Consider the following 50632-nt stretch of genomic DNA (forward strand, 5'->3'; position numbering starts at 1 on the left):
CAACACCACGCTGTTCACCGTGGTGACCGTCGCGCTCGAGGTGGTGCTGGGCGTGGCGATGGCGCTGGTGATGAACCACGCCTTCCGCGGCAGGGCGTTCCTGCGGGCGAGCATCCTGATCCCGTGGGCGGTGCCGACGGCCGTGTCGGGGCTCATGTGGAAGTGGATCTTCCAGGCCGACGGCGTGGCCAACGCGATCCTGCACACGCAGATCCTGTGGACGGCCGAGGGCGTCTACGCCAAGCTCGCCGTGGTCATCGCGGACGTGTGGAAGACGGCGCCGTTCGTCGGGCTCCTCGTGCTGGCCGGGCTGCAGATCATCCCGCACGAGGTGTACGAGGCCGCGCGGGTGGACGGCGCCACGGCCGGGCAGCGGTTCTGGCGGATCACGCTGCCGCTGGTCAAGCCCGCGCTGCTGGTGGCGGTGCTGTTCCGGCTGATGGACGCGCTGCGCGTGTTCGACCTGCCGTACGTGCTGGTCGGGCCGCGCAAGCACGCGGTCGAGACGCTGTCGGGGCTGATCTGGGACGAGGCGACCAGGGTGCACTACGGCCCCGCCTCGGCGTACGGGACGGCGCTGTTCGTCTACATCGCGCTGATCGCGTTCGTGTTCGTCAAGCTGCTCGGCGCGGACCTGCTCGCCGACGTGCGCGCCGGGCGGAGGACAGATGCGTAGAGCAGGGATGATCGGCATGGCGCTGTACTGCCTGGTGCCGTTCTACTGGATGGTGGTGTCGAGCTTCCGCCGCACGGCGGACATCTACGACAAGGCGCCGCTGCCGAGCCCGTGGTCGCTGGAGAACTACCAGGCCGTGCTCGGCACGGACATGGGCTTCGGCAGGGCGCTCGGCAACAGCCTGATCGTGGCGGGCGTGACGACGCTGGTCACGCTCGTGATCGGCACGGCGGCCGCCTACGCGCTGGCGCGGCTGGACTTCCCCGGCAAGAACCTGGTGCTCGCGCTGATCATCGCGGTGTCCATGTTCCCCGGCGCGCTGCTGATCGTGCCGCTGCTGAAGCTGTTCACAGCGATCGGGTGGATCAACTCCTACCAGGCGATGATCGTGCCGTCCATGTCGTTCGCGCTGCCGCTGACGGTGTGGAACCTGACCACGTTCTTCCGCCAGCTGCCCTTCGAGCTGGAGCAGGCCGCGATGATCGACGGCTGTACGGCGTTGGCCGCCTTCCGCCGGGTGATGCTGCCGATGGCGGCGCCGGGGGTGTTCACCACGGCGATCCTGGCCTTCATCGCGACCTGGAACGAGTTCATCATCGCGGTGACCATGGTCAACGACGAGTCCCGTCAGACAGCCACGGTGCGGATCGCGCAGTTCACCGGGGCGGCCAAGTTCGACACCCCGTTCGGCAGCCAGATGGCCGCCGGGGTGCTGGTCACGGTGCCGCTGGTGCTCCTCGTCCTGTTCTTCCAGCGCAGGATCGTGGCCGGGCTCACCGCGGGCGCGCTCAAGTAGGGAGGTCGACAGGCGGGCTCGGGGTGTCCGTGGGTGATTCACCCGGGTCCGGGCCTGTCTGGCCTTCCACGCCCACGGTGATCACGACGTTCTGACCGGGGTTGCCGCAGCCGCCCGGGGCCACGCTCTGGGCGAGGACCTGGTCGACGTCCGACTGGTTGTCGACGACCTGGGCCTTGAGCGTCACGCCCAACCCGGCGGCGCGCAGGTTCGCCTGGGCCGCCGTCCGCGACAGGCCGACCACGCCGGGCACCCGCAGGCCGTTGCGGGCGACCACGAGAGCCACCTTGGTGCCGCCCCGCACCCTGGCGCCCGCGCCGGGGCTGGTGGCCAGCACCTGGCCGTCGGGCTGCGGCGAGCACTGCCGGGTGACGTCACCGGCCGCCAGCCCGGCGCTGACCAGCGCGGCCTCTGCCGCCTTGCGCCGCATCCCGGTCACCGACGGCACCTCGAGCCCGGCCGAGACCTGCATGCTGACCGTGCTGCCGCGGGCCGCGGACGTCCCCGCGGGCGGCTGGCTGCCCAGCACCTGGCCGATCTTCTCCGCGGAGTCGATCTGGGTGATGGTCCCGACCGCGAACCCGGCGCGTTTGAGCGCCTTGACCGCTTCGGAACGATCCAGCCCGGTGACGCCCGGCACCGCCACCCCCGCGGCCACCACGGGCGGCGGGCCGCTGGGACTGTTCTGACGTGGGCGGTCTTCCTCCTGCGTCCTGGGCTGGGCCGTCGTCGGCGGGATGGTCGGGTCCACGGCCTGGACCGCCGAGGTGGTCACGGTCGTCCGGATGGCCACCTGAGGCGGGGGCGAGCCCTGTTTGAGCGCCGGCACCAGGACCGTGGCCAGCACCGCCGCGCTGATCAGTAGCGCGCCGGAGACGGCCAGGCCCGCCCGGTTCGCCGCGCTTCCCACCTTGCGCGGCTCCTCGCCCGAACGGGATTCCGCGCCCCGCCACCAGCCACCGCCGCTTCCTGAACCGCGGTCACCGTGATCGTCCTCGTCGTGGTCATCCGACTTGCGCGGGGCGGGCACTGCGTGGGAGGCCGCCACCCGTTCGCGGGACGCCGCGGCCACGGATCCTGCCAGGTGGTAGGCGGCCGACGCCTCCCCGGTGGCCTCCGGTTCCGCCAGGGGCACCGGGTCCACGCGCAGGATGTGCGGCGGAGGTGAGCGCAGCACCTCCGCCGGCACGCCATCCGCGCCCCCCAGGAGCGCCAGCAGCAGGTCCCTGCTGGTCGGCCGGTTGCGCGAATCCTTCTCCAGGCACGCCTCGACCAGTTCGCGCAGCTGCCCGTCGAGCAGCCCCAGCTCGGGCGACGCCGTCAGGATGCGGTGCAGCACCGGCGCCACCGAGTCCTGCCCGAAGGGCGCCGAGGCGTTGGCCGCGAAGCACATCGTGGCGCCCCAGGCGAACACGTCCACCGCCCCTGTCACCGCCGAGGCGGTGATCTGCTCGGGCGCCATGTAGGCGGGGGTGCCGACTCCCCGCCCGCTGACCGTGGCCGCCGCGTCCAGCGCTCTGGCCAGCCCGAAGTCGATCACCCGCGGCCCGTCGGACCCGAGCAGCACGTTCTGCGGCTTGAAGTCCCTGTGCACGATCCCGGCCCGGTGGATCGCCGCCAGCGCGGTCGCTGTGCCGACCGCCAGCCGCTCGAGCGCGCCACCGCGCCGCGGCCCGGTCAGCGCGACCTCCCTGTGCAGCGACGGCCCGTCCACGTACTCGCTCACGATGTACGGCAGGCCGTCCTCGAACCCGGCGTCTATCACCTGCGCCGTACAGAACCTGGCCACGTGCTTGGCCAGGTCCACCTCCCGCAGGAACGCCGCCTGCTCGTCCCCCACGGGGCCGTGCAGTAGCTTGACCGCGTAGCTTTCTCCGCCCCTCATCCCGAGGAACACCACGCCCTGGCCGCCCTCGCCCAGGCGCCCGGACAGTTCGTAGTCTCCCAGTCGCTGTGGGTCCCCCGTTTTGAGCGGCTGCGCGTTTGGCACGGGGCCTCCCCTCGCCGCCACTCCCTTGCATATCCACTGAAAGCAGTGGATGGCGGAGAGTCAACGGCGCCCAGGACAATGCCACCGGACCGTGACACACCAGGTCAGGAAGGGCGTGAGACCGTGCCCGAGTAGGTGACATCCTTCTCACCTTGGCGGGTCACCTTGATGACCGCCTGGTGCGCATCGGCCGCCGGGAGCACGCGCACGGTCCCCGGGTAGCACTGGTCACCGTTGACCTGATCGAGCGTGTAGACGAGCGCGGACCCCGTACGGCGCAGCCGCCCCTGGCAGTGGAGGTCGGCTCCCCAGCGCATGACCGAATCCCCCTCCTGCTTCATCTGGATCTCGAGGGGGAACACGCGGTGCGCCGTGGAATGCTCGGCCGACCCCGTCCAGGTGCCCGTGAGGCCCGTGCTCTGCTCGCCGCGCAGCCAGAACACGAACCCGCCGATCCCCATGGCCAGCCCGACGGCGGCGACCGCGAGCTGCCACGGCCTGATCCTGCGTTTCCTGCCCACCCCGGCAAGCTGCTCCGCGGCGGCCACCCCGTCCGGCTTCGTGCCCGTCCCGGCGTCGGGAGCCGTGGTGTGCTGTCCGGCTTCATGCGGCACCGTCGTCGATTCTGCCGTGCCCGGGGTCGGGTCGCCGTGGGCGGCGCGGGCGCCGGAGGACAGGACGTCCCCGGCCGGGGAGTCCAGGAGAAGGCCGAGGACCTGCTCGGCGTCGGGGCGGTCTGCCGGGTCCTGGGCCAGGCAGGCGTCCACGATCTCGCGCAGCGGCCCGCTCAGGCGGCCCAGGTCGGGCTTGCCGTACAGGATCCTGGCCAGGACCTCCTGGTAGGTCTCGGCGGAGTAGGCGTGGCGGCCGGTGGCGGTGAAGGCGACGGTGAGCGCCCAGGCGAACAGGTCGGCGGGCGGGCCTGACGGCTCGCCCTTGATACGCTCGGGCGACAGGTAGGCGGGCGTGCCGACCGGGATCTTGTTGGTGCTGGCGACCGTGTCCATCAGCCGCGAGACGCCGAAGTCGATGACGCGCGGTCCGTCCAGGCTGAGCAGCACGTTCCCGGGTTTGAAGTCGCGGTGGATCACCCCGGCCCGGTGGATGGCGCCGAGCGCGGTGGCGGTGCCGATGGCCAGGCGGTCCAGCGAGCCGCCCAACCGCGGGCCCTTGGCGATCACGTGCTCGCGCAACGAGATGCCGTCGACGTACTCGCTGACCAGGTAGGGCCGGTCGCCGTCCAGCGAGGCGTCGAGCACCTGGGCCGTGCAGAACGGCGCCACCCTGCGCACCGCTTCGACCTCGCCCATGAAACGGCGTCTCACCTCGGGATCCGCCGACATGCTCGCGTGCAGGAGCTTGACGGCCACCTGCGCCCCCTGCGGCGTATGCCCGAGGAACACCACGCCCTGGCCGCCCTGGCCGAGCCGTTCGGTCAGGCGGTAGTCACCCAGCTGTCGCGGATCATCAGGACGCAGTGATGACATAACCCGCCATCATAGGAGGCTTGCGTATTGATCAAGCATCGGCAGGACTGTGTCGGCGGGACCGCTCGGCAGGGTGGCCACCACCTCCTCGATGCCGAGGCTCGCGTAGTACTCCAGCTTGCCGGGTGTGGGCCGCGAGCCGAACGGGATCACCCGGGCCATCGGCCGTTCCGCCTTCTCGCATGCCTCCCGCAGGGCCGGCAGCGCGGCTCTGATGCCCTTGCCGCCGATCGGGATCCAGCCGTCGCAGTACTCGGCGACGTGCGCGAACAGCTTCGGCCCCGCCGCGCCGCCCAGGTAGACCGGCGGGCCCGACCGCGGCTTCGGCCATGACCAGGACGGCTCGAACCCCTCGAACGACGCCTCCTCCTGCGTCCACAGGGCCCGCATGGCCAGCACGTTCCTGCGGGCCACGTCGCGGCGGGAGCCGTAGCCGACGCCGTGGTTCTCGATCTCCTCGACGTTCCAGCCGAAGCCGATGCCCACCGCGATCCGGCCGCCGGAGATGTGGTCGAGGGTGGCGATGGCCTTGGCCGTCACGATCGGCTCGCGCTGGGCGGCCAGCAGGATGCCGGTGCCCAGCGTGATCGTCGAGGTGACGGGTACGGCTGCCGCCAGCGCGACCAGCGGGTCGAGCGTGCGCTGGTACTGCTCGGGCAGCACGTCGTCGCCGGTGGCGGGAGCCGTACGCCGCGAAACCGGGATGTGCGTGTGCTCGGGCAGGTAGATCGAGGAGAACCCGCGCTCCTCGGCGGCCCTGGCCAGGTCGTGGACGGGCATCGACAGGTCCGTGGCGAACATCGTGATCCCGAGCCGCATGCCGTACTCCTCCATGTCAACCAAGCGATTGCTCGGCTAAGATTTCTCTAGTAGCTTGCCGGACAGAGGAGGCATCTGTGAAGTTTTCCATCTTCCTGAATCCGCAGATTCCCGGTTCCGGATACGCGGCCGAGGAGAACGCCAAGGCCAAGCGGCCGATCGGCAGGGACACGGAGTCGTACCAGAAGCTGCTGCACGAGGTGCGGGAGATCGCGGTCCACGCCGACCAGCTCGGCTTCGACGCGCTGATGATGACCGAGCACCACTTCCACTCCGAGGGGATGGAGTTCTCGGTCAACCCGCTGATGGTGCTCACGGACCTCGCGGCGCGGACCGAGCGGATCCTGCTCGCCCCGCTCGGGATGGTGCTGCCCGCCTGGGACCCGATCAGAGCGGCCGAGGACGTGGCGCTGCTCGACCAGTTCTGCAAGGGGCGGCTGCGGCTGGGGGTGGCGCGCGGGTACCAGAACCGGTGGATGAACGTGCTCGGGCAGCGCTGGCACGCGGCGGCGGCGCGCTCGGACGGGTCGGCCTCGGACACGCGCAACTTCGATGTCTTCGGCGAGGTCCTGAAGATCATGAAGCTGGCGTGGACCTCGGAGACTCTTCGCTACAAATCCGACGTGCTGGATTACGAGGTGCCCTACCCGTATTCAGGCATCGAGGGCTGGCCGGCGGTGGAGTGGACCCGAAATTTCGGGGCTCCTGGCGAAATTTCGGAGGATGGCGTGGTTCAGGCGGTTTCCGTCTGCCCCAGGCCCTACCAGAACCCCTACCCCGAGCTCTGGCAGCCCTTCACGATCTCCGACCGGTCGGTCATCAGAGCCGCCCAGGAGGACATCCTGCCGTGGATGTTCACCCCCAACCCCGACGACCACGCCGCCAAGGCCAAGCTCTACCAGGAGGAGTCGGCCAGGCAGGGGCGGAACTACAAGCTGGGTGAGCACACCGGGATCCTCAAGATCGTCGGCATCGCGGACACGACCGAGGAGGCGATCAACACCTTCGGCCGCAGCATCCCCAAGGACTTCGCCGCGTTCTTCGGTCCGTTCGGCTACCTGGAGGTGCTGCGCAAGAAGGAGGACGAGAAGCACAAGCCGATCTCCCCCGAGAAGGGCGACGCCAAGCGCATGAACGACGTCGAGATGGCCCTGTTCGGCACTCCCGACGACGTCAAGCGCGGCATCCAGCGCATGCTCGACCGGATGCCCGATCTGGAGTGGTTCGGCCTGTACATGCAGGGACAGCAGGGGGTCCTGCCGCTCGACACGGTCAAGCGCAACCTCGAGCTGTTCGCCACCAAAGTCATCCCCGAGTTCGCGTCGTGAAGTTCTGGCTGGGCGCCTCGTTCACCGACACGGGCGAGTTCCTCGAACTGGCCCGTGCGGCCGAGCGCTGCGGCTTCGACACGCTCACGCTTTCCGACCACCTCTTCTACGCCGACTTCCGGACGCCGTACCCGTACTCGAAGTCCGGCAAGCCGCGCTGGGACGCCTCCACGCACTGGCCGGACGTGTGGGTCACGATCGGGGCGATGTCCGCCGTCACGACCACGCTGCGCTTCGCCCCGAACGTCTACATCGCCCCGGCCCGTGACCTCTTCACGGTGGCCAAGCAGGTCTCCACCGCCGCGGTGCTGTCCGGGGACCGGGTGACGTTCGGGGTCGGGGTGGGGTGGTGCGAGGAGGAGTTCGTCGGCACCGGGCAGGACTTCCACACGCGCGGCAAGCGCCTGGACGCGATGATTCCCCAGCTGCGGTCGCTCTGGTCGGGGTCCGTGGTGTCGCTTCCCTCTTTGCCGCCTCTGTCCATCTCCCCCGCACCGTCGCGGCCCGTCCCCGTCTACGTGGGCGGTGACAGCTCGGCCGCGCTGCGCCGGGCGGCCAGGCTCGGCGACGGGTGGATCGGCAACCGCATCTACACCGAACCGGAGCTGGACGCCGTCCTGGCGGAGCTGCGCGGATACGGCCTGCCGGACGGGTTCGAGATCATCGCGCCGCTGGCCGTCATGCCGGACGCGGACACCTACCGCCGCTTCGCCGCCAAGGGCGTCACGGGGACGATGGCGGCGCCGTGGTGGCTCGCGACGCCCGAGGAGAAGGCGGCCAACGACTCCCTCACCCTCAAGCTCACCACAATGGAACGCTTCGCCGAAGACGTCATCGCCAAGCTCTAACCCGCTCCCTCCCCCGCCACGCTCTTATACGTCGCACCACGCACCCTGACCACGCTTCTGCACGACATGCGGCACCCTCGACACGCTGTTGTACGGCGTGCCGCGCACCCTCACCACGCCTTTGCGCGGCCTGCCGTACACCCCTCAATGTGGCGAGGTACGGCTAGCGGAGGATGCCCAGTTCGGTGAGGGCCTGGGTGACCATGTCCTCGGGGGCGGAGTCGATGACGCCGATGCGGCAGAGGACGGCGATGCCCAGGTAGCTGCCGTAGCCGGCGACGACGCGGTCTCTGGCCTGGTCGGCGGGCTGCCCTAGCTCCTGCAGGATCGCCTGCATGACGTCGAGCCGCTTGCCCGTGACCCGACGGGCAACGTCCGCGACCACGGGATCGTCGGCCTCGCTGATGAGCCGGAACGACACCGCCGCGTCGCGCCCGTCACCGAAGGCCATCTCCATGAGCCGCCTGATCCGCTCCTCCGGGTCGCCGATCCTGGCCAGCGACGCGATCACCGCATCGGTGTGCGCCTCCCACCTGGCGAGCGCGGCCAGCACGAGGTCCTGCCGATTGCCGAAGTGCCAGTAGAAGCTGCCCTTCGACACCCCGAGCCGGGCCGCGACCGGCTCCACCGCCACGGCCGCCAGCCCACCCTCGGCCAGCGCCGTCAGCGCCGCCTCCGCCCAGTCATCCGCGTTCAACCGACCCACACCGACAGCTTGCCATACGGCTGCGTATAGTCGGACCATACGCAGCCGTATGGAGGTCGAGGACATGCTCTACAACATGCACGAACGCGTCATCCCCGCCACGCCCGACGAGATCTGGCCCGTCCTCTGCGACATCGAGAACCTCTGGCCCGAGGACATCGGCTCCTTCCGCCTCCCGGAGGGCCTCCACCCAGGCGCACCCGTCGAACACAGCTCCAAGCGCTACCAGGTCGGCGCCGTGGAACCCAGCCACCGCCTCTGGTTCACGATCACGCCCGCCCTCACCCACGGCTTCACCCTCACCCCCCAGGGCTCCGCCACCCTGGTCCGCCACGAGATCACCGGCCGCCCGCCGTTCGCACTCAAAATCGCCTGGCCCCTGATGATCCGCCGCAACCACAACCGCGTCATCGAACACATCCTCACCACCCTCACCACCCGCCTCACCCACCCCATCCCCTAACCCCCTCCCCCGTACGGCAGGCCCCCACGGCGCACCGTGGCCCACCCCTGCCGCACCGTGGCCCGTCCTGTCGGCGCGGGGGGCCGGGGAAGGTGGTCAGGTGGTGGTGTGGAGGCGGGTTAGGGCCTGGTGGGTGAGGGTATCGGGGGCGGCGGTGTAGAGGAGGAGGCGGTGGTCGTGGCCGGGGATCGTGAGGATTTCGCAGTCGAGTTCGAGTGGCCCCACCACCGGATGGACCGTCTGCTTGGTGATCGTGTGCTGGACCGCGATCTCCCGCTCCGCCCAGAGCGTGGCGAACTCCGGGCTCTCCTCCGCGAGGGAGTCGACGAGGTGGCGGATCGCTGGGTCCCGGGGGTAGCGGCCGCTGGCGCGGAGGTCGGCAACGCAGCGGCGGGCCAGGTCGAGCCGGTTGGCCGTGGACCGGTTGGCGGGGTCGAAGAGCCGGCGGAGCCGGTTGCGGCGATGGGCGGGCACGGCCGAGAGGTCGCCGATGAGGGCGACCATCATCCGGTTCCAGGCGAGCACGTCGTAGCACGCGTCGATCACCATGGCTGGGACGTGGTCGAGCCGCTCCAGGAGCCGCAACACGTTCTCGGGTACGTCTTGGGCCACATGGATCGGCGCCTGCCCGGCCAGGCGGCGCAGGTAGTCGTGCTCGTCCCCCGTCAACCGCAGCGCGTCGCCGAGGGCGGTGAGCACCTGATCCGACGGTTGCGGCCCGCGCCCCTGCTCCAGCCGGATGTAGTAATCCACCGAGATGCCCGCCAGCAGCGCCACCTCCTCGCGCCGCAGCCCCGGAGTCTGCCGCCGCGCCCCGGCCGGAAACCCCACGTCCTCCGGCCGCAACCGCTCCCGCCGACTCCGGAGAAACCCACTCAATTCCCCTCTATTCACCCCTCCATCATCACCGCTACGCCAACCCACCCCCCGAAGAGCCCCACCACACCACCCAAGCCCACCAGCCACCCACGGCAGCACCCTGACAGACCACCCAGCCACGGCAGACCACACGACCGCAGCCTCTGGCACACCACCCAAGCCCGCGGCAGGCCACCCCACGCCAGCGTCCTGACAGACCACCCCACCCACGGCAGATCACCCGACCGCAGTGCCCTGGTGGACCGCTCCGGGTCACCGCGCTTCCGACCAGGGCCTGCAAACGTACGGCGAGCTGCACCACCGCGGGCCGTGGCATATCACTGGAGTCCGCCGGAGGTACCGATCACAGCCCGACGGGACGGCTTCTTTGGCGGGCATGTGCGGGGGACGCGACTTACCCACCGCGACAGCAGCGCGCACGAGCGCCAGCCGAATCGTGGCCACGATCCGGGAGGCCGGACACCCGGGCGAGGTGGGGTGGTACTGGCTGTCCCAGGGCGGGCTGTGCCTATCCGGTTCGGGAGCCACGCCGTCAGGGTGGTGGGTATGACGATTCTGGTTACCGGGGCGCGCGGGGCCGTGGCGCGGCGCCTCATCCGAGGGCTGGTCGACGCCGGGCAGAAGGTGCGAGCCGCGGGCAGGGTGCCGCAGGCCGTACAAGCTCCTGAAGGCGTGGAAGTGGTCCAAGCCGACCTGAGCCGGCCCGAGACTCTGGGCTCGGCGTTCGACGGTGTCGCGAAGGTGTTCCTGTATGCCGAGCCCCAGGGCCTCGACGGCGTTCTGGCGCAGGCGAAGCAGGCGGGCGTCGAGCACGTGGTGCTGCTGTCGGCCGCAGGAGCCGACTCAGCGTCCGCGGACGCCATCACCAGCATGCACGGCCGGGCGGAGGATGCCGTGGCGGCGTCGGGGATCGGGTGGACGTTCCTGCGCCCGGGTGGTTTCGCCACGAACCGGCTGTTGTGGGCGGCCACGATCCGGGAGAGAGGCGTGGTGCTGGACCCGTTCCCCGAGTCGCAGTCGGCGCTGATCCACGAGGCGGACATCGCCGACGCGGCCCACCACGTGCTCACAGAACCTGGCCACCTCGGCGCCCGATACACGCTGACGGGCCCGGAGTCCATCACGCTCCGCCGGCAGGTCGACATCCTCGCCCGCGCCCTCGGCCGCCCCATCACCGTGGAACTCCAATCCCTGGACGACTACCGCGAAGCCCTCCGCCCGCTGGGCCCGCCCGACATCGTCGAGGCCCGCATCCGCCGCCTCGCCGCCCTGGTCGGCACCCCAGCTCCCGTCACGCCCACGGTCGAGGCCCTCACCACCCACCCCGCCCGCTCGTTCGCCACCTGGGCCACCGACCACATCCCCGACTTCTCCTGAAACGACACTTCCCCTGTACGGCAGGCCACCGCGAGCCCCACAGGCGGCGCCGCGTCGGCGAGACGGGGTACGGCGAAAGTCGGCGCCCTGTGCGGCGAGAATCCCGAGACCGCGAAGCCACGAGCACGAAACGGCGTAACGGCGGGCAACCCCGTATCACCGGAGGAGCGTCTCCCTGGATAGACGCCGGCCGGAGTGCGGCGGGTGGCGCTGGCGGCGGCCTGCCGTACGAGCAACATCAAAAACCGTACGAGCAACATCAAACAGGGAGCGAGTACTCTGTCCGGGTGTTGGAACGGATTGCGGCGACTCGGTATGTGACGCCGTTGCGGGAGGGCGGGTCGTTGCCCGGCGTGGTCGAGGCGGACGATCTCGGTACATACGTCGTGAAGTTCCGCGAGGCCGGGCAGGGCAGGCGCGTGCTGGCGGCCGAGATCATCTCCGGGGAACTGGCCAGGCGGCTGGGCTTCCTGACGCCGGAGCTGAAGCTGATCGACCTCGACCCGCAGATCGGCGCGCGCGAGCCCGACTACGAGGTCCAGGAACTGCTGAAGGCCAGCACAGGGCTGAACCTGGCGGTCGACTTCCTGCCGGGCGCCGTGGGATTCGAGCCCCTGACGTGGGACCCCGATCCCGGGTTCGCCTCGCGGCTGCTGTGGTTCGACGGGCTGATCCACAACATCGACCGCAGCTGGCGCAACCCGAACCTGCTGGTGTGGCACGGCGACGTCTGGCTGATCGACCACGGCGCCGCGCTGTGGTTCCACCACAACTGGAAGACGGCCGACCCGCTGCGCAAGTTCGACGCCACCGACCACGTGCTCGCGCCGTTCGCGACCGAGATCGACCAGGCGGCCGCCGAGCTGGCTCCGCGGATCACGCGCGAGGTGCTGGAGGAGGTCACCGCCCTGGTCCCGGACGAGTGGCTGATGGACGACCCGAGGGAGGCCTACGTGGAGCACCTGCTCGAGCGGGCGGGCGGCGAGTGGCTGACCTGGAGCGAGGAGACCAAGCCCAGGCAGGGGCCGGGGTCCGTGGGCGAGTTCTGGCGGGGCTGAGCATGGACGTCTACGAATACGCCACCATCCGCGTGATCCCGCAGGTTGAGCGCGGCGAGCTGATCAACGTGGGCGTGCTGCTGTACTGCCAGCCGCGCGACTACCTGTGCGCCCGCGTGGGCCTCGACGAGACACGCCTGCGCGCCCTCGACCCGACCGTGGACATCGAGGCGGTACGGCAGGCCCTCAAGGCCTACGAGCTGGCCTGCGGGGAGAACCCGGGACCACTGGCAGGAGAGCCGCTCGGCGGCCGCTTCCGCTGGTTGACGGCTCCCCGCAGCACCATCGTCCAGCCGGGGCCCGTGCACGCCGGCCTCACCAAGGATCCGGAGGCGGAGCTCGACCGGCTCTTCGACAAGCTGGTCCGGCTTACGAATTTGTAGCACCCGCCTCCCTACAAAGGTCCTCGAAGCACTTCCTTCGAGAAGAGGACCCTTGTGGTGAGACACATGATCGCCGGCTTGGCCTTCGCGACGCTGGCCGTCACCGGGAGCCCCGCCCAGGCGGCCGCCAAGCCCGATCCGGTGCAGCAGGCCATGGACTCCCTGGCCAAGGCGGACGGCGTGGTCGGCGCGATCGCCGAGCTGTATGAGGACGGCAAGCGGGTCGGCCACGCTTCTGCGGGCTCCCGCCTGCTGGACGGCAAGGGCGGCAGGATCCCGTCGAGCTCCCGCTTCCGCGTCGGCTCCCAGACCAAGGTGATGACGGCGACCGTCATCCTGCAGCTGGTCAAGGAGGGCAAGCTGGGCCTGGACGACAAGCTGAGCGACGTCCTGCCCGTGGTGGCCGACCAGGACCTGGTGGAGAAGGCGGACGAGATCACCGTCAGGCAGCTCATCCGCTTCACCTCCGGCATCCCCGACTTCTTCGCCACAGGGAAGTTCGACCCGTTCGACTTCACCACCTACTACTCGCCGATCGAGCTGGTGAAGGCGTCAAGAAGCCTGCCGAGGACGAGCACGCAGTTCTTCTACTCCAACACCAACTACGTCCTGCTCGGCATGATCATCGAAAAGGTCACCGGCCACTCGCTGTCCGCCGAGCTGGCCAAGCGGATCTTCGAACCCCTCGGCATGACCCTCACCTACCTGCCCGTCAAGCCCCCGCAGGGGATCGTGGGCCCACATGGGCACGGCTACTTCCCCGACGAGCAGGGCAAGCTGCGCGACATGGACCGCCAGAACGCCAGCTACGGCGGCGGGGCGGGCGGCGTCATCTCCACCGCCCGCGACATCAGCGCCTTCCACCGCGCCTTCGCCCAGGGCAGGCTGCTGCCCGCCGACCTCCAGCGGGTGTTCACCGACCCGCCGGAGGGCATGCCCAAGCCTCCGCCTGGTGGCGGCCTGTGCGGCGGGAAGGTCGCGATACGGCCCTGGGCGGGTGGCGCCCCCGGCTTCAACGCGGTCACCTTCGTCACCGCCGACGGCCGTAAGCAGCTCGCCGTGTCGGCCACGGTGACCGTGAAGGACCTCAGGTCCCTTGACACAGCCGTCAATCAGGCCGCCAAGGCGGTGTTCTGCCCGAAGAGCTAGAACGCCGCGGCGTTGGCCGCCGCCCACTGCGCGAACGTACCGGGCGCGCGGCCGGTGACCTTCTCGACGGTCGGATACACGGTCGCCTCGTCCAGGTGGCCCTCGGCGAAGAAGCCGAAGAAGGCGTCCACGTACGGCTTCGGCATCGCGGCCTCCATCTCGGCCCGCGCCTCCTCGTCGGTGAACCCGTCGAAGACCAGGTCCCGGCCCAGCACCCGGCCCAGGATCGCCACCCGGTCGGCGGGCCGCAGCGCCTCGGGCCCCGTCAGCCGGTACACCTGGCCCGCGTGCCCGTCGGCCAGGAACGCCTGGGCGGCCACGGCCCCGATGTCGGCGGGATCCACCGTCGCCACCGCCACGTCAGGAAACGCCGCTCTCACGATATTTCCGGTCTTGAGCTGGTCGGCCCACTGGAACGTGTTCGACATGAACGTCCGCGGCCGCAGAATCGTCCACGGCACCCCGGACTCGCGCACCAGCGCCTCGGACTCGACGTGGTAGCGCGACACCGGGTTGTCCAGCTCGCTCGCCTCCGCCGCGCCGGCGGAAAGCAGGACCACGTGCTCAACCCCGGCGTCCCTGATCTCCGCCAGCGTGTCGGCCATCCGGTCGTAACCGGCCAGCAGGAACACCCCACGCACCCCGCCCAGGGCGGCCGCCACCGACCCGGGATCGTTCAGGTCTCCATGCGCGAGCTCGGCAGGCAGATCCACGTCCCGCCTGACCAGCGCCCGCACGTCCGCACCCGCGTCGGCGAGCGCCCGCACCAGCGCCCCACCCGCGTTTCCCGTCGCACCAGTAACAAGGATCATGTCTAGAAGAGTACGGACATGAAGGTGTCCACCTCGCGGAACCCGACCTTCCGGTAGACGGCCCGCGCGGAGTGGTTGAAGTCGTTGACGTACAGCGACACGACGGGAGCGAAGCACGCCAGCGCCGCCTCGACCACCGCCGCCATCCCCGCCACGGCGAACCCGTGGCCGCGCAGGTCGGGGTGCACCCAGACGCCCTGGATCTGGCAGCACTGCGGCGTGACCGCGCCGACCTCCGCCTTGAACACCACTCGCCCGTTGTCGATGCGGGCGTACGAACGGCCGATGCGGATCAGCTCGGCCACCCGCGTCCGGTAGAGCGCGCCGCCGTCACCGAGGTTGGGCGAGACGCCGACCTCCTCGGTGAACATCGCCACGCACGCGGGCAGCAAGGTCTCGAACTCCTCCGGCCGGACCCGGCGCACCAGCGGATCGGCCGGCACGGGCGCCTTCTGTGCGGTGGCCATCACCGGCTGCGCCCAGCGGATCGCCCGCGCCCTGCCCCAGTGCGGCTCCAGCCGCTCCCACAGGCGCGAGACCGCCTCGGCGGGCCCGACGATGGACGAGCAACGGCGTCCCTGCTTGCGCGCCCGATCGGCGAAGGCGGCCACGGCCTCAGGACCGGCGTTCACCGGAACCAGGTTGGCCCCGGCATAACAGAGCGAGACGAGACCGCCGCGCGGCCCGAACCCCCACATCTGACCGCCCAGCCGCGCCGGGTTGAGCCCGACGGTCCGTACCCGGGAGGCGACGAAGACGTTGGCGACCGGATCGGTGTCGAGAAGGGCGAGCACCTCGTCCCGATCGCTGTCATCGAGCACGCGCGACGCCGATGTACGCAGCATCACACGGCCAGACTACGCGAAGGCCTCCCGAATAGCTCCTCAGCCGATGAGCTCGGTGAGCCTTTCGTGACCGGTCGGCCCGCCACCGGCCAGGTGCTGGGCCGGCTTGGGCGCCGGCAGCCCAGGACAGGACGCGCCTTCCGCGGGCAAGGTGCCGTCGTTCAGGTAGTCGGCCAGGTAGCGGTCGACGCACGTGTTGCCCGCCAGCGACACGCCGTGGTTGCCGCCGCCGTCCACGACCATGCGCGCGCCGGGAAACCGCGAGCGCATGTCCACGGCTCCGCTGTACGGCGTGGCCGCGTCGCCCACCGACTGCAGCATGAGGATCGGCGGCAGCTGGGGCGAGGAGTGGATCGACACGGGGGTGCCGCCCCTGACCGACCAGAACGCGCACGGCGCGTTGTACCAGGCGTTCGGCCAGGTCATGAACGGCGCCGACCGGTTCAGCCTGGTCATGTCGGCGTGCCAGGTGGACCAGTCACGCGGCCAGCCGGCGTCGCGGCATTGCACGCCCAGGTAGACGGCGTAGTTGTTCTCCTCCTCCGGGCCCTGCTTGGCCTGCCGGTTGTAGAGGCCGACCAGGCCCTTCACGTCGCCCTTGCGCACGTAGGCGGACCAGGCCTGGGCCAGCTGCGGCCATATGGTGTCGGTGTAGCCGCCGACGGTGAAGATGTCGTCCAGCTCGCTCGGGCCGACGACCCCGCCTGCAGGGCGCCCGGCCAGCCGGGAACGCATCGAGTACCACGCGAAGGAGGTCTGCTTGAGCGAGCGGCCCAGCTTGTAGACGCGGTTGTTCGTGGCGGTCCAGGCCAGGAACTTCTTGTGCCGATCATCGAACGCGCGGTCCTGGGCGAGGTTGTCGCCGTACCAGACGCCGCGGGGGTCGACGGTGCTGTCGAGGACCAGCCGCTTGAGGTGCCCGGGGAAGAGCGTGGCGTAGACGCCGCCCAGGTAGGTGCCGTAGGAGTAGCCCAGGTAGCTGATCTGCGGCTCGCCCAGGGCCTCGCGGATGGTGTCCATGTCCCTGGCGGAGTTCTCGGTGGTCATGTAGGGCAGCATCCAGGCCCACAGGTCGCCGCAGCTGTCGGCGTACTCCTTGGCCCGCGACAGGAGCCGCCGCTCGGCAGCCACGCCGTGTGGCACCGCGTCGGGCCTGGGCGGGGCGTAGTAGCGGTTGGGGTCCACGCAGTGCAGCGCGGGCTCGCTGGCCCCGACGCCGCGCGGGTCGAACCCGACCACGTCGAACCGCCCGGCCACCTTCTCGGGCAGCGCCGCGGCCACGTACTCGGCCAGATCTCGCCCCGAGGCGCCCGGCCCGCCCGGATTCACCAGCAGGGTGCCGAGATGGTTGGCGTCCCTGGAGACCTTGCCCTTGATCCGGTTGAGCGCCAGCTTGATCGACTGCCCCCACGGCTGCCGGTAGTCCAGCGGCACGCTGATCGTGGCGCACTCCACCCCCGGCGAGGCCGGCTCGGGATCCTGCCGCACCACCTGCCCCAGCGCCTGGTCGACCGTCGTCTGCGACCCTCCGCACGGCCCCCAGGCGACCCGGTCACCGGGCATGGACCGCGCGACGGCCGCCTGGTCGGCCCCCACAGTCCCGCCCGCCAGCATCGCCAATCCCGCAATAATCCCGACGAACCGCTTCACCCGGCTGCTCTCCTCAATACTTCCTACGGCAGAGCAGATACTCTCCTGAGTGACGTACCGATCACCTAGCGTATTAGCGAATGCTTACCATCCTGTAATCCCCCACTTACGCGACGTAATCGCCCGCGCTGGTCATACCTCTCGCTTGTACGGCAAGCCGCCGCCACCGCCACCCGCCATACTCCGGCTGGCGCCTGTCCAGGGAGACGCTCCTCCGGTGATGCGTGGTCGCCCGCCGTTACGCCGTCTCGTGCTCGTGGCACCCTGGTCTCGGGTTTCCCGCCGCACAGGGCGCCGACTTTCGCCGTACCCATCTCACCGACCCGGCGCCTGTGGGCGTGCCGTGGGTGGGTGGAGGCCCAAACCGGGAGCGTCCGGGGTGTGGCAGCCTGCCGTACAAGCAGAACCTGCCGTACAAGCAGAAGAGCCGCCGCAGACGGCCGGAGAAGGGCCGCCTGCAGCGGGATCGGCGTCAGCTGACGACGACCTCGGGGCTGTCGTCGCCCTCCTCGAGGCCCATCTCCTCGGCGAGCCGCAGAGCCTCCTCGATCAGGGTCTCGACGATCTGGGACTCGGGAACCGTCTTGATGACCTCGCCCTTGACGAAGATCTGCCCCTTGCCGTTGCCCGAGGCCACACCGAGGTCCGCCTCGCGCGCCTCGCCCGGCCCGTTGACGACGCAGCCCATGACGGCCACACGCAGCGGCACCTTCATACCTTCGAGCCCGGCGTGCACCCGGTCGGCGAGGGTGTAGACGTCGACCTGGGCGCGCCCGCAGGACGGGCAGGAGACGATCTCCAGGCCGCGCTCGCGCAGGCCGAGCGACTCCAGGATCTGGGTGCCGACCTTGACCTCCTCGACCGGCGGGGCCGACAGGGAGACGCGGATGGTGTCGCCGATGCCCTCGGCGAGCAGCGCGCCGAAGGCCACCGCGGACTTGATGGTGCCCTGGAAGGCCGGCCCCGCCTCGGTGACACCCAGGTGAAGCGGGTAGTCGCACTTCTCGGCGAGCAGCCGGTAGGCGTTGATCATGACGACGGGGTCGTTGTGCTTGACCGAGATCTTGATGTCGCGGAAGCCGTGCTCCTCGAAGAGCGAGCACTCCCACAGCGCCGACTCGACCAGCGCCTCCGGGGTGGCCTTGCCGTACTTCTGCAGCAGGCGGGGGTCGAGAGAGCCGGCGTTGACGCCGATGCGGATGGGCACGCCCGCGCCGGCCGCCGCCTTGGCGATTTCGCCTACTTTGTCGTCAAATTTCTTGATGTTTCCAGGATTGACCCGTACGGCGGCGCAGCCGGCGTCAATGGCGGCGAACACGTACTTGGGCTGGAAGTGGATGTCGGCGATGACCGGGATCTGGGACTTCTTCGCGATGACGGGCAGCGCGTCCGCGTCGTCCTGGGACGGCACGGCCACCCGCACGATCTGGCAACCGGAGGCGGTCAGCTCGGCGATCTGCTGCAGGGTGGAGTTCACATCAGCGGTCACCGTGGTCGTCATCGACTGCACGGACACGGGCGCGTCACCGCCCACCGGCACACTACCGACCATGATCTGGCGCGAGTGACGGCGCTCGGCCAGAGGCTTGGGACGGACTGCCGGGATGCCGAGAGCTACAGAAGACATTTCAACCCTTGCTGTATGGCGATAACGGAATCCAGTCTAGGCACCGCGCACGAGCTCTCCCGCCCGTGCTCGTGCCCACGCGTCGGCGGCCAGCACCTCCTCCACCGACCCTGCCGGGGTGACCTGGTGCTCGTCGACGACCTTGGCCACGGTGTCGACGATGGACAGGAACGGCAGTTCCCGCCGCATGAACGCGTCCACGCACACCTCGTTGGCCGCGTTGTACACGGCAGGGGCGGTGCCTCCCTCGCTGCCCACGTGCCGGGCCAGCGCCACGGACGGGAAGGCCTCGTTGTCGAGCGGCTCGAAGGTCCAGGTACCCGCCTTGGTCCAGTCGACGGGCTGGGCGCAGCCCGGGATGCGCCCCGGATGCCCCAGCGCCAGCGCGATCGGCAGCCGCATGTCGGGCGGGCTGGCCTGCGCGATGGTGGACCCGTCGACGTACTCGACCATGGAGTGGATGATCGACTGCGGGTGCACGACCACCTCGATCCGGTCGAAGCCCACCTCGAACAGCAGGTGCGCCTCGATGACCTCCAGCCCCTTGTTGACCAGTGTGGCCGAGTTGATCGTGATGACGGGCCCCATGTTCCACGTGGGGTGGGCCAGTGCCATCTCCGGCGTCACGTCCGCCAGCTCGGACCGCTTCCTGCCGCGGAACGGGCCGCCGCTGGCCGTGATGATCAGCTTGCGTACCGCGTCCGGGGCGTGGCCGGTGGGCCCCGCGGCCCACAGGCACTGCTGCAGCGCCGAGTGCTCGGAGTCGACGGGCAGGATCTGCCCGGGCTTGGCCAGCCGCTTGACCAGCGGCCCGCCGATGATCAGCGACTCCTTGTTGGCCAGCGCGAGCACCCGCCCCGCCTCGAGCGCGACCAGCGTCGAGGTCAGGCCGAGCGCCCCGGTGATCCCGTTGAGCACCAGGTCGCACGGCATCGCGGCCACCTCGGCCACGCCCTCGGGCCCCGCGAGCACGCGCGCCTGCGCTCCGTGCTGTCTGAGAGCTTCACGCAGTGCGGGTACGGCTGCCGCGTCGGCGACGGCCACCGCCTGGGCTCCCACCTGGGCCGCCTGCCTGGCCAGGAGGTCGACCTTGCCACCTCCCGCGGCCAGGGCCACGACCTCGAAGCCGTCGGGGTTCGCGGTGATGACGTCGAGGGCCTGGGTGCCGATGGAGCCGGTGGAGCCGAGGACGACGACGGAGCGGAGGGAGTCTGCGTGCACCCGTCCATTGTCCCCACTACGCGCCATGACCAGACACGCGCCCCCAACCGATCGCACGTATGTGACGTCAGATAATTGAGTGAATTTGTGCCGGAATATCGCTATATCCGTATGCGCAAATCTTGAGAAATCCGGATATTGGTGCCGCTACCTTCCAACCTCAGATCCGGTTTCGGGAGGTACCTAATGCACCGCAGACTCGCTCTGCTTTCCGTCCTCACACTCAGCGCAGGGGGCGCCCTACTCCCCCTCGCGAGCGCACAGGCCCAGGCGCAGGTCACGCACACCGAGCCCAAGCCCGCCACGGAGGCGGCCGCCGACACGAAGTCCGAGCAGAAGGCAGTCCTGCAGTACTGGACCCCGCAGAAGATGGAGGCGGCCAAGCCGCTCGACGCCCCGCAGCCCAAGCGGAACCTGCGGATGGCCGTGGGCGGCCCGGGCGAGCCGACCGACGGCACCCCGTGGACGGCCCCGCCCACCTCGCCCGGCGGCAACCCGAAGCCGGAGCCGCAGTCCGCCAACAGCGGCGGCGCCGCGTGGACGGGCGGCGGCGCGGTGGTGAAGACCACCGGGCGCATCTTCTTCACCTATCAGGGGCGCAACGCCTCCTGCTCAGGCTCGGCCGTGACCAGCGCGAACAAGAGCGTCGTGCTCACCGCCGGGCACTGCGTGAAGCTGGGCGGCGACTACCACACCAACTGGGTGTTCGTCCCCGGATACGACCAGGGACAGCGGCCCTACGGGACGTGGGCGGCCACCAAGCTGATCACCACCCCCCAGTGGGACTCCAGCGAGGACATCAACTTCGACGTGGCCGCCGCCGTGGTCGCGCCCCTGCAGGGCAAGTCGCTGACCGACGCGGTCGGCGGGCAGGGCGTGGCGTTCAACCAGGGGCGCCGGGTGCAGATGCACGCCTTCGGCTACCCCGCGGCCGCGCCGTACGACGGGTCGAAGCTCATCTACTGCGCCGGACGCACCTTCGACGACTTCCTGATGTCCAAGGACCACGGTCTGACCTGCAATATGACCGGTGGTTCCAGTGGTGGTCCGTGGTTCCAGAATTTCAACGAATCGACGGGGCTCGGCACGCAGAACTCCGTTAACAGCTTCAAATACAACTTCGCCCCGAACTGGATGTTCGGCCCATATTTCGGGACAGAAGCGCAGGCGGTCTACCAGAGCGCGCAGGCCACGAACGCACTCTGAAGCCATTTACCGAAAGTAGTCACAAGAACACATCTCGTAGTGCACACTCGGGGTCCATGACCCTGAGCACCCCCCTGCTTGCCGCGGCCCCGCTCCTCGCGGGGCTGATGGGCCCGGCCCTCGTCGGCGCGGCGCCCGTCCAGCAGCAGATCATCCGCCCGGCCATGTCCCCCGCGGCGCATCGCGAGCCGCGGAGCGAGGTCGTCGAGCACGAGGCCGCCCGCACCAGCGCGGACCAGCGGCGCGTGCTCAGCTACTGGACGCCGGAGCGGATGGCCCAGGCCCTGCCGATCGACCTGCTCGGCATCGTCACCCAGGGCGGCGGCCTGCTGTCCAGCCGGGGCGGCGGGCCGGTTTCGGGGCTCACGGGCCGGGGCGGCGGGCTGGCGTCCGGACTCACCGGTCAAGGTGGCGGGCTGGCATCCGGGCTCACCGGCAGGACAGGGCTGGGCGCGGCTCCCGAGATCGCGGGCGGCAGGGCGCGCATCGTCACCCCGCGCCACCAGTCGGCCAGGCCCGCCAGCAGCACGGGGGGCACCCGCTGGGCCACGGGCGGCGCGGTGTCCAGGACCACCGGCAGGGTCTTCCTGACGCTCGGCGGCGTCGACTTCGTCTGCACCGCGGGCACGGTCAGGAGCGCCAACCGCGACGTCGTCGTCACCGCGGGCCACTGCGTCAAGGACGGCACGGGCGAGTGGGCCAACAACTGGACCTTCGTCCCCGGCTACAGCCAGGGCGGCGAGCAGCCCTACGGCTCGTTCACCGCCCGCCGCATGTTCGTCGCGGGCCCCTGGTCCCGCTCGGCGGACGACAGCTACGACATCGGCATGGTCGCGCTCGGCACCTCGTCGGGCAGGCACGTCCAGGACGCGGTGGGCGCCCAGGAGATCGGCTTCAACGCCGCCCGCGGCTCCCACACCTACGGTTTCGGCTACCCCGCCGACCCGCCGTACGACGGCGAGCACCTGGTCTACTGCGCCGGCCGGGTCCGCGACGACCCCTACGGCCAGACGCGCGACCAGGGCCTTGGCTGCGACATGACCGCCGGCTCCAGCGGCGGCCCCTGGCTGTCGGCCTTCGACCCCGCCACGGGCAAGGGCACCATGACCTCGGTCAGCAGCTTCAAGTACAGCGACGACCAGCGCACCATGTACGGCCCCTACTTCGGCGACTCCACGAAGACCCTGTTCACCACCGCGGAGCACGCCTGAACCGCACGCCCCTGGCGTCGATCAGACTCCAGAACCCGAGCGTGCCGGCGCTGAGTGGTGTGTCCAGCGTTGTGCACTCTCCACAGGCAGAACATGGCCTTGTGGAGAGTGCGATGACCCGCTAGAGCGACAGGCCGGTGAGGACCATCACCTTCTCGTAGGTGTAGTCCTCCATGGCCGAGTGGAGGCCCTCGCGGCCGATGCCCGAGTCCTTGACGCCGCCGTAGGGCATCTGGTCCGCCCGGTAGGAGGGCACGTCACCGATGATGACGCCGCCGACCTCGAGCTCCCTGTTGGCCCTGAAGGCGGAGTCCAGCGAACGGGTGAAGACGCCGGCCTGCAGGCCGTACTTGGAGTCGTTGACCATGGCGTAGGCCTCGTCGATCGACTCCACCGGCTCCAGGATCATGACGGGTCCGAAGACCTCCTCGCGTACCACCTTCGCGTCGTCAGGGACGTCGGCCAGGACCGTGGGCGCGATCGTGGCGCCCTCGCGGGTGCCGCCGGCCAGGACGCGGGCGCCACCGGCGACCGCCTCCTTGACCCAGGTCTCCACCCGCTCGGCGGCGGCCTCCGAGACCAGCGGCCCCACCTGCGTCTTCTCGTCGAGCGGGTCGCCGGTGACAAGCGCGGACACCGCGGGCAGCAGCCGGTCGACGAACGCGTCGTAGACGGGACGCTCCACGATCACGCGCTGTACGGCGATGCAGCTCTGCCCGGCCTGGTAGTTGGAGAACAGCGCGATGCGCTGGGCCGCCCAGTCGAGGTCGGCGTCGGCCAGCACCACGGCGGCCGCGTTACCGCCCAGCTCGAGCGTCACGTGCTTGCGCGGGACCTGGTCGGCGATGGCGTAGCCGACGGGTGCCGAGCCGGTGAACGACACGATCGGCAGCCGCGGATCGTCGACCAGCGCCGCGGCGCGCTCATTCGCCACCGGCAGCACCGAGAACATCCCGGCGGGCAGGTCGGTCTCGGCCAGGATCTCGCCGAGCACGAGCGACGACAGCGGCGTGGCAGGCGCCGGCTTGACGATCACGGGCGCGCCGACGGCGATGGCCGGGGCGACCTTGTGCGCGACGAGGTTCAGCGGGAAGTTGAACGGAGTGATCGCCAGCACGGGCCCGTGCGGCACGCGGGAGACGTAGGCCAGTCGCCCGGCCGCGGCGGCCTCGGTGTCGAGCCGCTGCACATGGCCGGAGAAGCGCCGGGTCTCCTCGGCGGCGAAGCGGAAGGTGGAGATGGCCCGGTTGACCTCGCCGCGCGCCCAGGTGATGGGCTTGCCGTTCTCGGCGGTGATCAGGTGGGCGATCTCGTCCGCCCGCTCCGCGATGCGCCGCGAGACATGGGCCAGCGCCTCGGCGCGTACGTGGATCGGCAGCGCTGCGGCCTGCTTGGCGACGGCGTGTGCGGCCGCGATGGCCTCTTCGACCTGGGCGTCGGTCGGCACGGAGTACCGGCCGATCTCGCGACCGTCGTGGGGATTGGTCACGGTGAGCTCGGCGTCCCCGGTTGCGGGGCGTCCTGCGAGCCAGAAGGTGCGCACGTCCATGTCTCCGACGTTATGCCAAGCGGCCCGCGAGCGATTTACACCAGGGTGCACAAGAGGCCGCTCGGGCCCCACCGTTAAGTACAAGCCTCGATGTTTACCCAAGATGTAAGAAGAGTTTGTCTGCTGAGATCGGCCGGAGGCGGTTGGGGAGCCCCCACCAGGCAAGAGAATCGGCCAGTGTCCGGGGACGGCTGAGGACGTCTGCGGGTGTTGGCTCCCGAGATTGGCTCCCCTCGACCTGATCACGTTCTCAAGGGGAGCCGTCTAGCAGAAAGGTGCCCCACCCCGGTCAACGGGGATGGGGCACCTGTATGCGGGACGTCTCGCGGGATCTCCACGCTCCCCTCCCCATCCCGTGGGACGGGAGGCGTGAGATCGACCGTTCGCGCGCCCCGAGAGGGCGTGAGAAGCGCATCACGGGGGCATCCTCACCTCTGCGCCGAGCGAGGACGAGCGCCGCTCACGCCCGGTCTAGGCTCCGCTCTCCCCCTTGCCCTCAGGCGCCCTCAGAAACTTCACAAGGTCGTCGAGGCTATTGGCGAACAGAATGCGAGAGGAGGGGTGCGCAGGGTCGGGCACTTGAGCGGGCAGCCCAGGTGTCCCAGTGATCCAAATCTGGCAAACGTTCTGGGCAGAGGACGTCGCCGTGGAAGTAGCCAAGATCATATTCCGCGCCGACCGCTACGAGTTCAATTACCGCCTGAACATCGGCTAGTCGCAGTGAACAGGCAGGCAAGCGAAGGGGTCCCGCCACAAGAGGCATGCGGAGCGACCACCTTGTGGCCCGACTCCTGGGAAGCCTTCCAGATCACATGCGTGTTGCCGTCTGGCCACGATGGCAAGCACCAGGACAGGGGGCGTTCGCCTGGGGAGACGAGTAGCTGCCCACGAGGACACCCTCGATCAGCGCCCCAGGCCTACTGTCGATCTAGCCAGACCAACTGTATGATCTTCGGTAATCCGCCTTCAACCTAACCTAGTATGTCCCGGAACAGAGATGTTGACTTGGATACTTGGTATAGCTGGCGCGCTCATTGTGGGGGCGGCAGGGAATCTACTATACGAATTTCTAAAATACGGAACGTTGCGACTGCCTTCCTTGGCGAGGAAGCGTCAAATGCTAAGCGCCACGGCACGGTCGTATAGCTCAATCGAGGACGGGCTCCTCCCATTCATCACATGGTCACAAGACCGCCTGCTCACACCTAATCGCCTTCGCACCGAGTTCGCTTCTAGGGTGCAGGTAGCACATCTATACGATGTGCCAGAATGGCATAACGAGATCGCGAAGCAAATCGCTAGCGGCGCCTACGGCTCTACCGCTTACATTCATCGACTTACAGTCGATCACGGAGAGCACCCTAGTGCCCACGCATGTCGCGTCACCATCGCAGAAAGCACATATTCGGAGTGTCTTGCAACAAGCCATCTTACCCAGGCCGACCCGAATATGGCCCAGCGTCTATCTTACGCGCTTGAAGAAGGCCTAGATCAGTTTATAGCCGTTGTTCCGCCTACAATGCTTAGTGCCTGCGTGGCGGTTATCGACAGCGGGAACAACTTTCTTCTACTGCGAAGATCTCTTAGTGTGCGCACATTCCCCGCTCAATGGACTGTGGGAATTAATGAATCTATGAAATATCGTGACGAGCCGGGAGGCAGGGAAGATTTTTTTGAGCTAGTCAGGCGCGGGCTTCGTGAAGAATTGGGGCTAACGCCCAATGAGTACGGAGATATAGTGATCAGTTGGCTGGGGTGGAGTGCGCCTGCATCATGCTTCTGCCTAGTAGCCATCGTTCGAACAAAGATCTCAGGACGTGAAGTAGACATGCTGCGAGAGAAGTGTCACAGCATCTACGAGCACGATAAGTCGGCATGGCTTCCACTGACGACCAAAAATATCGGCAATGTAGTTGTCAGAGAAAACTGCCCCGACGGCTCGCATGCGTGGTCTTACCTGGCGCCGCTTGTCGCCCAAGAATTATGGCGATGTCGAGAGCTTGCGCGTAATTAAGAAGTGACCAGCTTTCATGGTCTGAGCCTGGCTACGGAAGCGACAAGCGTGTGCTATCTCCAGGCCAGACGCAAATCGAGTAGGCCACGGGTTCGCCCTGCTCATCGCAAGTAAGGGTTGCACGGACCAGCACACATGACGCTTGGGCAATGCCGAGCAATTTTGCCTCAGTGTCGGTTGGGTGCCGAGCTTGAACATAGCCCTCAGCTACCGACAGGCTTCGCCCCACCTGGGCCGCCATAGCCGCATCCCAGTCTTGATCAATCGTTTCCGCCTCCGACAGCACGGCATTCTCGCCGATCCCCTTTGCCAGATAGCTGATTCTGAGCACTCAGAGGCCGAACCCCCGATCACAGCCGCGTTGACAACCGCCCGATTCACTGCCCAACACATCTGTCGGAGATCTGGAGACGAATGACTATTCGATCGCCGACAGGGAGGTTGTGGAGTGCGCGAGGCCGTGCGGTGGGCTCCGGATGGGTGGTCCCTGGACTTCTATGATTTCCGACGGCCGTTCGCGCCGGTTGAGGATCTGGTGTCCGGCTTGGGTGATGTCCGGGAACGCGCCGAGCGCAACGGGCGAGGGATGGGACACCGATCTTCCTCGATCCGTCCGGCCGCGCTGATCCGCTGGTGAATGCCTTCTGGCGAGATCCGGAGATTCGGGTCTTGGCGGTGAGCACGCGACGCCGCTATGCCCGTTCGTTGCGGGTGTGGCTGAACTTCCTGACCGCGGTGGGAGTTCGGTGGGACCTGGCCACACGCACCGACCTGGCGGCGTTCAAGGAGCTGTTCCCGAATCGAATGGGAGGATGGCCGCCTTCGCGGCTCGCCGGTGTGACAGCGACGCCACGGCGTCCCGCGCCGGAACTTCGTTGAAGAAGCCTGAGGCAACCATCCGGGCTCTGCCTTCAGGCGCGGGACAACAGGGTGGCGCCAGCAGTCTGTCAGTCTGTTTCGGGGAGGGTTCGGGGTAGTCCGAAGCGCGTCATGACGTCGGTGATGAAGAAGGTGATGGCGGTGATGTGGTCGCCGGCGGTGGTGATGACCAGGAGGGCGTAGGCGCGGTAGACACTGGCGTGGGCGTCTGCCAGGTACAAGCCGAAGGCGGGCTGGCCGTTGGCGCGGGTGGGTACCACGCGGTAGGTGCGGCCGGGGCCGAAGGTGACGGCGGCGAAGAGGCGCTGGGCTGATTCGATGCCGCGGTATTCCAGCAAGACCGGGGGCATGGAGAGTCTCACGTCGGTGGCGAGCAGTTCGATCAGGGCGTCCAGGTCGGCGCGTTCCAGGGCGTCGGTGAGCCGGGCGACGAGCCGGTGTTCTGCGGCGGTGTCGGGTTGGCGGCCAGGCCTGCGGCTGCCGGTGCTGCTGGAGTCTGCGAGGTGGTTGTCGACGGTGGCGCGGGCGCGTTTGAGGGCGCTTTGAACCGATTCCTGGGTGGCATCGAGCATCTGGGCGACTTCGGCGGCGTGGTAGCCCAGGACGTCGCGGAGGACGAGCGCGGCGCGTTGGCGTGGGGGCAGCAGTTGCAGGGCGGTGATGAAGGCCAGGGAGATGGCCTCGGTGGTCTCGTAGCGGGCCTCCGGTCCGGGGCGCTGGTCGACGAGGTGGTCGAGCAGGACGTCGGGGTAGGGTTCCAACCAGGGCGGGGCGTCGCCGGCGCCGGTGGGTTCGGGCAGGGTGGCCTCGGGCAGCGGGGGGGCGATGCGAGGGCGTCGGCTGTCGGCGCGCAACATGCTCAGGCACCGATTGGTCGCGATCTTGTAGAGCCAGGTCCGCAGCGAGGACCGTTGGCCGAACTCGCCGAGGTTACGCCAGGCGGACACGAGGGTCTCCTGGAGTGCGTCCTCGGCGTCCTGCAGGGATCCCAGGATGCGGTAGCAGTGCACCTGCAACTCGTGGGAGTGGCCCTGGACCAGGTCGCGGAACGCGTTGTGGTCGCCGGCCCGAGCCCGAGCGATCAGGTCCGTCGTGTCCATCTCCATCGGCATGCATCCTCGCCTTTCTTCTTTCCGCAGGGCGCGTTCGGCTCGCTCAATGATGAAGACGCCGCCGGGCCCGCGAATTGGGCGGTGTCCGCGCGCCCAATTCATGGCCGTGCTGGGGTCTGCCTGTTTAGAGGCGGTCCCAGTCCGGGGCGCGCCCGGATACAGAACAGGACCACAGATCATGGCCAACTACGTCTTCTCCTTCCGTGTGCCCTCCGACTACAGGCCCGACGCCGGGACGCCGGCCGAGTGGCAGGCCTGGTTCGGCGGGCTGGGCTCGGCCCTGGTGGACGTCGGCCACGCGGTGACCGAGTACGCCTCACTCGGCGAGGTCGGCGGCAGCGGCTCCCGGATGATCGCCTACTCGGTGGTGTCCGCCGAGGACATGGACTCCGCGCTGGCGCTGGCCAAGGACTGCCCGGTGCTGCGGGTCGGCGGCGGGGTCGAGGTCGGCCCCGTGATGGAAGTCGCCGGGTCGTGAGCGACGCCATGACCGCATCGACGGCGCCCTCACCCTCCCGAAAATGCCCAAACCCTGACCGCCCAGTCCACCGCGCCCCCGGCGTCTACCCAAGTGCAAGCATCAACAAGACACAGGAGAACCCGTGGGCAAGATCGTGATCACCACCAATGCCACCCTCGACGGCGTGGTCGAAGACCCCGACGGCAAAGAAGGTTCCGACCGCGGCGGCTGGTTCTACCGCTACGGCGAAGCCGACGTCCCTTCGTGGGACGTTCTCTCAACCAAGCAGGCCGTGGAAGCCGAAGCGCTCCTGCTGGGCAGGCGAACCGACACCTGGTTCGGCACCCGAGAGCGGCCCGGCGAGTGGGCAGACCGCACCTTGGCCATGCCCAAATATGTAGTCTCCACCACCAACGACAAACCCGCCTGGCAGAACTCCACCGTCCTCAACGGCGATGCCGTGGAGCAGATCTCAGAACTCAAGGCAAAGCTGGACGGCGAAATCCTCGTCTACGGCAGCTACACCCTCGTCCGCACCCTGATCGAACACCACTTGGCCGACGAACTCCGCCTATGCGTCTTCCCCGTCGTATTGGGCTCAGGCCGCCGCCTTTTCGACGACCTCACCGAAGCCCACCCCATGCGCCTGACCGACCTCCGCCCGGTAGGCAACGGAATCATGTTCTACACCTACGAGTTCGAGAAGAACTGAACCGAGAACGCTGCCCCTGCCCCACCCAGCGCAGGGGCAGCGCGCTGGGAAGCGCGACACGACTCAACCCAGAGCCATCCCTGATTCGAAACCTGTTTGGCCGCCTCCGAGGACCCACGCATCAACATCAACCGGCCTGGTCACGATCCGGACTTCGACACCTGTCGGATGGGCAAGAGAACTACGGGTCAATGCAACTGGAGCCCTGGCTCCCTCTTTGGCCCCCCACCGCTGACGTACCCGTTGCCACGTGGGCATCTCCCTTACCCAAGATGTAACAGATGTAGGCCTAATTCGGGATGTTTACCGTGGGGGGCGGTTTGAACGATCTCCGCTAGGGCTAAGTCATCCGAGTGCGGGTCTCCGAGCGGCGAGCCCCAGAGTAGAAGGGTTGGGTCCCGATGACATCCTCGGCGCCGCTCGGGCTTCAGGGCGCCTACTTGCTGGGCGAGCGCGCAACACATGACGAGCTTCGCTCACGACTGCTTGATGTCGCCGTGAAGCTGCTCGCCTCCGATGGGCCCGAGAGCCTGACGATGCGCAGGATCGCCACAGAAGCGGGCTGCACCACCACCGTCATCTACACGATGTTCGGCAACCGCGAGGGCCTTGCGGAGGCCCTCTACCTGGAAGGGTTCGAACGCTTCCGCCGCTATCTCGAGACGGTCCCGCAGCGCAGGGACTCCTTCGAGTACCTGACCGCGCTCGGTCCCGCCTACCGTGAGGCGTGCCTGGCCGAGCCCGGCTACTACAGCCTGATGTTCGAACGGGCGATCCCCGGCTTCGAACCGAGCGAGCGCGCCAGGACCCTGGCCCGCGCCGCCCTCAACATCCTGGACCGGGTGATCTCTGACTGCATCTCGGCCGGCTACCTCGTGCCCACCCAGCCTCGCAAGATCGCTGACGCGCTGTGGGCGGCCGCCCAGGGCGCCATCAGCCTGGAACGCGCCGGGCACCTGCGCGACGGCCGCACCTACGAGGCCGTCACCACGGCCACGATCTGCTGCTACCTGGTCAAGAAATAGCTCACCCGGTACGGCGGGCCGTTTCGAGCGCGATCCACAGCTCGGCACGGACCCCGGGGTCGTCCAGGTCACGGCCGAGGAGTTCGGCGACCCGGCGCATGCGGTAGCGCAGCGTGTGCCGGTGGACGCCGAGCCGTTGCGCCGCCGCGTCCCAGTGCCCGTTGCTGTCCAGGTAGGCCCGCAGCGACTCGATCAGGTCGGCGCGCGAGCCGTACATCGTCAGCGGCGCCAGCAGCGTGGCCGAGAACGCCTGGGCGTCGGCGGCGTCGATCAGCGCGAGCAGCCCCTGCCCGGCCAGCTCGGCGAAGCGCACGGGCTTGTCCGTGGCGGCCCCGAGTGCGCGGAGCGCCTGGTCGAGCGCGCTGCGCAGGTCGGCGTACTGGCACGGGCCGCTCACCCCGACCCGGCCGGTGACGGGGGTGTCCTGCGCCACGATCGCGATGGCCTGCTGCCCACAGCGGGCGGCGAAGGCCAGCGGTTCGAGCTCGTCCAGGGCCTCGCCGGCGGCGGCCAGGACGACGACCGGCTCCCCGGGCAGCCTGATCCCGAGCGGGCCGACGACCGTCGCGGCCTGGTCCACGTGCCCGGCCAGGAGCAGGGTGAGGACCGCGGAGCGCACCCGGCGCTCGGCCTCGCGCTGGGTCGTGCCCTGCTCCACCGCCAGGGTGAGCAGTGACCCCGCCGCGTTGATGACGGTGTGGGTGACGGGCGAGAACGCGCCCGCCGCGCCGACGGCGAAGAACCCGCGCGGCCGGGGCCCGCCGCCCAGCGGCTGAACCACCACATGCTCGTCGGGGCCGGAGATCGAGATGCTGGCCGGCCAGCGCTCTCCGGCCTGCGACTGCGACCGGTCGTGGCTCCCCTCGCGCAGGCGGGCGAGTTCGGCGACGAGCCACTGGGTCCGCGCGCCCGGCGAGGCGTGCCGTACCTCTCCCGACTCGTCGAGCAGGACGGCCCAGCCGCCCACCTCGCGGGCGAGCCGGTCGATGACCGCGTGCATGCCCTCGGGCTTGAGCGCGGCGCGGGTCAGGCGGCCCTGGGCGGCGAAGGCGCGGGTGATCTCGTCGTACTGCTCGGCGGCCAGGTGCTCGCTGACCATCTTGCCGACGGCGATGAACGGCGTCTCGCGGGGCACCTCGACCAGCGGCAAACCGGCGGACTTGGCGGCCTCCACGAGCGCGCCGGGCACCTGCTCGTGGGTGAGCCCGACCCCGAAGCCCAGCCCCGCCACGCCGCGGTCCACCAATCGGCTGACATAGCCCGAAAAATCGTCGGAAAGTCGCATTCCGGTGGTGAGCACCAGCTCGGAGCCTTCCAGGAACGGCGTGGGGTCCTCAAGCTCGCTCACCGCGACCCACCGCACGGCGGACTCCAGCGACCCGGCGAGCGGGACCAGCCCCATCCGCCGCGCGACGGTCCGAAGGGTTGGGGCCATGAGTTGTCCATTCCGGCGAAGACGGGCCCTTCCAGTGTGACATATCGACCTATCGGCGCAGGTCATCCAGGGTCGTAACGTGCGCATATGAGCATTCCGCAGGAGCGTCGTCTCGTCACCGCCATCCCTGGACCGAAGTCGCAGGAGCTGCTGGCCCGCAAGCAGGCGGCCATCCCCCCGGGCATCGGCACCACGCTGCCGGTCTTCGTGACGCGCGCCGGCGGCGGCGTGATCGAGGACATCGACGGCAACTCCCTGATCGACTTCGGCTCCGGCATCGCCGTGACCAGCGTCGGCAACTCCGCGCCCCGGGTGGTCGAGCGGGTTCAGAAGCAGGTCGCCGACTTCACCCACACCTGTTTCATGGTCACCCCGTACGAGTCGTACGTCCGGGTCTGCGAGAAGCTCAACGAGCTCACCCCCGGTGACCACGACAAGCGCAGCTTCCTGGTGAACTCCGGCGCCGAGGCCGTGGAGAACGCCGTCAAGGTGGCGCGCCTGGCCACCGGCCGCCAGGCGGTCGTCGTGTTCGACCACGGCTACCACGGCCGGACGCTGCTGACGATGACGCTGACGGCCAAGAACATGCCCTACAAGCAGGGCTTCGGCCCGTACGCGCCCGAGGTGTACCGGGTGCCGCTGGCCTACCCGTTCCGCTGGCCCGGCGAGAACCCGGCCGAGGAGGCCTACGCCCAGGCCGTCGACATGATCGAGAAGCAGATCGGCGCCAAGAACGTGGCCGCGGTCGTGATCGAGCCGATCGCCGGCGAGGGCGGCTTCATCGAGCCGGCCAAGGGCTTCCTGCCTCGCATCGCCGAGTTCTGCAAGGCCAACGGCATCGTGTTCGTCGCCGACGAGGTGCAGACCGGCTTCGCCCGTACGGGCAACCTGTTCGCCTGCGAGGACGAGGGCATCGTGCCCGACATCATCTGCACCGCCAAGGGCATCGCCGGCGGCCTGCCGCTGGCCGGCGTCACCGGCCGCGCCGAGATCATGGACAAGGTCCACGTGGGCGGCCTGGGCGGCACGTACGGCGGCAACCCGCTGGCCTGCGAGGCGGCCCTGGCCGTACTCGAGACGATCGAGCAGGAGGACCTGGTCGGCAAGGCGCGCAGGATCGGCGAGATCATGCTGCCGCGCCTGAAGGCCCTGCAGGAGCGCTTCCCCGTCATCGGCGACGTGCGCGGCCGCGGCGCGATGATCGCGATCGAGCTGGTCAAGCCGGGCACCAAGGAGCCCAACCCCGAGGCGCTGGCCGAGGTCGTCAAGCGCTGCCACGCCGAGGGCCTGCTGGTGCTGACCGCCGGAACCTACGGCAACGTGCTGCGCTTCCTGCCGCCGCTGGTCATGCCCGAGCACCTGCTGGAGGAGGGCCTGACCATCCTGGAGAAGGCTTTCGCCTAGCTATTACCGAAAACAGGCCATCCAGCTTGCGGCTGGATGGCCTGTTTTGTGGTTGTACGGCAGGCCGCCCCACCGCGATTTCACTCTTGCTTGACGCGCCCGTCGACGATCACGGAGGCGGGCACGGTTATAACGGATCCGGATATGGGTGTGCTAGCGCCGCGGGGAGCGTGATGAACTGGGGCCCGACCGGAACGACTCATCGCATGGTGACGTTCGACCCCGAAGGGATGAGCAGCGCGCAGCTGTTCGGTGAGGCCTGCGTCGTCTGCCACAAGAAGTGGCCACGCCCTCGTGTCCGCGTCGGCCGCTTCCCCGATGACACCGCGGTCCTGGCCTGCGCCGACTGCGCCGAGGCCATCCTGCCCGCCCCCCAGGCCACCGTGGTGGCCTTCCCCGTCAAAGCCTGACGGCGAGGGCGAGGAAGACGCGGTCGAGCCGGCGGACGTGGGGATCGGTGAAGCCCGCGTCCACGATGAGGTCCTGCGTCTCTTCTGGCGTCGCGGGGAGCGGGAGGTCGCGGGCGACCAGGTCGGCGAAGCGGCCCGACGGGTTGTAGAGGGACGCCACCGGCACGGTGAAGACGGCACGGCCGCCCGGCTTGAGCGCCCGATGCCAGTCGGTCAGCGCGCCCGCGCCCATGAACTGCAGCGCCGAGGCGCAGAACACCAGGTCGAGCGAGGCGTCGGGGACCGGAAGCGGCAACGCCGTACCGACGCGCCAGTCGATCGCGGCGGAGTATCCGAGGCCCTCGGCCCGCACCCGGCCGGCGGCGATCATGCCGGGAGAGACGTCCACGGCGACGATCGGGACGGCCAGCCCGGGAAGGCGCTCGGCCACGGCCAGGGCGACCGCCCCGTTCCCGCAGGCGACGTCGGCGATCCTGTCACCCGCCGCGGGCTCGGCCAGCTCCACCAGGGCCCGCGCGAGCTTGTCGTGGTGGTCGTCGTCGTAGTCGTCGGCGAGCTCGTCGAACGCCTGTGCCATGTCGCTCATGAGATGAGGACTCTAGCGGACGAGCCCGTGCCACCTGTCGGTCCAGGTGGCGTAGTCGGGCGGGCGCACCTCGAAGGCCACCTGGTCGAGCCCGCTCGGCTTGTCCGCGCCGTAGATCTGGCAGACCGGCACGACCGTCTCCTTGCCCTTGATCTTGAGCCTGCACGCCTTGGCGTTGGCCGGCGCCAGCCCCATCCAGGCGGCGGCGGCGCGCTGGGCGGGGGGCGCGTTCATCCAGGTGAGCCAGCGGTAGGCGCAGTCGAGGTTGGGGGTGGCGGTGTTCGCCCCGAGCATCCAGGAGTCCACCCATCCGGTGGTCCGCTCGGCCTCGACCGCCTTGACCGGCAGGCCCGCCTTCTGCAGCAGCGCGCGATAGTACGGCGTGGCCTGCGCGTACTCCAGCGACCCGGTGGCGAAGCCCTTGACCAGGTCCAGCGGGTTGGTCCAGTAAGCGCGCTCCTTGTGCTGCCCGAGCAGCGTCAGCGCGGCGTCCAGCTGTGTCTGGCTGAGCCGGAACGGATCGTCGACCGTGGTGTCGGCCAGCGCCGCGTCGGCGATCGTCATCGGGGTGTCGGCGAGCGCGACCTTGCCGGAGCCGAAGACGTCCGCGAGCTTGCCGCCCTTCACCTTGTCTGAGTCGTAGAGGAACTCGTGGTACCCCCACAGGTACGGCACGCCGTACGGCTTGCCCGCCTGGCTGGTCATGTCGCGAAACCGCTTAGGGATGTCGGCGAAGCCGGTCACCTTGTCGGGGTCGACGGGCTGCACCTGCTTGGCGGCGATCAAGTCGCCGGCCAGGTCGGGGCTGGCGGAGATCAGGTCGTAGGGCTGCTTGGCGACCTGGTTCGCCATCTCTTCTGAGGTCTGCACCGTGTCGAGCCTGGCGACGCGGCAGCCGGTGATCCTCTCGAAGGTGCCCACCCAGTTGGCCTTGGGCGAATTGCCGCCGAACTCGGCGTAGCCACGGTAGGTGATGATCTGCAGCGTGCCGTCGCTCTGCGTAGGGCTCGCCGTGGGACTCGCGGTGGGGCTAGCCGTAGGGCTTCCCTTGGGGCTCGTGCTGGGGGTGCCCGTGGGGGTCGGGGTCGGCGTCGCCGCGCCCATGGTGGCGGCCAGGGCGAGCGTGGCCGCCCCTGGGAGCGTCCAGGCATGAGTACGGCGTTTCACGTGGTGGAGCCTACCGCGAGCACGCGGGCGCCCCGCGAACCCGTGGGTCGCGGGGCGCCTGCCGTACCGCTACTTGTTGGTGGGGAACCCGAGGTTGACGCCGCCGTGGGACGGGTCGAGCCAGCGGGAGGTGATGACCTTGCCGCGGGTGTAGAAGTGGACGCCCTCGGTGCCGTGCACGTGCGTGTCACCGAACAGCGAGGACTTCCAGCCGCCGAAGCTGTAGAAGGCCATCGGGACGGGGATCGGCACGTTGATGCCGACCATGCCGACCTCCACCTCGTTCTGGAAGCGCCGTGCGGCGCCGCCGTCGTTGGTGAAGATCGCCGTGCCGTTGCCGTACACGCCGCCGTTGATGACCTCCAGGCCCTCCTCGTAGGAGGAGACGCGGACGATCGACAGCACCGGGCCGAAGATCTCGTCGGTGTGCGTGCGCGAGCCGGCGGTCACGTGGTCGAGCACGGTCGGGCCGAGCCAGAAGCCGGGGGTGTCCTCGGCGGCGGCGCCGCCCAGGATCTGCGTCTTGCGGCCGTCGACGACCAGCGAGGCGCCCTCCTCGACACCCAGGTCGAGGTAGGAGGCGACCTTGTCGCGGTGCACGCCGGTGACCAGCGGGCCCATCTCCGACCGTGCGTCGTCGCCGGGGCCGATCGTCAGCCGGGAGACGCGCTCGACGATCTTCTGCACGAGTTCGTCGCCGACCGGGTCGACCGCCAGCACGACCGAGATCGCCATGCAGCGCTCGCCGGCCGAGCCGAAGCCCGCCGAGACGGCCGAGTCGGCGACCAGGTCGAGGTCGGCGTCGGGCAGCACGAGCATGTGGTTCTTGGCGCCGCCCAGCGCCTGGACGCGCTTGCCGTGCGCGGTGCCGGTCTCGTAGACGTACCTGGCGATCGGGGTGGAGCCGACGAAGGAGACGGCCTGCACGTCGGGGTGCTCGAGCAGCCGGTCGACGGCCACCTTGTCGCCCTGCACGACGCTGAAGATGCCGTCGGGCAGCCCGGCCTCCTGCCAGAGCCGCGCCATCAGCAGCGAGGCCGACGGGTCCTTCTCCGAAGGCTTCAGGATGAACGCGTTGCCGCAGGCGATCGCGATCGGGTACATCCACATCGGCACCATGGCCGGGAAGTTGAACGGCGTGATGCCGGCCACGACGCCCAGCGGCTGCCGCATGGAGTAGGAGTCCACGCGGGTCGAGACGCCCTCGGAGAAGCCGCCCTTGAGCAGGTGCGGGATGCCGCAGGCGAACTCCACGACCTCCAGGCCGCGGGCCACCTCGCCGAGCGCGTCGGAGTGGACCTTGCCGTGCTCGGCGGAGATCAGCGCGGCCATCTCGTCGCGGTGGGCGTACATCAGCTCGCGGAAGCGGAACAGCACCTGCGCCCGCTTGACCAGCGACGCGTCCCGCCAGGCGGGCCACGCCTCGACGGCGGCGGCGACCGCGGCGTCGACGTCCGCGACGGAGGCCATCGCGACCTTGCCGCTCACCTCACCGGTCGCCGGGTTGTAGATCTCAGAGGTACGGCTGTCGCCGTCCACCCGAGAGCCGTTGATCCAGTGGTTAACGAACTTCATCGTTGATGATCTCCAAAGCGTTGACGATGATGCCGAGGCCCTCCGTGGCCTCATCCACCGTCAGGGTCAGCGGCGGGGCCATCCGGATGGCCGTGCCGTACAGCCCGCCCTTGCCGGCGAGCAGGCCCGCCTTCTTGCTCTCCTCCATGAACCGCGCGGCCTGCGCGGAGTTCTCCAGCTCGATGGCGAACATCAGGCCCTTGCCGCGGACCTCCTTGATGACGCCCAGCCGCTCCTTGGCCGCCTTCAGACCGTCGATGATGATCTTGCCGGTCCTGGCGGCGTTCGCCTGCAGGTCGTGGTCGAGCACGTAGTCGAGCGTCGCGTTGGCCGCGGCCATGGAGATCGGGTTGCCGCCGAAGGTGGCCAGGCCGACCGCGGGCAGGGAGTCCATCAGGTCGCCGCGGGCCACGATGCCGCCGACCGCGAAGCCGTTGCCCAGGCCCTTGGCGAAGGTCATCATGTCGGGCGTCACGCCGTGGTTCTGGATGCCGAAGAACGCGCTGCCGGTGCGACCCCAGCCGGTCTGCACCTCGTCCGAGATGAACAGGATGCCCTGCTCGTCCAGGACCTCCTTGTAGGCGGCGAACAGCCCGTCGGGCGCCATGGTGAAGCCGCCGACCCCCTGGATCGGCTCGGCGATCAGCGCGGCCACGTCGTTGGAGACCGCGGTGGCCAGCACGTGGCGCAGGTCCTCGACGCAGACCTTGATGTAGTCGGCGTCCGAGAGCCCCTTGAACTGGGTCAGGTGCTTGTCGGCGCCGTGCAGGAAGGTGACGTTCAGCGGCGAGAGCGAGTTGTTCTTCCAGGCCCGGTTGGAGGTGACGCTGATCGCGCCGAAGCTGCGGCCGTGGTAGCTCTGCCGCATGGCGAGCACCTGGTCGCTCTTGCGGGCGTAGGTCGCGAGCAGCAGCGCGGTCTCGTTGGCCTCGGTGCCGGAGTTGGTGAAGAACACCTTGGCGTTCGGGATGCCGGAGAGCCGGGCGATCTTCTCGGCCAGCTCGATCTGCCCGCGCAGCAAGTAGACGGTGCTGGTGTGGACCACGCCCGTGGCCAGCTGGCGCTCGACTGCCTCGCGCACCTCGGGCACGTCGTACCCGATCATGTTGGTGAGGATGCCGGCGAAGAAGTCCAGATAGCTCTTGCCATCGGCGTCGACGACGCGGTTACCCTTACCGCTGACGATCTCGATGGGCTCGTTGTAGTTAAGTGCCAACCAGTTGGGAATCACAGCCCGGTGGCGCGCGAGTAGCTCCGACATGCTACGAGTATCCCGTTTCAGCTGCAGGCTTCCCACCTCCAACCTGTCGGCACGCTCGAGAATCGCCTTACATGCTGTTCACCGTACCGCATGTCCGGACATATGGACAAAGATCAACCCCTAGGGGATTTCCCTGTCCGCCTGGCGGCGTACCCTCCGGCGGGTGGCTACGCCGCCAGAGGCACACGGAAAGCCCACTGGCGGCCGACGCCGGATCGGGGGTCGTTCCCGCACGATCGGATCATCCACTTCGAAGCCGAGGAGATCCGACATGACCGTCATCCTGGACCACGCCCCCGCCACGTACCCCGGCCCGCCCAAGCTCGACCGCGAGCAGCTGCGCCGTGCCCAGCAGGACACGCTGGACACCCCGCGGATGAAGTACAGCCTGCTGGCCAAGATGATGTTCAAGCCGGTCGACGTCCTGTACGGCGAGCAGGGTTCGTTCACCAAGTTCGCAATGCTCGAGATCATCGCCCGCGTGCCGTACCAGGCCTGGGAGCGCATGGGCTACTGGGCGGTGCACCGGTTCCGAACCCGGTCGGAGCTGGCCAGACGGGTGCACGAGCGGATCGTGGAGGCCCGCTCCGACCAGGACAACGAGCAGTTCCACCTGCTGATCATGGAAGACCTGATCGACCGGCAGGGACTCAGGCGCAACTGGCTGCTGCACAGGGCGGCGCCGTGGCTGATCGCCTTCTTCTACTACCACGTCTCGTGGGCGCTGTTCCTGGTCCACCCGAAGGCGAGCTACCGGCTCAACGCCGAGTTCGAGGACCACGCCGAGCACTCGTACATGACCTTCGTGGCCGAGAACCCGGATCTGGACTTCGTCCCCGACCCTGGCACCTACGCCGCCGAGTACGGCCGCTACCGCTCGGTGGCCGACCTGCTGCGGCAGATCGGCCACGACGAGCGCGTGCACAAGCTCGACAGCCTGGAGACCATGCGCGAGCCCAGGATCCGCTAGGCCGCGACGGGCTCCTGGACGACCGGGGCGGACGGGCGCAGCACCGACAACGCCAGGAGCGCGGCCAGCACGCAGAACCCCGCCCCCACCCAGGCCCCGACGTGCATGGCGTCGGTGTAGGCCAGGCGGGCGGGCTCGGCGAAGCCCAGCTTGAACGCCGCGCCGATCGAATCCCTGGCCGCGGCCGGGGCGTCGGCGGGCATCGCCGAGGTGAACACCCCGGCGAGCACGCTGCCCAGGATGGCGATGCTCATCGCCAGGCCCACCTGCTGGACGGTGTCGTTCATCGCGGAGCCGACACCGGCGTGTTCCAGCGGGATCGCGCCCATGAGCGAGGCGTAGGCAGCGGGACCCGCCAGGCCACCGCCCACTCCCATGATCAGCAGCCCGACGAGCAGCGGCCAGTACCCGGTGGTCGTGGCGATCACCACGAACCCCCCGGCCATCACCACGAGCCCGACCCCGATCAGCACCCGGTTGCTGACCTTCTGCCCGAGCCCGGCGCCCACCGCGTTGAACAGCGCGGCCGCCACGGCGTAGGGCAGCAGCCCGAGCCCGGCCTGCATAGGCCCGTACCCGAGCACGAACTGCAGGTACTGGGTCAGCATGAGCATCACGGCCCCGGCGCCGAACGACATCAGCAGGATCGAGAACGACGCCCCGCTGAAGTTGCGGTTGCGGTAGAGCTCCAGCGGCAGCATCGGATGGTCCGACCGCCGCTCCCACAGCACGAAGGCGCCCAGCGCCACCACGGCCAGCGCGATCACCGGGATGTTCCACTCGCGCTCGATGATGACGTACACGGCCGAGGTCAGTCCCACGATCGACAGCACCACCCCGACCGGATCGATCTTGCGCCCGGTCGAGCGCGTCTCGGGCATGAGCACGAACGCGGCCACGATCGCCACCAGGGCGATGGGCACGTTGAGCAGGAAGACCGAGCCCCACCAGTAGTGCTGGAGCAGGAAGCCGCCGAGCGTGGGCCCGGCGATCACGCCGACCATGGCCACCGCGCTCCAGATGGCCATCGCCTTGCGCCGCTCCTCCTCGTCGAAGACGGTCATCAGGATCGACAGCGTGGAGGGCATCAGCAGCGAACCGCCCACGCCCATCAGCGCACGCGCGCCGATCAGCTGCCAGGGCGAGGAGGCAATGACGGCCAGCAGCGACGCGCCGCCGAAGAAGGCCAGCCCGATCACCAGGAACCGCCGCCGGCCGAACCGGTCGGACAGGCTTCCCGAGGTCAGCAGCAACCCGGCGAAGACCAGCACGTAGGCGTCCAGGATCCACTGGACGTCGGCAGGCGTGGCGCCGAGATCCCTGATCAGCGAGGGGATGGCCAGGTTCAGCACGGTCCCGTCGACGGCCAGGACGAGCAGCGACAAGCAGAGTACGACGAGCACCCACCAGCGACGGGGGTCTCGCACAGTGTTCGAGTCCACTCGCACACTGTACGACAAGACTCGCACAGTGTGCGAGTGGATTTATCCTGAGGACATGAGCACCAAGCAGTTCGGCTCCGTCTGGTTCCGCGAGAGCGGGCCGCGCAAGGCCACCAGCCCTGGCCGCAGCCGTGACGAGATCGTCGCCGCGGCGATGGAACTGCTCGACGAGGAGGGCCGCGACGGGCTCAGCATGCGCAAGCTGGGCGCCAAGCTGATGGCGGGCGCGACCAGCCTCTACTGGTACGTGGCAAACAAGGACGAACTGCTCGAGCTGGTCTACGACGAGGTCTGGGGTGAGATGAACGTCGGCGACCCCGAGCACACCAGCTGGCGCGAGGCCGCCTCCGCGCTGGCATACAACATGCGCCAGGTGATCCTGCGCCACCCGTGGTCGGCCGACCTCATCGGCCGCCTGCCCGCGCTGGGCCCCAACGCGCTGCACCTGTCCGACCAGATGCACAGGGTGTTCAGTCTCGCGGGTTTCACCGGGATGGAGGTCGACTTCGCGATGGCCGCGCTCACCTCCTACGTCTACGGCTTCACGATCCCCGAGGTCGCGTGGAACAGCGTGACGGCCGACGTCGAGTACGACGAGGAGGAACTGCGCGCGAAGGTCGCCAAGGCCGCCGAGGGCTATCCGGAACTCGTGGAGCGGATGAAGGACGTCTATGAGGATCCGAACGCGGCCAGGGCGATGGCCTTCGACTTCGGGCTCGTCTCCGTGCTCGATGGCCTTGAGAGGCGGCTGGCGACGTAGCAGGATCCGGGCATGGACGAATTCCGGTCCGCACGTGACCTCCTGCTCCAGGCCGACCATGCCACCGCCCGCCGGGACTTCCGCTGGCCCTCCTTCGAGGAGTTCAACTGGGCGCTCGACTGGTTCGACGGCGTGCTCGCCACCGAGACGCCCGACGCTGTGGCGTTGAAGATCGTCGGCAGGGAGACGTTCACCTTCGCCGAACTGTCGGCGCGCTCCAACCAGGTGGCCAACTGGCTGCGCGCCCAGGGTGTACGGCGCGGCGACCGGGTCCTGCTCATGCTGGGCAACCAGGCCGAGCTGTGGGAGTCGCTGCTGGCGGCCATCAAGCTGGGCGCGGTCATCATCCCTGCCACCACACTGCTCACCACCAAGGACATCACCGAGCGGATCGAGCGCGGCCAGGTGGCGCACGCCATCGCCAACGCCGCGGACGCCGCCAAGTTCGGCCCGGGCGACTACACCCGCATCGCGGTCGGTGATGCCGTCGGCTGGCTGCCCTACCGCGAGGCCCAGGCGGCGGACGCCGCCTTCACACCCGACGGTCCGACCCGCGCGGGCGACACGATGATGCTGTACTTCACCTCGGGCACCACCTCCCAGCCCAAGCTGGTCGAGCACACGCACGTCTCCTATCCGGTCGGCCACCTGTCGACCATGTTCTGGATCGGCATCAAGCCCGGCGACGTGCACCTCAACATCTCCTCGCCCGGCTGGGCCAAGCACGCGTGGAGCAACGTCTTCGCCCCGTGGAACGCGGGCGCGACCGTGCTCATCCACGACTACCAGCGCTTCTCCGCGCCGAAACTGCTGGAGGTGCTGCGCGACGAGGGCGTCAGCACGTTCTGCGCCCCGCCGACCGTGTGGCGCATGCTCATCCAGGAGGACCTCGCCGCCTGGAAACTCCCCCTGCGTACGGCTGTCGCCGCCGGTGAGCCGCTCAACCCGGAGATCATCGACCAGGTCGCCAAGGCGTGGGGCATCACGATCCGCGACGGCTACGGGCAGACCGAGACCACCGCCCAGATCGGCAACGTCCCCGGCGAGCCGGTCAAGCCGGGATCCATGGGCCGCCCGCTGCCCGGGTACGACGTCACGCTGGTCGACCCGATCACCGGCGCGCCCGGCGACGACGGGGAGATCTGCCTGCCGCTGGGCGACAACCGCCCCGCCGGGCTCATGGCCGGGTACGTCGGGCGGGACCTGACGGCGGGCGACGGCTACTACCACACCGGCGACGTGGCCACCCGGGACGCAGACGGCTACATCACCTACGTGGGACGGACTGACGACGTCTTCAAGGCCTCGGACTACCGGATCTCGCCGTTCGAGCTGGAGAGCGTGCTGCTCGAGCACGAGGCCGTGGCGGAGGCCGCCGTGGTTCCCTCCCCGGATCCCGTGCGGCTGGCCGTACCGAAGGCGTATGTGCTCCTGGCCACCGGCTACGAGCCGTCGGAGGAGCTGGCACGCGCGATCCTGACCTACTGCCGGGAGAACCTCGCCCCGTACAAGCGCATCCGCAAGCTCGAGTTCGGCGACCTTCCCAAGACCATCTCCGGCAAGATCCGCCGCGTGGAACTCCGCGAACAAGCCCCCGGAGTCGAGTACATGGAGTAGCCCGATCCGGTAAAGGTATGGGCAACAAACTGTAAATGGTTACATAACCGCTTTTACAGGCTGATCGGATAGGCTCTTTTTGTGTTGCCCACCGTTGCCGATGTGCTGGCCCTGGAGACCGTGCGCCGGGGCAATCCGCGCGTGGTCGCGGGCGCCGACCGGCTCGACACGCGGGTGCGGTGGGTGCACGTCGGCGAGATCGCCGACATCGCGCATCTGCTGCGCGGCGGCGAGCTGGTGCTGACCACCGGCGTCGCGCTGCCGGAGGATCCGGACAAGCTGGCCGACTACATCGGCGAGCTGGCGGCCGTGGGCGCCTCGGGGCTGATCGTCGAGCTGGGCCGGCGCTTCGTCCGCGAGCTGCCCAGGAGCGTGGTGAAGGCGGCCGAGGAGCACGGGCTGCCGCTGATCGTGCTGGCCCGCGAGACGCCGTTCGTGCAGATCACCGAGTCCGTCCACGCCAGGATCATCGACATCCAGCTGGAGGAGCTGCGCGCCTCCGAGCAGCTGCACGAGGTCTTCACCGAGCTGTCCGTCGAGGGCGCCTCCCCCGCCGAGGTGCTCGCCCAGGTGGCCAGGCTGTCCAACCGGCCCGTCCTGCTGGAGAACCTCGCCCACCAGGTGCTGGCCTGCGAGTCCGCCGGCCGCGACATCGGCGCGCTGCTGGCCGGCTGGGAAACCAGGTCGCGGGCCGTGTCCACGGCCGAGCGGACCGCCTACGACCCCGCCTCCGGCTGGCTGGTCACCACGGTCGGCGCGCGCGGCCAGGACTGGGGACGGCTCATCCTGCTGTGCGACGTGCCGCCCACGCCGCGCGACCTGGTGCTGGCCGAACGGGCCGCCACCACGCTGGCACTGGGCCGCCTGCTCGAACGCCACCAGGAATCCCTGGAACGCCAGGCACACGGCACGATCATCACCGGCATCCTCACCCACGCCTACTCCGACCCCGACGAGGCTGCCGCCCGCGCCCGCGCGGTCGGCGTCCCACTCACCGGCCGCAAGCTCATCAGCGTGGTCATCCGCCCCACCGAGCCCGTCGAGCAGGCGCTCGACGGCCAGGCCCAGCTCGGCGAGCTGGCCGAGGCGACCGCCGCCGCCTGCCGCGACGCCCGCCTGCCCGCCCTGGTGGGCGCGCTCGACCAGGACCGGGTGGGCGTGCTGCTGCCGCTGCCGCCGCGCACCACCGCCGAGCCCGCGCTGACCGCCCTGGCCGAGCGGCTGCGCCTGCTCTGGAAGCCCGGCATCGCCTTCGTGCTGGCCGCCGGCTCCGTCGTGGAGTCCATCAAGGACGTACGGCGCAGCTTCCTGGAGGCCGAGCAGGTGGCCGACGTCGCCGTCCGCCAGCCGGACGGCAGGGCGTACTACCGCCTGCCCGACCTGCGCCTGCGCGGCCTGCTCCACCTGCTGCGCGACGACGCCAGGCTGCAGACGTTCGCCGAGCGGGAGCTCGGGCCGCTGCTGGCCCACGACGCCCAGCGCGGCGGCGACCTGACCCGGATCCTGCGCGTCTACCTGGACGCCGGGCGCAACAAGGCCGTGGCCGCGCAGAAGGCGCACCTGTCACGGCCCGCCTTCTACGACAGGCTGCGCCGCCTGGAACGCATCCTCGACACCGACCTGGACGATGTCGAGTCGTGCCTGTCACTGCACGTCGCGCTGCTGGCACTGGAGTCGTTCCGCCGGGAATCCCGCTGATCTACGCGAAAGAGCCACATGTCCGACGTTCTCGTGCCCGAACCCGACGACCTCGCCCGCATGCTCACCACCGCGGGGGCGTTCGCCGTGCCCGTCCATGAGGTACGGCTGGCCCCCGACGAGCTGGCTCCCGAGCAGATCGTGGCGGGATCGCCCGCCACGTCCTCGCTGGACCTGGGCGGCGGGCGCGGCATCTGGGAGATCACGCCGGGCGTCGTGACCGACGTCGAGACCGACGAGCTCTTCGTGGTGCTCTCCGGCCGGGCGACGATCGCCGTCGAGGGCGGGACCACGATCGAGGTGGGTCCCGGGGACGTGGCGCTGCTGTCCAAGGGGGCGCGGACCACCTGGATCGTCCACGAGACGCTGCGGAAGGTGTACCAGTCCACGGGTTGAGTACCCCCGTACTCTGGCGTTTCCGGATTGTCGGCTTACCTTCTTGGTATGCCGCTCTTTCCGAACCCGGTGGAGGCCGCGGCCTTCAGGCTGTCGATCGTGCCGCCGATGCTGGCCGACTACTTCGGCGTGCTCGGGTTCCACACGCTGGTAGCCGGGGTCCGGCTGGGGATCTTCGACGCCCTGCGGGCCACGCCCATGTCGCCGTCCCGGCTGGCCGGCTCGCTGGGGTTGGCGCCGCGCGCGGCGGAGGCGATGCTGCGCGCGCTGCACGGCCTCGGCTACGTCAAGGAGCGCCGCGGCGTCTACCGCCTGACCAGGACCGCGAAGGTCTGGCTGTGCGCCGACTCGCCGATGTGCCTGGCCGAGGGGCTCGACTTCTGGGAACGCTGCGCGACCGACTTATGGCGCGGGCTGGAGAAGGCGGCCCGCGACGGCTCGCCCGAGGTCCCCTTCTACACGCTGACCGAGGGCGACCCGGCGCTGTCGCGCTCCTTCCAGGCATGGACCGCGGCCGTGGCGCGGCGCCAGGGGCCCGCCACGGCGCGGGCGATCCCCGTGCACCGCGACGCCAGGCACGTGCTCGACCTGGGCGGCAGCCACACCGCCTACAGCATGGCGCTGCTCGAGCGGCATCCGCTGCTGCGCTCCACGGTGATCGACCTGCCGACGGCGCTGGCCTCCGCCAGGCCGCATCCCCGCATCACGCTGCGGACCGGTTCGTTCCTCGAGGAGGACCTGGGCGAGGGGTACGACGTGGCGCTGCTGTTCAACGTCATCCACGGCCTCGACGACGCCGAGCTGGCCGGGCTGCTCGGCCGGGTCGCGCAGGCGCTCAACCCGGGTGGCATGCTGGTGATCGGGGACCAGTTCCGCGGCGCCATGCCCGGCCGCGCCAGCCGGACGCTGCTGAACCTGCTCGACCTCAACTACCTCATCGCGGGCGGCTGGGGCATCCGCTCCTACCGCGAGGTGGCGCGCCTGGTGGGCGACGCGGGCTTCTCCCGCCCACGGCACCGCCGCCCGCCCCGCGCGCCGGCTTCCGAACTGGCCATCGCCATCCGCTAGAACCCCATCGCGGCCCTGACCTCGTCCAGGGTCAGGATGGCTTGCTCGCGGGCGTGGGCGTTGCCCTGCCGCAGGACCTCGCGGGCCTCCGTCTCGCTGATCCCGGCACGCCGTCGCCGGATCGGCGCCAGGAACTCGTTGACCGCCTCGGTGACCGTCTTCTTCAACTGCGCGGCCCCGCCGTACCCGATCTCGTCGGCGATCTCGACGGGAGAGCGGCCCAGGCACAGGCCCGCCATCGTCAGCAGACCGGCCACCTCGGGCCGCTCGACCTCGTCGAAGGTGATCAGGCGGGTGGAGTCGGTGCGGGCCTTGCGGATCAGCGCGGCGGTCTCGTCGGCGGTGGCCGACAGCGGGATCGCGTTGCCGCGGCTCTTGCTCATCTTGCCGCCGTCCAGGCCGCGCAGCACCGGCGCCTCGCCGAGCAGCAGCTCCGGCACGGGGAAGACGGGGGCGTAGCGCTCGTTGAAGCGGCGCGCCACCAGCCGCGTCACCTCCACGTGCGGCCCCTGGTCCTTGCCGACGGGCACCAGCGTGCCCTTGCAGAACAGGATGTCGGCGGCCTGGTGCACCGGATAGGTGAACATCAGCCCGCTCACCGCCTTCTGCGAGCTGTGCGCGATCTCGTCCTTCACGGTCGGATTGCGTTGCAGCTCCGCCATCGACACCAGGCTCAGGAACGGCAGCAGCAACTGGTTCAGCTCGGGTATCGCGCTGTGCTGGAAGATCGTCACCTTGGCCGGGTCCAGGCCGATCGCCAGATAGTCGAGCAGCAGCCCGGTGATGTTGCGCTGGATCTCGCCGGGCAGATCGCGGTCGGTGATCACCTGATAGTCGGCCACCAGCACGTACATCGTGTGATCGTGCTGCAACTTGACCCGGTTGGCCAGCGTGCCGAAGTAGTGGCCCAGATGGAGCGGCCCGGTCGGCCGGTCGCCGGTGAGAACGGTGTGTCGCATGACGTGGTCTCTCCATTCGTTATGCCGTCCTGGAGAGAACCCACGCCGGGCCCGCCCCTGAGGACGGCCCGTGCGCATGTGAATGTCAGCGGCCGCCTGGCGGCCGCCACCACATGCTGATGCGTGTCATGCGTCCCAGTGTAAGGGTCGGCCGGCGCAAGCCGCACGTCCGTCGGTACGGCTTGCGCTCGGGTTAGCCGTTGTGATCGGGCGTGGCGTCAGCGTGGACGGACTCGGCGTGGATCGTGTCGTCGGCGCAGATGTACAGATCCCACCGGCGCGGACGCGCCACGAACGCGCCCAGGATGAAACCCAGGACCACGCTCGCAATGATCACAAGGAGGATACTCAGCCCCATGACGGCTGCCTCTCGGGATGGTCTGCCGCTTGAATTGCGACCTACCGAAAGGTAAACCCACGTGCTCGGTTTCCGCAGGCGAATGCGGTGGACTGACCCATATTGACCCTCGCCCACTCAATCACAAGATGATCACGTTGTGATCGCCGGGATGTCAATCCCATAACCGCCGGGCGTTTCGCCCCCCTTGCGGACCATGATCTCGCCAGGATGGATCGGTTGTTTTCCACCCTCTGGAGATTTCATGTCCCGACGCACTCTCGCGGGGGCCCTGTCCCTGGCCGCCGCGCTCACGGTTTCGGCCGTGCCTCTTGCCGCCTCCGCATCCCAGCAGGCGGTGACGTTCCCCACCTCGAAGTTCCCGCTCGGCGTCCCTTCCGTGCCGGACAAGAAGCTGACAGCGGTCGTGCCCGGCGTGGACGAGTACGACCTGAAGGCCGGCACGTCCACCGACGGCTACACGGTGACCGTCTTGATGCCCAGCGGCCGCGACTACGGCCAGCAGACCACGGCCGAGAACAAGGCCGCCGAGGTCGAGGCCGCCGGTGAGACGCCCAGCGTGCAGCGGGTCGTGCGCCCGCGGGTCGCCGACGCGTCCGAGCAGGTGGTCTACATGGTTCGCGTGGGCTTGTGGTCCTTCAAGGACAAGGCGAAGGCGTCCGAGATGGCCAAGAAGCTCAACGACGCCGGGGTGAAGTCGCGGGTCGACTACCTGGGCGACGACGGGCTGAAGACCACCGGCCCGTGGAACGTGCACGTCGTGATGATCGACGCCAGGACGTTCAAGGGCTCCTACGTCTCCAGCATCGGCGCCAGCGTCGCCAAGCGGGAGACCGTGTCCGAGATGGCCAAGGCCCGCGGCGCGATCGTGGGCGTCAACGGCGGCTTCTTCAACATCCACACGGCCAAGGAACTGCGCGGCGAGCCGGTCGGCGCCTCCGTCGTCAACGGGAAGCTGCTCAGCGAGGCGATCCCCGGGCGCTCGGCCGTCGTCCTGCAGGGCCGTACGGCACGCATCACCGAGCTCAAGACGAGCGTCACGGCCATCTCGCAGGACGGCGCCAAGCAGCCGGTCAACGGCGTCAACCGGGCGGCGGCGACCGACGAGCTGGTCCTGTACACCGAGGAGTACGGCGCCAAGACGCCCGCCGACGGCGGCACCGACGCGGTGCTCGACGCCAACGGCAAGGTCGTCGGGCTGCGCGCCGCCGGGGCGGACATCGCCGCCGGGACCCGGGTGCTGCACGGTTCCGGCGTGGCCTCCGACTGGCTGAACGAGCACGCCTGGCAGGACTGGACCGTGAAGGTCGACACCAAGGTGATCGACCTGCGCAAGGGGCGCGCGCTCAAGCTCACACCGGACCTCAACGTCATCGCCGGCTACGGCGGCCTCGTGCGCAACGGCCACGTGAGGATCACTGCCAAGCGGGACGGGCAGGACAACATCACCATGATCCTGCGGCGGCACCCGCGGACGCTGGTCGGGATCACCCGCAACGGCAGCCTGATCCTCGCCGCGGTCGACGGGCGGCAGCCCGGGCAGACGGTCGGGGCCAACTTCCAGGAGGCGGCGCAGCTGATGCGCTGGCTCGGCGCCGTGCAGGCGGTCAACCTCGACGGCGGCGGCTCGACCGCGATGGTGGTCAAGGGCAAGCTCGCCAACCGTCCCTCGGACGGCGGTGAGCGCGGCGTCGGCGACGCGCTGCTGGTCCTCCCGCAGTAGCCCTAGGGGAGGAAGCCGCGGTCCGGTTTGACCGCCTTCATCGCCAGGTGCGAGGTGAGCTGGGCGACCCCGGGAAGGTTCAGCAGGACGTCCGTGCGCAGCCGCTCGTACGCCTCCAGGTCCGCCACCGCGATCCGCAGCAGGTAGTCGGGATCCCCGAAGAGTCGATGGGCCTCCACGACCTCGGGGATCTCCGCCACCCTCCGCTCGAACTCGGCGATGGTGTCGTGATCCTCGTACCTCATCACAACCGTGACGAACGACAGGAACCCCGCCCCCACCGCCGCGCCGTCCAGCATCGCGCGGTAGCCGCGGATCACGCCTGACTCCTCGAGCGCCCGCACCCGCCGCAGGCACGGCGACGGCGTCAGTCCCACCCGGTCGGCGAGCTCGGCGTTGCTCAGCCGCCCGTCCTCTTCCAGCTCGCGCAGGATTCTGCGATCGATCCGGTCCATGACGCAATATCCTGCCACCGCCCCTGCCGTGCGGGCGTCAATCGGTCATCGGCTGCCACCCCGATCGTCCTACGGTCGGGGTATGGACTCGCACGCGCTCATCCTGTTTCTCGGCGTGGACTTCCTGCTGATCTTCACGCCCGGTCCGGACTTCCTGTACATCGTGGCCCGCAGCCTCGGTCAGGGCCGCCGCGCCGGGCTCACCGCGGTCGCGGGCATCTGCTCCGGCTACGTCATCCACAGCGTTCTCGCCGCGGCCGGCCTCGTCGCCCTCCTGCGCGCCGTGCCCGCCGCCCTCCCCATCATCAGGTACGGCGGGGCCGCCTACCTGGCCTTCCTCGCGATCCGCACCCTGCTGACCCTGCGCCGCTCAGGAACGGTCCCCGGAGAGCTGGCCCCGGAAAGCACCCGGACGGTGCTTCGCCAGAGCCTGCTCACCGCCCTGCTCAACCCCAAAGGCCTCCTGCTCTACCTGTCCCTGATGCCGCAGTTCATCACACCTGACGCCCCGATGCCGGTCGGGCTGCAGCTGCTCGCGCTCGGCCTGCTCCACGTGGTGTGCTGCGGCACGTTCTACGCTCTCTTCGCCGTGACGGCCGCCCGCATAGGCCGCACCTTCACCAGAACCCCCAAGGCGGCCCGCCGCATGACAGCCCTCTCAGGCGTGATGCTCCTCATAGTCTCCGCCGTAACCCTCCGCCCCAACTAACACCCCAGAAACACGAAAGGGCCACCCACACCCCGTGGATGGCCCCACGAAACGCGAAAAGGAGGCCATCCCGGCGGTGCGGAATAGCTCCCTGGATGACCCGGCGAAACGCGGAAAAGGGGCCACCCGACACCTCGGGCTGGCCCCCTGGAGACGCGGGAAGAGAGGCCACCCCTGGCGTGCGGGAGAGCCCTGGAAACACGGAAAGAGGCCATCCACATCCGTGGACGACCCCCGAAACGCGGAAAGGCCCACCCGAAACGGGTGGGCCTTTCCAGCAATATTTGTGCGGCGGCGACCTACTCTCCCACACCCTCCCGAGTGCAGTACCATCGGCGCTGGGAAGCTTAACTTCCG

At 69.2% G+C, this 50632-nt stretch carries 46 protein-coding genes (1 of these 46 only partly in view); 24 read left to right on the plus strand and 22 right to left on the minus strand.

Going from position 1 to position 50632, the window contains the following annotated elements:
• Together ACIBHX_RS34280 and ACIBHX_RS34285 are read left to right on the plus strand one after the other, a co-directional pair.
• Positions 1 to 676, plus strand: partial view of a carbohydrate ABC transporter permease gene (locus ACIBHX_RS34280; protein WP_397071551.1) — the 3' portion only. It extends 269 nt beyond the left edge of the window; 676 of the gene's 945 nt are visible here — the last part of the coding sequence; its start codon lies beyond the left edge, outside the window; its stop codon occupies positions 674 to 676.
• On the plus strand, positions 669 to 1472 hold the full coding sequence (locus tag ACIBHX_RS34285) for a carbohydrate ABC transporter permease (protein WP_397071552.1): 804 nt from the start codon (positions 669 to 671) through the stop codon (positions 1470 to 1472). The genes ACIBHX_RS34280 and ACIBHX_RS34285 overlap by 8 nt, the downstream gene beginning before the upstream one ends.
• On the opposite strand, the gene ACIBHX_RS34290 is transcribed toward ACIBHX_RS34285, so the two are convergent.
• The 3 genes from ACIBHX_RS34290 to ACIBHX_RS34300 all read right to left on the minus strand — a co-directional run bounded on the left by ACIBHX_RS34290 (position 1465) and on the right by ACIBHX_RS34300 (position 5768).
• Entirely contained in the window at positions 1465 to 3462 is a 1998-nt protein-coding gene (locus ACIBHX_RS34290; protein ID WP_397071553.1) for a PASTA domain-containing protein, read from the minus strand. The genes ACIBHX_RS34285 and ACIBHX_RS34290 overlap by 8 nt on opposite strands.
• 104 nt (positions 3463 to 3566) lie before the next feature.
• Positions 3567 to 4949, minus strand: coding sequence for a serine/threonine-protein kinase (locus ACIBHX_RS34295; RefSeq protein ID WP_397071554.1), 1383 nt, complete (start codon positions 4947 to 4949; stop codon positions 3567 to 3569).
• A 9-nt stretch (positions 4950 to 4958) separates the two neighbouring features.
• Entirely contained in the window at positions 4959 to 5768 is an 810-nt protein-coding gene (locus tag ACIBHX_RS34300) for a TIGR03619 family F420-dependent LLM class oxidoreductase (RefSeq protein ID WP_397071555.1), read from the minus strand.
• A 77-nt stretch (positions 5769 to 5845) separates the two neighbouring features.
• On the opposite strand from ACIBHX_RS34300, the gene ACIBHX_RS34305 reads away from it, so the two are divergent.
• Both ACIBHX_RS34305 and ACIBHX_RS34310 read left to right on the plus strand, forming a co-directional pair.
• Complete coding sequence (locus ACIBHX_RS34305) at positions 5846 to 7096, plus strand: LLM class flavin-dependent oxidoreductase (RefSeq protein WP_397071556.1); 1251 nt, start codon at positions 5846 to 5848, stop codon at positions 7094 to 7096.
• A complete protein-coding gene (locus ACIBHX_RS34310) occupies positions 7093 to 7944 on the plus strand; it encodes a TIGR03619 family F420-dependent LLM class oxidoreductase (RefSeq protein ID WP_397071557.1) in 852 nt (283 codons plus the stop codon). The genes ACIBHX_RS34305 and ACIBHX_RS34310 overlap by 4 nt, the downstream gene beginning before the upstream one ends.
• A gap of 163 nt (positions 7945 to 8107) precedes the next feature.
• Here the strand turns inward: ACIBHX_RS34310 and ACIBHX_RS34315 are convergent, their stop codons facing one another.
• Positions 8108 to 8650: a TetR/AcrR family transcriptional regulator gene (locus ACIBHX_RS34315; RefSeq protein WP_397071558.1), complete on the minus strand. Its 543-nt coding sequence runs from the start codon at positions 8648 to 8650 to the stop codon at positions 8108 to 8110.
• Positions 8651 to 8699: 49 nt separating this feature from the next.
• Between ACIBHX_RS34315 and ACIBHX_RS34320 the strand changes: the two genes are divergently transcribed.
• Positions 8700 to 9113 (plus strand): SRPBCC family protein, encoded by a 414-nt coding sequence (locus tag ACIBHX_RS34320; protein ID WP_397071559.1) that lies wholly within the window; start codon positions 8700 to 8702, stop codon positions 9111 to 9113.
• A 96-nt stretch (positions 9114 to 9209) separates the two neighbouring features.
• On the opposite strand, the gene ACIBHX_RS34325 is transcribed toward ACIBHX_RS34320, so the two are convergent.
• Positions 9210 to 9992: a helix-turn-helix transcriptional regulator gene (locus ACIBHX_RS34325; RefSeq protein ID WP_397071560.1), complete on the minus strand. Its 783-nt coding sequence runs from the start codon at positions 9990 to 9992 to the stop codon at positions 9210 to 9212.
• Positions 9993 to 10538: 546 nt separating this feature from the next.
• On the opposite strand from ACIBHX_RS34325, the gene ACIBHX_RS34330 reads away from it, so the two are divergent.
• The 4 genes from ACIBHX_RS34330 to ACIBHX_RS34345 all read left to right on the plus strand — a co-directional run bounded on the left by ACIBHX_RS34330 (position 10539) and on the right by ACIBHX_RS34345 (position 13959).
• Positions 10539 to 11369 carry an NAD(P)H-binding protein gene (locus ACIBHX_RS34330; protein ID WP_397071561.1) on the plus strand — a complete coding sequence of 277 codons (831 nt, stop codon included), beginning with the start codon at positions 10539 to 10541 and terminating at the stop codon, positions 11367 to 11369.
• Between the two features lie 287 nt (positions 11370 to 11656).
• Positions 11657 to 12427: a HipA family kinase gene (locus ACIBHX_RS34335; RefSeq protein ID WP_397071562.1), complete on the plus strand. Its 771-nt coding sequence runs from the start codon at positions 11657 to 11659 to the stop codon at positions 12425 to 12427.
• Between the two features lie 2 nt (positions 12428 to 12429).
• Positions 12430 to 12810, plus strand: coding sequence for a DUF3037 domain-containing protein (locus ACIBHX_RS34340; RefSeq protein WP_397071563.1), 381 nt, complete (start codon positions 12430 to 12432; stop codon positions 12808 to 12810).
• Between the two features lie 66 nt (positions 12811 to 12876).
• Entirely contained in the window at positions 12877 to 13959 is a 1083-nt protein-coding gene (locus ACIBHX_RS34345; RefSeq protein WP_397071564.1) for a serine hydrolase domain-containing protein, read from the plus strand.
• Here ACIBHX_RS34345 and ACIBHX_RS34350 read toward each other — a convergent pair.
• The 5 genes from ACIBHX_RS34350 to dxr all read right to left on the minus strand — a co-directional run bounded on the left by ACIBHX_RS34350 (position 13956) and on the right by dxr (position 20141).
• Positions 13956 to 14771 carry an NmrA family NAD(P)-binding protein gene (locus ACIBHX_RS34350; protein ID WP_397071565.1) on the minus strand — a complete coding sequence of 272 codons (816 nt, stop codon included), beginning with the start codon at positions 14769 to 14771 and terminating at the stop codon, positions 13956 to 13958. The two genes, ACIBHX_RS34345 and ACIBHX_RS34350, sit on opposite strands and share 4 nt — an antisense overlap.
• Before the next feature lie 2 nt (positions 14772 to 14773).
• Entirely contained in the window at positions 14774 to 15616 is an 843-nt protein-coding gene (locus tag ACIBHX_RS34355; RefSeq protein WP_397071602.1) for a GNAT family N-acetyltransferase, read from the minus strand.
• 39 nt (positions 15617 to 15655) lie between these two features.
• A complete protein-coding gene (locus ACIBHX_RS34360; protein WP_397071566.1) occupies positions 15656 to 17266 on the minus strand; it encodes an alpha/beta hydrolase in 1611 nt (536 codons plus the stop codon).
• Positions 17267 to 17738: 472 nt separating this feature from the next.
• On the minus strand, positions 17739 to 18893 hold the full coding sequence (gene ispG, locus ACIBHX_RS34365; protein ID WP_397071567.1) for a flavodoxin-dependent (E)-4-hydroxy-3-methylbut-2-enyl-diphosphate synthase: 1155 nt from the start codon (positions 18891 to 18893) through the stop codon (positions 17739 to 17741).
• A 36-nt stretch (positions 18894 to 18929) separates the two neighbouring features.
• Positions 18930 to 20141, minus strand: coding sequence for a 1-deoxy-D-xylulose-5-phosphate reductoisomerase (gene dxr / locus ACIBHX_RS34370; RefSeq protein WP_397071568.1), 1212 nt, complete (start codon positions 20139 to 20141; stop codon positions 18930 to 18932).
• A 159-nt stretch (positions 20142 to 20300) separates the two neighbouring features.
• Between dxr and ACIBHX_RS34375 the strand changes: the two genes are divergently transcribed.
• Both ACIBHX_RS34375 and ACIBHX_RS34380 read left to right on the plus strand, forming a co-directional pair.
• Complete coding sequence (locus ACIBHX_RS34375) at positions 20301 to 21320, plus strand: trypsin-like serine peptidase (RefSeq protein ID WP_397071569.1); 1020 nt, start codon at positions 20301 to 20303, stop codon at positions 21318 to 21320.
• Positions 21321 to 21376: 56 nt separating this feature from the next.
• Complete coding sequence (locus tag ACIBHX_RS34380) at positions 21377 to 22531, plus strand: trypsin-like serine peptidase (RefSeq protein ID WP_397071570.1); 1155 nt, start codon at positions 21377 to 21379, stop codon at positions 22529 to 22531.
• A gap of 121 nt (positions 22532 to 22652) precedes the next feature.
• Here ACIBHX_RS34380 and ACIBHX_RS34385 read toward each other — a convergent pair whose 3' ends face one another.
• The 3 genes from ACIBHX_RS34385 to ACIBHX_RS34395 form a co-directional block, all read right to left on the minus strand.
• Entirely contained in the window at positions 22653 to 24080 is a 1428-nt protein-coding gene (locus ACIBHX_RS34385; protein ID WP_397071571.1) for an aldehyde dehydrogenase family protein, read from the minus strand.
• Between the two features lie 2045 nt (positions 24081 to 26125).
• Positions 26126 to 26335: a UTRA domain-containing protein gene (locus ACIBHX_RS34390; RefSeq protein WP_397071603.1), complete on the minus strand. Its 210-nt coding sequence runs from the start codon at positions 26333 to 26335 to the stop codon at positions 26126 to 26128.
• 706 nt (positions 26336 to 27041) lie between these two features.
• Positions 27042 to 28079, minus strand: coding sequence for a sigma-70 family RNA polymerase sigma factor (locus tag ACIBHX_RS34395; protein WP_397071572.1), 1038 nt, complete (start codon positions 28077 to 28079; stop codon positions 27042 to 27044).
• Positions 28080 to 28263: 184 nt separating this feature from the next.
• Here ACIBHX_RS34395 and ACIBHX_RS34400 point away from each other — a divergent pair, with 184 nt between their 5' ends.
• The 3 genes from ACIBHX_RS34400 to ACIBHX_RS34410 all read left to right on the plus strand — a co-directional run bounded on the left by ACIBHX_RS34400 (position 28264) and on the right by ACIBHX_RS34410 (position 30282).
• Positions 28264 to 28563, plus strand: coding sequence for a hypothetical protein (locus ACIBHX_RS34400; protein WP_397071573.1), 300 nt, complete (start codon positions 28264 to 28266; stop codon positions 28561 to 28563).
• 124 nt (positions 28564 to 28687) lie between these two features.
• Complete coding sequence (locus ACIBHX_RS34405; RefSeq protein ID WP_397071574.1) at positions 28688 to 29257, plus strand: dihydrofolate reductase family protein; 570 nt, start codon at positions 28688 to 28690, stop codon at positions 29255 to 29257.
• A 401-nt stretch (positions 29258 to 29658) separates the two neighbouring features.
• A complete protein-coding gene (locus ACIBHX_RS34410) occupies positions 29659 to 30282 on the plus strand; it encodes a TetR/AcrR family transcriptional regulator (protein ID WP_397071575.1) in 624 nt (207 codons plus the stop codon).
• Position 30283: 1 nt separating this feature from the next.
• On the opposite strand, the gene ACIBHX_RS34415 is transcribed toward ACIBHX_RS34410, so the two are convergent.
• The gene (locus ACIBHX_RS34415) at positions 30284 to 31717 is read right to left on the minus strand and encodes a PucR family transcriptional regulator (protein WP_397071576.1); all 1434 of its coding nucleotides are present in this window, start codon (positions 31715 to 31717) and stop codon (positions 30284 to 30286) included.
• A gap of 87 nt (positions 31718 to 31804) precedes the next feature.
• Here ACIBHX_RS34415 and gabT point away from each other — a divergent pair, with 87 nt between their 5' ends.
• Entirely contained in the window at positions 31805 to 33121 is a 1317-nt protein-coding gene (gabT, locus tag ACIBHX_RS34420) for a 4-aminobutyrate--2-oxoglutarate transaminase (protein WP_397071577.1), read from the plus strand.
• A gap of 206 nt (positions 33122 to 33327) precedes the next feature.
• Positions 33328 to 33531: a hypothetical protein gene (locus ACIBHX_RS34425; RefSeq protein WP_397071579.1), complete on the plus strand. Its 204-nt coding sequence runs from the start codon at positions 33328 to 33330 to the stop codon at positions 33529 to 33531.
• On the opposite strand, the gene ACIBHX_RS34430 is transcribed toward ACIBHX_RS34425, so the two are convergent.
• The 4 genes from ACIBHX_RS34430 to ACIBHX_RS34445 all read right to left on the minus strand — a co-directional run bounded on the left by ACIBHX_RS34430 (position 33521) and on the right by ACIBHX_RS34445 (position 38120).
• Positions 33521 to 34117 carry a class I SAM-dependent methyltransferase gene (locus ACIBHX_RS34430; protein ID WP_397071580.1) on the minus strand — a complete coding sequence of 199 codons (597 nt, stop codon included), beginning with the start codon at positions 34115 to 34117 and terminating at the stop codon, positions 33521 to 33523. The genes ACIBHX_RS34425 and ACIBHX_RS34430 overlap by 11 nt on opposite strands.
• Before the next feature lie 12 nt (positions 34118 to 34129).
• Positions 34130 to 35284, minus strand: coding sequence for an extracellular solute-binding protein (locus ACIBHX_RS34435; protein WP_397071581.1), 1155 nt, complete (start codon positions 35282 to 35284; stop codon positions 34130 to 34132).
• Positions 35285 to 35353: 69 nt separating this feature from the next.
• Entirely contained in the window at positions 35354 to 36859 is a 1506-nt protein-coding gene (locus tag ACIBHX_RS34440; protein ID WP_397071582.1) for a CoA-acylating methylmalonate-semialdehyde dehydrogenase, read from the minus strand.
• The gene (locus ACIBHX_RS34445; protein WP_397071583.1) at positions 36846 to 38120 is read right to left on the minus strand and encodes an aspartate aminotransferase family protein; all 1275 of its coding nucleotides are present in this window, start codon (positions 38118 to 38120) and stop codon (positions 36846 to 36848) included. Before ACIBHX_RS34445 ends, ACIBHX_RS34440 begins: the two co-directional genes overlap by 14 nt.
• Positions 38121 to 38391: 271 nt before the next feature.
• On the opposite strand from ACIBHX_RS34445, the gene ACIBHX_RS34450 reads away from it, so the two are divergent.
• Positions 38392 to 39090 (plus strand): alternative oxidase, encoded by a 699-nt coding sequence (locus ACIBHX_RS34450; RefSeq protein WP_397071585.1) that lies wholly within the window; start codon positions 38392 to 38394, stop codon positions 39088 to 39090.
• On the opposite strand, the gene ACIBHX_RS34455 is transcribed toward ACIBHX_RS34450, so the two are convergent.
• Positions 39087 to 40532, minus strand: coding sequence for an MFS transporter (locus ACIBHX_RS34455; RefSeq protein ID WP_397071586.1), 1446 nt, complete (start codon positions 40530 to 40532; stop codon positions 39087 to 39089). The two genes, ACIBHX_RS34450 and ACIBHX_RS34455, sit on opposite strands and share 4 nt — an antisense overlap.
• A gap of 55 nt (positions 40533 to 40587) precedes the next feature.
• On the opposite strand from ACIBHX_RS34455, the gene ACIBHX_RS34460 reads away from it, so the two are divergent.
• The 5 genes from ACIBHX_RS34460 to ACIBHX_RS34480 all read left to right on the plus strand — a co-directional run bounded on the left by ACIBHX_RS34460 (position 40588) and on the right by ACIBHX_RS34480 (position 46071).
• Entirely contained in the window at positions 40588 to 41292 is a 705-nt protein-coding gene (locus ACIBHX_RS34460; protein ID WP_397071587.1) for a TetR/AcrR family transcriptional regulator C-terminal domain-containing protein, read from the plus strand.
• Positions 41293 to 41304: 12 nt separating this feature from the next.
• Complete coding sequence (locus ACIBHX_RS34465; protein WP_397071588.1) at positions 41305 to 42909, plus strand: AMP-binding protein; 1605 nt, start codon at positions 41305 to 41307, stop codon at positions 42907 to 42909.
• A gap of 81 nt (positions 42910 to 42990) precedes the next feature.
• Positions 42991 to 44607: a PucR family transcriptional regulator gene (locus ACIBHX_RS34470; RefSeq protein ID WP_397071589.1), complete on the plus strand. Its 1617-nt coding sequence runs from the start codon at positions 42991 to 42993 to the stop codon at positions 44605 to 44607.
• Positions 44608 to 44625: 18 nt separating this feature from the next.
• Positions 44626 to 45003: a cupin domain-containing protein gene (locus ACIBHX_RS34475; protein WP_397071590.1), complete on the plus strand. Its 378-nt coding sequence runs from the start codon at positions 44626 to 44628 to the stop codon at positions 45001 to 45003.
• Positions 45004 to 45051: 48 nt separating this feature from the next.
• Positions 45052 to 46071 carry a methyltransferase gene (locus ACIBHX_RS34480; RefSeq protein ID WP_397071591.1) on the plus strand — a complete coding sequence of 340 codons (1020 nt, stop codon included), beginning with the start codon at positions 45052 to 45054 and terminating at the stop codon, positions 46069 to 46071.
• Here ACIBHX_RS34480 and trpS read toward each other — a convergent pair.
• Positions 46068 to 47030: a tryptophan--tRNA ligase gene (trpS, locus tag ACIBHX_RS34485; protein WP_397071592.1), complete on the minus strand. Its 963-nt coding sequence runs from the start codon at positions 47028 to 47030 to the stop codon at positions 46068 to 46070. The two genes, ACIBHX_RS34480 and trpS, sit on opposite strands and share 4 nt — an antisense overlap.
• Positions 47031 to 47223: 193 nt before the next feature.
• Positions 47224 to 47367 (minus strand): hypothetical protein, encoded by a 144-nt coding sequence (locus tag ACIBHX_RS34490; RefSeq protein ID WP_397071593.1) that lies wholly within the window; start codon positions 47365 to 47367, stop codon positions 47224 to 47226.
• A gap of 265 nt (positions 47368 to 47632) precedes the next feature.
• Here ACIBHX_RS34490 and ACIBHX_RS34495 point away from each other — a divergent pair, with 265 nt between their 5' ends.
• Positions 47633 to 49111, plus strand: a complete 1479-nt coding sequence (locus ACIBHX_RS34495) for a phosphodiester glycosidase family protein (RefSeq protein ID WP_397071594.1) — start codon at positions 47633 to 47635, stop codon at positions 49109 to 49111.
• Between the two features lie 2 nt (positions 49112 to 49113).
• Here the strand turns inward: ACIBHX_RS34495 and ACIBHX_RS34500 are convergent, their stop codons facing one another.
• Complete coding sequence (locus ACIBHX_RS34500; protein ID WP_397071595.1) at positions 49114 to 49566, minus strand: Lrp/AsnC family transcriptional regulator; 453 nt, start codon at positions 49564 to 49566, stop codon at positions 49114 to 49116.
• Between the two features lie 82 nt (positions 49567 to 49648).
• Here ACIBHX_RS34500 and ACIBHX_RS34505 point away from each other — a divergent pair, with 82 nt between their 5' ends.
• Entirely contained in the window at positions 49649 to 50275 is a 627-nt protein-coding gene (locus tag ACIBHX_RS34505) for a LysE family translocator (RefSeq protein ID WP_397071596.1), read from the plus strand.
• Positions 50276 to 50632: the final 357 nt, after the last annotated feature.

Origin of the sequence: Nonomuraea sp. NPDC050536 (assembly GCF_044457685.1) — a bacterium.
Classification (GTDB): Bacteria; Actinomycetota; Actinomycetes; order Streptosporangiales; family Streptosporangiaceae; genus Nonomuraea.

What these genes read in the sequence shown, in the direction of transcription:
- ACIBHX_RS34285 (WP_397071552.1), top strand. Translation starts at nt 669, where the DNA reads ATGCGTAGAGCAGGGATGATCGGCATGGCGCTGTACTGCCTGGTGCCG.
- ACIBHX_RS34295 (WP_397071554.1), bottom strand. Translation starts at nt 4,949, where the DNA reads ATGTCATCACTGCGTCCTGATGATCCGCGACAGCTGGGTGACTACCGC.
- ACIBHX_RS34300 (WP_397071555.1), bottom strand. Translation starts at nt 5,768, where the DNA reads ATGCGGCTCGGGATCACGATGTTCGCCACGGACCTGTCGATGCCCGTC.
- ACIBHX_RS34320 (WP_397071559.1), top strand. Translation starts at nt 8,700, where the DNA reads ATGGAGGTCGAGGACATGCTCTACAACATGCACGAACGCGTCATCCCC.
- ACIBHX_RS34330 (WP_397071561.1), top strand. Translation starts at nt 10,539, where the DNA reads ATGACGATTCTGGTTACCGGGGCGCGCGGGGCCGTGGCGCGGCGCCTC.
- ACIBHX_RS34340 (WP_397071563.1), top strand. Translation starts at nt 12,430, where the DNA reads ATGGACGTCTACGAATACGCCACCATCCGCGTGATCCCGCAGGTTGAG.
- ACIBHX_RS34345 (WP_397071564.1), top strand. Translation starts at nt 12,877, where the DNA reads ATGATCGCCGGCTTGGCCTTCGCGACGCTGGCCGTCACCGGGAGCCCC.
- ACIBHX_RS34350 (WP_397071565.1), bottom strand. Translation starts at nt 14,771, where the DNA reads ATGATCCTTGTTACTGGTGCGACGGGAAACGCGGGTGGGGCGCTGGTG.
- ACIBHX_RS34355 (WP_397071602.1), bottom strand. Translation starts at nt 15,616, where the DNA reads ATGCTGCGTACATCGGCGTCGCGCGTGCTCGATGACAGCGATCGGGAC.
- ispG (WP_397071567.1), bottom strand. Translation starts at nt 18,893, where the DNA reads ATGTCTTCTGTAGCTCTCGGCATCCCGGCAGTCCGTCCCAAGCCTCTG.
- dxr (WP_397071568.1), bottom strand. Translation starts at nt 20,141, where the DNA reads ATGGCGCGTAGTGGGGACAATGGACGGGTGCACGCAGACTCCCTCCGC.
- ACIBHX_RS34375 (WP_397071569.1), top strand. Translation starts at nt 20,301, where the DNA reads ATGCACCGCAGACTCGCTCTGCTTTCCGTCCTCACACTCAGCGCAGGG.
- ACIBHX_RS34380 (WP_397071570.1), top strand. Translation starts at nt 21,377, where the DNA reads ATGACCCTGAGCACCCCCCTGCTTGCCGCGGCCCCGCTCCTCGCGGGG.
- ACIBHX_RS34385 (WP_397071571.1), bottom strand. Translation starts at nt 24,080, where the DNA reads ATGGACGTGCGCACCTTCTGGCTCGCAGGACGCCCCGCAACCGGGGAC.
- ACIBHX_RS34390 (WP_397071603.1), bottom strand. Translation starts at nt 26,335, where the DNA reads ATGGCGGCCCAGGTGGGGCGAAGCCTGTCGGTAGCTGAGGGCTATGTT.
- ACIBHX_RS34395 (WP_397071572.1), bottom strand. Translation starts at nt 28,079, where the DNA reads ATGGAGATGGACACGACGGACCTGATCGCTCGGGCTCGGGCCGGCGAC.
- ACIBHX_RS34400 (WP_397071573.1), top strand. Translation starts at nt 28,264, where the DNA reads ATGGCCAACTACGTCTTCTCCTTCCGTGTGCCCTCCGACTACAGGCCC.
- ACIBHX_RS34410 (WP_397071575.1), top strand. Translation starts at nt 29,659, where the DNA reads ATGACATCCTCGGCGCCGCTCGGGCTTCAGGGCGCCTACTTGCTGGGC.
- ACIBHX_RS34415 (WP_397071576.1), bottom strand. Translation starts at nt 31,717, where the DNA reads ATGGCCCCAACCCTTCGGACCGTCGCGCGGCGGATGGGGCTGGTCCCG.
- gabT (WP_397071577.1), top strand. Translation starts at nt 31,805, where the DNA reads ATGAGCATTCCGCAGGAGCGTCGTCTCGTCACCGCCATCCCTGGACCG.
- ACIBHX_RS34425 (WP_397071579.1), top strand. Translation starts at nt 33,328, where the DNA reads ATGGTGACGTTCGACCCCGAAGGGATGAGCAGCGCGCAGCTGTTCGGT.
- ACIBHX_RS34430 (WP_397071580.1), bottom strand. Translation starts at nt 34,117, where the DNA reads ATGAGCGACATGGCACAGGCGTTCGACGAGCTCGCCGACGACTACGAC.
- ACIBHX_RS34440 (WP_397071582.1), bottom strand. Translation starts at nt 36,859, where the DNA reads ATGAAGTTCGTTAACCACTGGATCAACGGCTCTCGGGTGGACGGCGAC.
- ACIBHX_RS34445 (WP_397071583.1), bottom strand. Translation starts at nt 38,120, where the DNA reads ATGTCGGAGCTACTCGCGCGCCACCGGGCTGTGATTCCCAACTGGTTG.
- ACIBHX_RS34450 (WP_397071585.1), top strand. Translation starts at nt 38,392, where the DNA reads ATGACCGTCATCCTGGACCACGCCCCCGCCACGTACCCCGGCCCGCCC.
- ACIBHX_RS34460 (WP_397071587.1), top strand. Translation starts at nt 40,588, where the DNA reads ATGAGCACCAAGCAGTTCGGCTCCGTCTGGTTCCGCGAGAGCGGGCCG.
- ACIBHX_RS34465 (WP_397071588.1), top strand. Translation starts at nt 41,305, where the DNA reads ATGGACGAATTCCGGTCCGCACGTGACCTCCTGCTCCAGGCCGACCAT.
- ACIBHX_RS34475 (WP_397071590.1), top strand. Translation starts at nt 44,626, where the DNA reads ATGTCCGACGTTCTCGTGCCCGAACCCGACGACCTCGCCCGCATGCTC.
- ACIBHX_RS34480 (WP_397071591.1), top strand. Translation starts at nt 45,052, where the DNA reads ATGCCGCTCTTTCCGAACCCGGTGGAGGCCGCGGCCTTCAGGCTGTCG.
- trpS (WP_397071592.1), bottom strand. Translation starts at nt 47,030, where the DNA reads ATGCGACACACCGTTCTCACCGGCGACCGGCCGACCGGGCCGCTCCAT.
- ACIBHX_RS34495 (WP_397071594.1), top strand. Translation starts at nt 47,633, where the DNA reads ATGTCCCGACGCACTCTCGCGGGGGCCCTGTCCCTGGCCGCCGCGCTC.
- ACIBHX_RS34500 (WP_397071595.1), bottom strand. Translation starts at nt 49,566, where the DNA reads ATGGACCGGATCGATCGCAGAATCCTGCGCGAGCTGGAAGAGGACGGG.
- ACIBHX_RS34505 (WP_397071596.1), top strand. Translation starts at nt 49,649, where the DNA reads ATGGACTCGCACGCGCTCATCCTGTTTCTCGGCGTGGACTTCCTGCTG.